Source organism: Rugamonas apoptosis, from assembly GCF_014042355.1.
GTDB classification, from domain to species: Bacteria; Pseudomonadota; Gammaproteobacteria; order Burkholderiales; family Burkholderiaceae_D; genus Rugamonas; species Rugamonas apoptosis.
Genome location: NZ_JACEZU010000005.1, coordinates 115,344 through 171,819, shown reverse-complemented (window position 1 = coordinate 171,819; position 56,476 = coordinate 115,344). Strand labels below are relative to the sequence as shown.

At 64.1% G+C, this 56,476-nt stretch carries 56 protein-coding genes (2 of these 56 only partly in view); 42 read left to right on the top strand and 14 right to left on the bottom strand.

Annotation, left to right across the window (positions count from 1 at the left end):
• A protein-coding gene (locus H3H39_RS11880; RefSeq protein WP_182153590.1) for a helix-turn-helix domain-containing protein crosses the window boundary here: on the bottom strand, positions 1–285 show its 5' end (the start). 507 nt of this gene lie to the left of the window's left edge; the window shows 285 of its 792 coding nt (coding positions 1–285); it begins with the start codon at positions 283–285; the stop codon falls past the left edge of the window.
• Between the two features lie 378 nt (positions 286–663).
• Here H3H39_RS11880 and H3H39_RS11875 point away from each other — a divergent pair, with 378 nt between their 5' ends.
• From H3H39_RS11875 to H3H39_RS11855, 5 genes are all read left to right on the top strand, one after another.
• Entirely contained in the window at positions 664–1,044 is a 381-nt protein-coding gene (locus H3H39_RS11875) for a translational machinery protein (protein ID WP_182153589.1), read from the top strand.
• A gap of 77 nt (positions 1,045–1,121) precedes the next feature.
• A complete protein-coding gene (locus tag H3H39_RS11870) occupies positions 1,122–1,763 on the top strand; it encodes a Clp protease ClpP (protein ID WP_182153588.1) in 642 nt (213 codons plus the stop codon).
• Positions 1,764–1,910: 147 nt separating this feature from the next.
• Positions 1,911–2,102, top strand: coding sequence for a YgaP family membrane protein (locus tag H3H39_RS11865; RefSeq protein ID WP_375540422.1), 192 nt, complete (start codon positions 1,911–1,913; stop codon positions 2,100–2,102).
• Positions 2,103–2,124: 22 nt separating this feature from the next.
• Positions 2,125–2,547, top strand: coding sequence for a bacteriohemerythrin (locus H3H39_RS11860; protein ID WP_182153587.1), 423 nt, complete (start codon positions 2,125–2,127; stop codon positions 2,545–2,547).
• Between the two features lie 18 nt (positions 2,548–2,565).
• Positions 2,566–3,003 (top strand): universal stress protein, encoded by a 438-nt coding sequence (locus H3H39_RS11855; protein ID WP_182153586.1) that lies wholly within the window; start codon positions 2,566–2,568, stop codon positions 3,001–3,003.
• A 7-nt stretch (positions 3,004–3,010) separates the two neighbouring features.
• Here the strand turns inward: H3H39_RS11855 and H3H39_RS11850 are convergent, their stop codons facing one another.
• On the bottom strand, positions 3,011–3,403 hold the full coding sequence (locus H3H39_RS11850; protein WP_182153585.1) for a TraR/DksA family transcriptional regulator: 393 nt from the start codon (positions 3,401–3,403) through the stop codon (positions 3,011–3,013).
• Positions 3,404–3,706: 303 nt separating this feature from the next.
• Between H3H39_RS11850 and H3H39_RS11845 the strand changes: the two genes are divergently transcribed.
• The 13 genes from H3H39_RS11845 (at position 3,707) to H3H39_RS11785 (ending at position 16,527) form a co-directional block, all read left to right on the top strand.
• Positions 3,707–5,200, top strand: coding sequence for a sensor histidine kinase (locus H3H39_RS11845; protein ID WP_182153584.1), 1,494 nt, complete (start codon positions 3,707–3,709; stop codon positions 5,198–5,200).
• A gap of 15 nt (positions 5,201–5,215) precedes the next feature.
• Positions 5,216–5,629: a response regulator gene (locus tag H3H39_RS11840; protein ID WP_182153583.1), complete on the top strand. Its 414-nt coding sequence runs from the start codon at positions 5,216–5,218 to the stop codon at positions 5,627–5,629.
• A 15-nt stretch (positions 5,630–5,644) separates the two neighbouring features.
• On the top strand, positions 5,645–7,123 hold the full coding sequence (locus H3H39_RS11835) for a hybrid sensor histidine kinase/response regulator (RefSeq protein WP_182153582.1): 1,479 nt from the start codon (positions 5,645–5,647) through the stop codon (positions 7,121–7,123).
• Positions 7,113–7,754 carry a response regulator transcription factor gene (locus tag H3H39_RS11830; RefSeq protein ID WP_182153581.1) on the top strand — a complete coding sequence of 214 codons (642 nt, stop codon included), beginning with the start codon at positions 7,113–7,115 and terminating at the stop codon, positions 7,752–7,754. Before H3H39_RS11835 ends, H3H39_RS11830 begins: the two co-directional genes overlap by 11 nt.
• 199 nt (positions 7,755–7,953) lie before the next feature.
• A complete protein-coding gene (gene fnr / locus H3H39_RS11825; protein ID WP_182153580.1) occupies positions 7,954–8,781 on the top strand; it encodes a fumarate/nitrate reduction transcriptional regulator Fnr in 828 nt (275 codons plus the stop codon).
• 155 nt (positions 8,782–8,936) lie between these two features.
• A complete protein-coding gene (locus H3H39_RS11820; protein ID WP_182153579.1) occupies positions 8,937–9,386 on the top strand; it encodes an Hsp20/alpha crystallin family protein in 450 nt (149 codons plus the stop codon).
• 146 nt (positions 9,387–9,532) lie between these two features.
• On the top strand, positions 9,533–9,970 hold the full coding sequence (locus tag H3H39_RS11815) for a universal stress protein (protein ID WP_182153578.1): 438 nt from the start codon (positions 9,533–9,535) through the stop codon (positions 9,968–9,970).
• 34 nt (positions 9,971–10,004) lie between these two features.
• On the top strand, positions 10,005–10,988 hold the full coding sequence (locus H3H39_RS11810; RefSeq protein ID WP_182153788.1) for a zinc-dependent alcohol dehydrogenase family protein: 984 nt from the start codon (positions 10,005–10,007) through the stop codon (positions 10,986–10,988).
• Positions 10,985–11,587: a hypothetical protein gene (locus H3H39_RS11805; protein WP_182153577.1), complete on the top strand. Its 603-nt coding sequence runs from the start codon at positions 10,985–10,987 to the stop codon at positions 11,585–11,587. Before H3H39_RS11810 ends, H3H39_RS11805 begins: the two co-directional genes overlap by 4 nt.
• Positions 11,584–13,101, top strand: coding sequence for an efflux transporter outer membrane subunit (locus H3H39_RS11800; RefSeq protein WP_311196901.1), 1,518 nt, complete (start codon positions 11,584–11,586; stop codon positions 13,099–13,101). Before H3H39_RS11805 ends, H3H39_RS11800 begins: the two co-directional genes overlap by 4 nt.
• 143 nt (positions 13,102–13,244) lie before the next feature.
• Positions 13,245–14,525, top strand: coding sequence for an efflux RND transporter periplasmic adaptor subunit (locus H3H39_RS11795; RefSeq protein ID WP_182153786.1), 1,281 nt, complete (start codon positions 13,245–13,247; stop codon positions 14,523–14,525).
• Positions 14,526–14,539: 14 nt separating this feature from the next.
• Positions 14,540–15,319 (top strand): ABC transporter ATP-binding protein, encoded by a 780-nt coding sequence (locus H3H39_RS11790; RefSeq protein ID WP_182153785.1) that lies wholly within the window; start codon positions 14,540–14,542, stop codon positions 15,317–15,319.
• Entirely contained in the window at positions 15,319–16,527 is a 1,209-nt protein-coding gene (locus H3H39_RS11785) for an ABC transporter permease (RefSeq protein ID WP_182153576.1), read from the top strand. Before H3H39_RS11790 ends, H3H39_RS11785 begins: the two co-directional genes overlap by 1 nt.
• A 19-nt stretch (positions 16,528–16,546) precedes the next feature.
• Here H3H39_RS11785 and H3H39_RS11780 read toward each other — a convergent pair whose 3' ends face one another.
• Entirely contained in the window at positions 16,547–17,788 is a 1,242-nt protein-coding gene (locus H3H39_RS11780) for an MgtC/SapB family protein (protein WP_182153575.1), read from the bottom strand.
• A 247-nt stretch (positions 17,789–18,035) separates the two neighbouring features.
• Between H3H39_RS11780 and H3H39_RS11775 the strand changes: the two genes are divergently transcribed.
• The 6 genes from H3H39_RS11775 (at position 18,036) to H3H39_RS11750 (ending at position 24,384) form a co-directional block, all read left to right on the top strand.
• Positions 18,036–19,556: an SLC13 family permease gene (locus H3H39_RS11775; RefSeq protein ID WP_182153574.1), complete on the top strand. Its 1,521-nt coding sequence runs from the start codon at positions 18,036–18,038 to the stop codon at positions 19,554–19,556.
• A 29-nt stretch (positions 19,557–19,585) separates the two neighbouring features.
• Positions 19,586–21,985, top strand: a complete 2,400-nt coding sequence (locus H3H39_RS11770; RefSeq protein WP_182153573.1) for a hypothetical protein — start codon at positions 19,586–19,588, stop codon at positions 21,983–21,985.
• A 213-nt stretch (positions 21,986–22,198) separates the two neighbouring features.
• Positions 22,199–22,675: a DUF4188 domain-containing protein gene (locus H3H39_RS11765; RefSeq protein WP_182153572.1), complete on the top strand. Its 477-nt coding sequence runs from the start codon at positions 22,199–22,201 to the stop codon at positions 22,673–22,675.
• A 142-nt stretch (positions 22,676–22,817) separates the two neighbouring features.
• The gene (locus tag H3H39_RS28510) at positions 22,818–23,048 is read left to right on the top strand and encodes a DUF3658 domain-containing protein (RefSeq protein ID WP_182153571.1); all 231 of its coding nucleotides are present in this window, start codon (positions 22,818–22,820) and stop codon (positions 23,046–23,048) included.
• 70 nt (positions 23,049–23,118) lie between these two features.
• Complete coding sequence (locus tag H3H39_RS11755) at positions 23,119–23,535, top strand: DUF4279 domain-containing protein (protein WP_255462567.1); 417 nt, start codon at positions 23,119–23,121, stop codon at positions 23,533–23,535.
• A 480-nt stretch (positions 23,536–24,015) separates the two neighbouring features.
• Positions 24,016–24,384 (top strand): hypothetical protein, encoded by a 369-nt coding sequence (locus H3H39_RS11750; RefSeq protein WP_182153569.1) that lies wholly within the window; start codon positions 24,016–24,018, stop codon positions 24,382–24,384.
• Positions 24,385–24,462: 78 nt separating this feature from the next.
• On the opposite strand, the gene tnpC is transcribed toward H3H39_RS11750, so the two are convergent.
• Both tnpC and tnpB (H3H39_RS11740) read right to left on the bottom strand, forming a co-directional pair.
• A complete protein-coding gene (gene tnpC, locus H3H39_RS11745) occupies positions 24,463–26,025 on the bottom strand; it encodes an IS66 family transposase (protein WP_182153568.1) in 1,563 nt (520 codons plus the stop codon).
• 29 nt (positions 26,026–26,054) lie between these two features.
• A complete protein-coding gene (tnpB, locus tag H3H39_RS11740; protein ID WP_182153565.1) occupies positions 26,055–26,402 on the bottom strand; it encodes an IS66 family insertion sequence element accessory protein TnpB in 348 nt (115 codons plus the stop codon).
• Between the two features lie 153 nt (positions 26,403–26,555).
• On the opposite strand from tnpB (H3H39_RS11740), the gene H3H39_RS11735 reads away from it, so the two are divergent.
• Positions 26,556–27,587, top strand: a complete 1,032-nt coding sequence (locus tag H3H39_RS11735) for a YfdX family protein (protein WP_182153567.1) — start codon at positions 26,556–26,558, stop codon at positions 27,585–27,587.
• A 237-nt stretch (positions 27,588–27,824) separates the two neighbouring features.
• On the opposite strand, the gene H3H39_RS11730 is transcribed toward H3H39_RS11735, so the two are convergent.
• The 4 genes from H3H39_RS11730 to H3H39_RS11715 all read right to left on the bottom strand — a co-directional run bounded on the left by H3H39_RS11730 (position 27,825) and on the right by H3H39_RS11715 (position 30,475).
• Positions 27,825–28,271 (bottom strand): carboxypeptidase-like regulatory domain-containing protein, encoded by a 447-nt coding sequence (locus H3H39_RS11730; RefSeq protein ID WP_182153566.1) that lies wholly within the window; start codon positions 28,269–28,271, stop codon positions 27,825–27,827.
• A 314-nt stretch (positions 28,272–28,585) separates the two neighbouring features.
• Positions 28,586–28,933, bottom strand: coding sequence for an IS66 family insertion sequence element accessory protein TnpB (tnpB, locus tag H3H39_RS11725; protein ID WP_182153565.1), 348 nt, complete (start codon positions 28,931–28,933; stop codon positions 28,586–28,588).
• Positions 28,930–29,376 (bottom strand): IS66-like element accessory protein TnpA, encoded by a 447-nt coding sequence (tnpA, locus tag H3H39_RS11720; RefSeq protein ID WP_311196900.1) that lies wholly within the window; start codon positions 29,374–29,376, stop codon positions 28,930–28,932. The genes tnpB (H3H39_RS11725) and tnpA overlap by 4 nt, the downstream gene beginning before the upstream one ends.
• A 496-nt stretch (positions 29,377–29,872) precedes the next feature.
• On the bottom strand, positions 29,873–30,475 hold the full coding sequence (locus tag H3H39_RS11715; RefSeq protein ID WP_182153564.1) for an O-methyltransferase: 603 nt from the start codon (positions 30,473–30,475) through the stop codon (positions 29,873–29,875).
• On the opposite strand from H3H39_RS11715, the gene H3H39_RS11710 reads away from it, so the two are divergent.
• From H3H39_RS11710 to H3H39_RS11695, 4 genes are all read left to right on the top strand, one after another.
• A complete protein-coding gene (locus H3H39_RS11710) occupies positions 30,461–31,489 on the top strand; it encodes a LysR family transcriptional regulator (RefSeq protein ID WP_229217995.1) in 1,029 nt (342 codons plus the stop codon). The genes H3H39_RS11715 and H3H39_RS11710 overlap by 15 nt on opposite strands.
• A 211-nt stretch (positions 31,490–31,700) precedes the next feature.
• Entirely contained in the window at positions 31,701–33,062 is a 1,362-nt protein-coding gene (locus H3H39_RS11705; protein WP_182153563.1) for an MBL fold metallo-hydrolase RNA specificity domain-containing protein, read from the top strand.
• Positions 33,059–34,570 (top strand): thymidine phosphorylase family protein, encoded by a 1,512-nt coding sequence (locus H3H39_RS11700; protein ID WP_182153562.1) that lies wholly within the window; start codon positions 33,059–33,061, stop codon positions 34,568–34,570. Before H3H39_RS11705 ends, H3H39_RS11700 begins: the two co-directional genes overlap by 4 nt.
• Entirely contained in the window at positions 34,567–35,463 is an 897-nt protein-coding gene (locus H3H39_RS11695; protein ID WP_182153561.1) for a ribose-phosphate diphosphokinase, read from the top strand. The genes H3H39_RS11700 and H3H39_RS11695 overlap by 4 nt, the downstream gene beginning before the upstream one ends.
• Positions 35,464–35,647: 184 nt before the next feature.
• Here the strand turns inward: H3H39_RS11695 and H3H39_RS11690 are convergent, their stop codons facing one another.
• The 3 genes from H3H39_RS11690 to mgtA form a co-directional block, all read right to left on the bottom strand.
• Positions 35,648–36,487, bottom strand: a complete 840-nt coding sequence (locus H3H39_RS11690) for a universal stress protein (protein ID WP_182153560.1) — start codon at positions 36,485–36,487, stop codon at positions 35,648–35,650.
• Positions 36,488–36,526: 39 nt separating this feature from the next.
• A complete protein-coding gene (locus tag H3H39_RS11685) occupies positions 36,527–37,024 on the bottom strand; it encodes a hypothetical protein (RefSeq protein ID WP_182153559.1) in 498 nt (165 codons plus the stop codon).
• A gap of 127 nt (positions 37,025–37,151) precedes the next feature.
• Positions 37,152–39,791, bottom strand: a complete 2,640-nt coding sequence (gene mgtA, locus H3H39_RS11680) for a magnesium-translocating P-type ATPase (RefSeq protein WP_311196899.1) — start codon at positions 39,789–39,791, stop codon at positions 37,152–37,154.
• A 195-nt stretch (positions 39,792–39,986) separates the two neighbouring features.
• On the opposite strand from mgtA, the gene H3H39_RS27625 reads away from it, so the two are divergent.
• The 7 genes from H3H39_RS27625 (at position 39,987) to H3H39_RS11645 (ending at position 48,145) form a co-directional block, all read left to right on the top strand.
• Complete coding sequence (locus H3H39_RS27625) at positions 39,987–42,836, top strand: patatin-like phospholipase family protein (protein ID WP_220461522.1); 2,850 nt, start codon at positions 39,987–39,989, stop codon at positions 42,834–42,836.
• A 157-nt stretch (positions 42,837–42,993) separates the two neighbouring features.
• The gene (locus tag H3H39_RS11670; RefSeq protein ID WP_182153558.1) at positions 42,994–43,494 is read left to right on the top strand and encodes a hypothetical protein; all 501 of its coding nucleotides are present in this window, start codon (positions 42,994–42,996) and stop codon (positions 43,492–43,494) included.
• 67 nt (positions 43,495–43,561) lie between these two features.
• Complete coding sequence (locus tag H3H39_RS11665) at positions 43,562–44,695, top strand: cytochrome c oxidase subunit II (RefSeq protein ID WP_182153557.1); 1,134 nt, start codon at positions 43,562–43,564, stop codon at positions 44,693–44,695.
• 27 nt (positions 44,696–44,722) lie between these two features.
• Complete coding sequence (gene ctaD, locus H3H39_RS11660) at positions 44,723–46,489, top strand: cytochrome c oxidase subunit I (protein ID WP_182153556.1); 1,767 nt, start codon at positions 44,723–44,725, stop codon at positions 46,487–46,489.
• Entirely contained in the window at positions 46,486–47,112 is a 627-nt protein-coding gene (locus tag H3H39_RS11655; protein ID WP_182153555.1) for a cytochrome c oxidase subunit 3, read from the top strand. Before ctaD ends, H3H39_RS11655 begins: the two co-directional genes overlap by 4 nt.
• 30 nt (positions 47,113–47,142) lie before the next feature.
• A complete protein-coding gene (locus H3H39_RS11650; protein ID WP_182153554.1) occupies positions 47,143–47,823 on the top strand; it encodes a heme-copper oxidase subunit III family protein in 681 nt (226 codons plus the stop codon).
• 7 nt (positions 47,824–47,830) lie between these two features.
• Entirely contained in the window at positions 47,831–48,145 is a 315-nt protein-coding gene (locus H3H39_RS11645) for a cytochrome C oxidase subunit IV family protein (RefSeq protein WP_182153553.1), read from the top strand.
• Here H3H39_RS11645 and H3H39_RS11640 read toward each other — a convergent pair.
• Positions 48,142–50,286 (bottom strand): ATP-dependent helicase, encoded by a 2,145-nt coding sequence (locus tag H3H39_RS11640; RefSeq protein ID WP_311196898.1) that lies wholly within the window; start codon positions 50,284–50,286, stop codon positions 48,142–48,144. The two genes, H3H39_RS11645 and H3H39_RS11640, sit on opposite strands and share 4 nt — an antisense overlap.
• Here H3H39_RS11640 and H3H39_RS11635 point away from each other — a divergent pair.
• Positions 50,267–50,872, top strand: coding sequence for a PEP-CTERM sorting domain-containing protein (locus tag H3H39_RS11635; protein ID WP_182153552.1), 606 nt, complete (start codon positions 50,267–50,269; stop codon positions 50,870–50,872). The genes H3H39_RS11640 and H3H39_RS11635 overlap by 20 nt on opposite strands.
• Before the next feature lie 105 nt (positions 50,873–50,977).
• Here H3H39_RS11635 and H3H39_RS11630 read toward each other — a convergent pair whose 3' ends face one another.
• Positions 50,978–52,069, bottom strand: coding sequence for a LacI family DNA-binding transcriptional regulator (locus H3H39_RS11630; protein WP_182153551.1), 1,092 nt, complete (start codon positions 52,067–52,069; stop codon positions 50,978–50,980).
• 383 nt (positions 52,070–52,452) lie between these two features.
• Here H3H39_RS11630 and H3H39_RS11625 point away from each other — a divergent pair, with 383 nt between their 5' ends.
• The 5 genes from H3H39_RS11625 to H3H39_RS11605 all read left to right on the top strand — a co-directional run.
• Complete coding sequence (locus tag H3H39_RS11625; RefSeq protein WP_182153550.1) at positions 52,453–53,703, top strand: Hsp70 family protein; 1,251 nt, start codon at positions 52,453–52,455, stop codon at positions 53,701–53,703.
• 20 nt (positions 53,704–53,723) lie between these two features.
• Positions 53,724–54,353 carry a 3'-5' exonuclease gene (locus tag H3H39_RS11620; RefSeq protein ID WP_182153549.1) on the top strand — a complete coding sequence of 210 codons (630 nt, stop codon included), beginning with the start codon at positions 53,724–53,726 and terminating at the stop codon, positions 54,351–54,353.
• Between the two features lie 114 nt (positions 54,354–54,467).
• On the top strand, positions 54,468–54,797 hold the full coding sequence (locus tag H3H39_RS11615) for a hypothetical protein (protein ID WP_220461521.1): 330 nt from the start codon (positions 54,468–54,470) through the stop codon (positions 54,795–54,797).
• Positions 54,798–54,867: 70 nt separating this feature from the next.
• Positions 54,868–56,343: a putative porin gene (locus tag H3H39_RS11610; RefSeq protein WP_182153547.1), complete on the top strand. Its 1,476-nt coding sequence runs from the start codon at positions 54,868–54,870 to the stop codon at positions 56,341–56,343.
• Between the two features lie 9 nt (positions 56,344–56,352).
• Positions 56,353–56,476, top strand: partial view of a metal ABC transporter substrate-binding protein gene (locus H3H39_RS11605; protein WP_182153546.1) — the start only. It continues 794 nt past the right edge of the window; 124 of the gene's 918 nt are visible here — the first part of the coding sequence; it begins with the start codon at positions 56,353–56,355; its stop codon lies off the right edge, out of view.

Genomic DNA, 56,476 nt, shown 5'->3' with positions numbered 1-56,476 from the left:
CTGGAAACCCGTGATGCGGGGCTGGCCGGCCGCGTCGGCCCGGTAGTTCTTGAAGCTGCCGTAACGGATGGCGTAAAAGCGGTTGCCGACCAGGTCGCCGGCTTTGTACAGGTTGCTGTCGCGGGCCACCTTGATGCGGCGGCCCACCAGTTTGTCGACATTGCGATGGTCGGTGGCGCCAGCCGGCAGGCACAATTGGCGGGCGCGGCAGGATGAGCATTCAACGGGCGCGGAAAAGCGGGCGGCATCACGGGTGCCATGGCCAGCGGAAAGATAATTTAACAAGTTCGCCTCGCGTCAAAAGTGGCTGGGCCGGTGCGGCGCACAGCGGGTTATTCATGGCGCCGCGGGGAAGGGCGGCGGGTGCGGCAAATCTGCCAGCTGATTCCGGCTTACAGGCCGGGCAAATTTGCGCTGTCGACAGGTTCATGGTCGTAGCGGAGCGCTGCAGCATGCTTGGTTTGCAGCATCGATATCAATATACGCGAAGCAATGTGCAAATTTGCTTGATCTGGATCAAAGAACCCGTACTTAGCCGTGCTAGACGACAAGTGGTCGATGTCATCTTTGTCGTTACGGAAAGATTTGATCTAGGTCAATGATTTTTGTCTATGCGGCGCTCATAGTGGTTTCCATCACTAGTTCCCAAAAAGGAGAAACCATATGTCGTTCCAACACGCTGTGGCATGGATAGACCATGCGGAAGCCCATGTCATCCATTTCAATCCAGAGACGTCGAGCACGGCTGTGATCCGCTCCCACGCCGGCAATGCCCACCTGCACACCAAGGCTGCCGGCGGCAGTGGCCGCGCGGCTGAGAACGTACAGTATTTCGCCGCCGTGGCTGACGATTTGAAGCAGGTGGCGGAAATCCTGCTGGTCGGCCCCGGCACGGAAAAGCTGGAACTGATGAAACACCTGTTGAAGCATCAGCCCGCCATCGCCGAGCGCGTGATGAGCGTGGAGACGGTGGACCATCCCACCGACGGCCAACTGCTCAAGCATGCGCGCAAGTACTTCCTGCGCGCCGACAACATGCTGTGAGGTTAGCGCCGCGCGGCCCCGCAGGCGGCCGCGCCGGTTCACCCATGCCCCATGGGGGTCATGACGGGAGTGAAGACATGAGCAGCCATACACCGAGCGCGCAAGAGCAGGAGCAGGATGAGCTGGAACCGTTCGTATTCCAGGGACTGAGCCGTTACGAACGCCAGACCCAGATCCGGCAGATATCGTATTACCTGACGGGCACGATCCAGCAATCGTGCTACTACACGGAGCTGTTCCATACCTTGCGCACGGCCAGCGACGTGGACCTGATCTACCTGCACCTGAACACCTCGGGCGGCGATTTCGACACGGGCTTGCAGATCATTAACAACATGCAGGCCTCGAACGCCCACGTCATCACCGTGCTGGAGGCGCGCGCCTATTCGATGGGCGCCTTCATCTTCCTGGCCGGCGACGAATTGCTGGTGCATGACAATTGTCAGCTGCTGTTTCACATCTATTCCGGTGTGTTCACGGGCAAAGGCAATGAGCAGCAGGCCGAATCGCTGGCCTTGAGCAACTGGTTCGAGAAGTTCATGACGCGCACCTGCCAGCCCTTCCTGTCGGCCACGGAGATCAAGAACATCCTCAAAGGTTCCGACCTGTGGATGGACTCGGACGAAATCCAGCGCCGGCTGGCACGGCTGCAGCGCGAACGTGCCAAGCTGAGCTTGCCGCGCAAGCTCAAGGCGGCGGCCGACGCGGCCAAAGGATGAGGGCATCACCTGCGTCAGATCAATCGGGCGTACAAAATTGGCGGGCGCGCTGTGCGCCATCCATTAAGCTGCAAGTGAGATAGGAACAGCGCGACCGGATGGATAGCCACTGGCGCAGCGGGATTTTTTATCGTGAAACGGGAGTACATGATGCAAGCGAACGTAGGAAACATTGACCGGGTGATCCGCATCCTGGCGGGTTTGTTGCTGCTGGGCGGCACGTTGACGGGCGCGATCGGCGCCTGGGGCTGGATCGGGGTCGTTCCCCTGTTCACGGGCATCTTCCGGTTCTGCCCGGCCTACCTGCCATTCCGCTGGAACACGTGCGAGAAGAAATAAGCCAACCCTAACAGGAGCGAGCATGGATGAACCGATCTGGACCCCGGATATGGCCTTGGGCGTGCCATTGATGGACGATGCCCATCAAGCCCTGGCCCAGCAAATCACCGCCTTGCAGCAGGTACCGGACGAAGGCGATTTCGACGCCGGCCTGGCGCGCCTGACGGAGGCGCTGGAAGGCGATTTCCGGGCCGAGGAGGAGATCATGGAAGCGATCAACTACCCGGCCATCCGCAGCCACCGCGAACAGCATGCGCGGGTGCTGGCCACATTGCACGGCCTGGCCGATGGCGACCACGCGGCGCGGCGCCGGGCGGTGGAGCTGTTGCTGCCCTGGTTCCATGTGCACCTGGAGACGGCCGACACGGCGCTGGCGGTGGCGCTGCAAGTGGCCGGCGTGCGGTTCGACACGGGGCCGCAGGCGGCCGCCGACCGCGGCGCCTGAGACGAAGCGGGAGCGCCCATGTTCAAGCACATCCTGCTGGCCACGGACGGTTCGCCCGCCTCGCGCGCGATGGTGGGAAAATGCATGCGCTTCGCTTCGGAAACGGGCGCCTGCGTGACGGGCATCCACGTGCTGCCCCAGTGGCATACGATCGGCCTGCAGACGGCGATGGTGCGCGACAGCCGTGCGCTGGAGCAGCAACACCAGGCCGAACAGGCGCGGCGCTACCTGCATGATGTGCTGGAGACGGCCCGAGGCTACGGCGTCACATGCGACACGCTGTACGTGTCCCACGACCAGCCCTATGAAGCCATCATCGAACACGCCAAACTGTATGGATGCGACCTGATCTGCGTGGCCTCGCATGGCCGCAAGGGCGTGCGCAGCTTCCTGCTGGGCGGCGAAACCCAGAAAATCCTCACTTTCAGCCCGGTCCCGGTGCTGGTCTGCCGCTGATCGGCTATCAGCCCAGCTTGCGCATGCGGTGCGGCTGGCGTTCCAATTCTTCCTGACAAGCAAGGCACATCTGGGCGCTGGGCTGGGCCCGCAGGCGATCCAGTGCGATCGGCACGCCGCAGGCGGCGCATTGGCCATAGGTGTCGGCCGCGATACGGCCGATGGCCAGGTCGATGGCGCGCAATTCGGCCAGTTCATGGCTCAATTGGGCCACGTCGCAGTCGGCCAACTGGCTGGACGTGGCGGCGTCGTCCAGCGACGCGAAATAATTGTACAAAGCCATCTCCACCTGGTCGTCCGCCTGGTGCAAGCGCTGGCGCAATGCGGCGATCAGCTCCTGGCGGCGCTGGCGCAGGCGTTCGCCCAGGTCCGCCAGATCGGCGGCCGACAGCTGGCTCATGGCGCGCTCCCGCATTCGGCGCAGGTTATTGTGGATGGCATGGTGCTTCCTTCGGTGTGAGTGGGGCCTTACAATGACGCGAGAGGGATCAGTGGCCCAAACCGGACGGCTGATACCATGTCGCCAATTTAACTGTGAACTTGCAGCACGTCACTTGGCTGAGTTGATCTAGGTCAAAATTGCATGGAATCGAACACTGCGCACTAGTGGCTGGCTGGTTTTAACTTACGGTGGCAACGAGATGACAGCAATCGTTGTTGCCGTGGTATTGTTGCAAGTTGATATAGCATCAGGAATAAGTCGTTGAAAAACCTCGTTATAGAAGGACAGAGTCTGGAGTGGCTGCTCGTGGCGGCCACCGACCCTATGCTCATCGTCGACCGCGAAGGCCACATCGTGCTGGCCAACCCGGCGCTGGAGCGCCTGTTCGGCCATCGCCAGGAGGCGCTGCTGGGGCAGTCGCTGGAAATGCTGGTACCGCAGCGCTACCGGGACCACCACGGCGCCTTGCGGTCCGATTTCTTCGCCTCGCCGCGCCCGCGCGCGATGGGCGCCGGCACCGAATTGCTGGCCCTGCACGCGGAAGGCCATGAATTTCCCGTCGAGGTCAGCCTGTCGCCGCTGCGCACGGCCCAGGATATGCCGCTGGTGCTGGCCACCATCCACGATATCAGCAGCCGCCGCGCGGCCGAAGTGGCCCTGCAGGAAAGCGAGGCGCGCATGCGCGCCATCTTCGAGACGGCCGTCGACGCCATCATCACCATCGATGAGCGGGGCCGGCTGGAGCGGTTCAACCCGGCCGCCCAGCGCCTGTTCGGCTACACGGAGCAGGAGGTGGCGGGCAAGAACGTATCTATCCTGATGCCCGAGCCGCACCGCGGCCAGCATGACCATTACCTGGCCAGTTACCTGAGTACGGGCGAGAAGAAGATCATCGGCAAGGGCCGCGAAGTGGAGGGCATGCGCAAGGATGGCTCGCTGTTCCCCATGGACCTGGCGGTGGCCGAGATGCGGCTGGGCGAACGCCGCATGTTCACCGGCATGGTGCGCGACATCAGCGACCGCAAGCTGAACGAGGAAAAGAACCGCCTGCTGTTGCAGGAGCTCAGCAGCGCCAACGAGGAATTGACCAACTTCGCCTACGTCGTGTCGCACGACTTGAAGGCGCCGCTGCGTGGCATCGGCTCGCTGGCCGACTGGCTGGCCACCGACTACGCCGAGCAGTTCAACGACGAGGGCCGCGAACACATGCGCCTGCTGATCAACCGGGTGCACCGCATGAGCAGCCTGATCGACGGGATACTCCAGTACTCTCGCGTGGGCCGGGTCAAGGAAGCGTTGCTGCCGGTGGATTTGAACCGTTTGCTGGCCGATGTGGTGGATTTGCTGGCGCCGCCGCCGCACATCCGGGTCACGGTGGCGCCCGACCTGCCCACCGTCGTGATGGAGCCGACCCGCATCCAGCAAGTGTTCCACAACCTGATTTCCAACGCCATCAATTACATGAACAAGGACCAGGGCGAGGTCGAGGTGGGCGTGCGCGACGCCGGCAGCCACTGGCGCTTCCACGTGCGCGACAACGGTCCCGGCATCGAGGAGCGCCATTTCGAGCGCATCTTCCAGTTGTTCCAGACGCTGGCTTCGCGCGACCGCGTCGAGAGCACGGGCGTGGGCCTGGCGCTGGTCAAGAAGATCGTCGAGATGTACCAAGGCGAGGTCGGGGTCGAGTCGACCATGGGCGCCGGCGCCACGTTCTGGTTCACGCTGCCCAAGATGGGCCCGCGTACCCGCATTTGACTATAGGAGTAGTAAATGAAAGTAAATAACAAGCCGATCCTGCTGGTGGAAGACGATCACGTGGACGTGATGACGATCTTGCGCGCGCTGAAGGAAATTCACGTCGTCAATCCCGTGGTCAGCATGGAAAACGGCGAGGCGGCGCTCGAACACCTGCGCGATCCGAGCCAGGAGCGGCCCTGCATCATCCTGCTGGACTTGAACATGCCCATCATGAACGGCATCGAATTCCTGCAGATGATCAAGCAGGACGCCGACCTCAAGCGCATCCCCGTGATCGTGCTCACCACGTCCGAGGAACAGCAGGACAAGGTGCACAGCTTCGACCTGGGCGTGGCCGGCTACATGGCCAAGCCCGTCGATTACCGCCGCTTCGTGGAAATGATGCGCTCGATCGACCTGTACTGGACCATCAGTGAAATGCCTTAAGGGCATGGGGCGGCCATGAACAGACCACGGGTACGGGTGTTGATTGTCGAGGATGACGTGGTGGACCGCATGGCGTGCCGGCGCGCGTTCGCGGCCGATCCCACCAGCAATTTCGAATTGATCGAGGCCGACAGCGGCCAGCAAGGCTTGCTGCAGGCGCGCGGCGCGGCGCCCGACTGCATCCTGCTCGACTACCACTTGCCCGACGTGACGGGACTGGAATTCCTGGCCCGCCTGTCCGTCGATGGCGGCGCCGCCATTCCCGTCATGATGCTGACCGGCGCCGACAGCGCCACTGTGGCGGCCGAGGCCATGCGCCGCGGCGCGCGCGACTACATGGTCAAGGACGTGGACGGGCGCTACCTGGAAATGCTGCCCACCGCCATCCACCGCATGCTGCGCGAGCAGCGCCTGCTGGTCGACAAGCGCCAGGTGGAAGCCAAGTTCCGCACCCTGGTCGAACAGATCCAGGCCATCACCTACATCGCCGCGCTGGACGCGCCGCAGACGCTGCTCTACATCAGCCCGCAGATCCAGACCCTCGGTTACAGCCCGGCCGAATGGCTGGCCGATCCGCAATTGCATGCCGCGCGCATGCATCCGGCGGAACGGGGCTGGGTCCAGGCAGCCATCGAGGAAAGCCGCATGGCGGGCGCGGCGCTGCGGCTGGAATACCGGCTCACGGCCCGCAATGGCGACGAGCTGTGGTTCCGCGACCAGGCCGAGGTGGTGCGCGACGAGGCCGGCCAGCCCCTGTTCATGCAGGGGATACTGATCGACATCACCCCCAACAAACTGGCCGAACAGGCGCTGCAGCAGTCGCAGGACGAACTGCGCCGGCTGGCGGCGCACCAGGAAAACATCAAGGAACACGAGCGCAAGCGCATCGCCCAGGAGATCCACGACGAGCTCGGTGGCTTGCTGACGGGGATCAAAGCCTACATTTCCGTCGCCATGGAACGCACGGCGGTGGCAGGCAGCCCGGCCGAACCGCTGCTGGCCGACGCTTCCGCGCTGGCCCAGGACGCGATCCAGACCGTGCGCCGCGTGATCACCGACTTGCGCCCCAGCGTGCTGGACCAGTTGGGCGTGTGGGCCGCGCTGGAATGGTACGCGGGCCAGATCGAGCAGCGCTCCGGCCTGCATTGCATCTGCCATGTGACGCCGGCTGCCGCCGCGCTGGAACTGGGGCCCGAGCGCAGCACCATGCTGTTCCGCATCGTGCAGGAAGCGTTGACCAACGTGGTGCGCCATGCGGAAGCGAGCACGGTGCAGCTGGATGTCGACTTGCGGGATAATAGCCTCCAGCTGAGCATCATCGACGATGGCAAGGGCATCGACACGGAACGCCTGCTGAACCGCGAGTCCTGGGGCATCCTGGGCATGCACGAGCGCAGCCGGCATTTTGCCGGAGAACTAAAAATTAGCGGCACACCAGGGCAGGGCACCACCTTGCTGCTGCGCTTGCCGTTGGAGGACAGGAATGAGCAGTAAGCAAATCCGGGTGTTGCTGGTGGACGATCACGCGATCGCCCGCAATGGCGTACGCCTGATGCTGGGCACCGCCGACGACATCGTCGTCACGGGCGAGGCCGGCAACGCGCAGGAAGCGCTGCAACTGGTGCAGGAGCAGGAGTTCGACGTGGTCTTGTGCGACATCACCATGCCGGGCAAGAACGGGCTGGACCTGCTCAAGCAGTTGCGCGCGGACCGGCCCCGGCTGGCCGTGCTGATGCTGAGCACCTATTCGGAGGAAATCTACGCCGTGCGGGCCCTGAAGCTGGGCGCCTCGGGCTATTTGACCAAGGACGCGCCCACCACGGTGCTGGTGACGGCCGTGCGCAAGGCGGCCACGGGCGGCAAGCATGTGAGCCCGGCCCTGCTGGAAAAGCTGGCGACCTTGATCGGCGGCGGTGGCGGCATGGCCAACCACGAGGCGCTGTCCAACCGCGAGCTGGAAGTGTTCAAGCTGATCGCGGCCGGCGAATCGCTGGTGCGTATCGGTGAAATCCTGCACCTGAGCCCCAACACGGTGACCACTTACCGCACCCGTATCCTGGACAAGATGGGCTGTGCCAGCAACGCCGAACTGACCCGCTACGCGCTGGAAAACGGCATTATCTAAGCGACATCATCCAACACGCGGGCCGCCTGCGGCCCGTTGTCACGGATCCCCTACACGATTTCATCCGTAAAACCCCTACAAGACACGGTGGCGTTGCCCGATAACAAAAACGGCGCCGCTCGTTGATACTTGTCGTATGCACAAATCACGCGCCGTCCATAGCCCAAGGACGGGCGACATACGAACAGGGAGCTTAGCCATGACATCCACCATCTTCGCGATCGCGCCTTCGGGCGCACAAACGGCCCCCAGCCAGAACAAGTGCGCCGTCTGCAGTTTCAAGAAGCTGTGCCTGCCCGTCGGCCTCGATGAGAATGGCATCTCCCGGCTCGACAAGATCATCGGCCGCCGCCGCCGTATCGCCCGTGACGAGCCCCTGTACCGCGTGGACCAGCCGTTCAACAACCTGTACGCAGTGCGTTTTGGCCACTTCAAGACGGCCCAGGTGAACTTGCGCGGCGAGCAGCAGATCACGGGCTTCCAGATGGCCGGCGACCTGCTGGGCATGGACGCCATCGGCGCCGGCCGCCACGCCTGCAGCGCGGTGGCGCTGGAGGACGCGGAAGTGTGCGAAATTCCGTTCGCCCGGCTGCAGGAACTGTTTGGCGAGATGCCCCAGCTGTTGCAGCACTTCCACCGCATCATGAGCCAGGAGATCACGCGCGAACAGAACGTGATGTTGTTGCTGGGTAATATGCGGGCCGAGCAGCGCTTCGCCGTGTTCCTGCTCAACCTGTCGGCCCGTTACCAGGCGCGCGGCTATTCGCCCACCAGTTTCCAGCTGCGCATGTCGCGCGAGGACATCGGCGATTACCTGAGCCTGACCATCGAAAGCGTCAGCCGCCTGCTGTCGCGCTTCCGCAAACAGGGCTGGATCAGCATCGACAACCGCGACCTGAATATCCTCGACCGCCCCGCGCTGGAAGCGCTGTCCACCGGTGCGGCGCTGGAAGTTGCCGAACAGAAGGCGGCGCGCGCCGAGCAAGCCCTGCGTGGCAAGCCCCGTATGACCTTGTGCGCCGCGTGAACGGGCGCGGTGTTATCATATTGTTCAAGTTCTTGATGTACGTCACGCGCCCCGGCTGACATGGCCAGCGCGGCCAATTACAGTGGGGTGAGAGGGATGCGGTTGCCGGCGCGTCCCGGCATCTCAAACCGGCATACATTGCATGGGAGTTGAACATGGCTAATCAACTGAGACACTTCGACCCGTTTGGCGATCTGGCCCGTATGGAACCGCTGCGCAGCGTCGAGGACTTCTTCCGCGACTTCGGTTTCAAGCACGCGATGCGCGATATGCAGAAGGAAGCGCTGATCAAGCTGGATGTGACCGAGACTGACCAGGCATACAGCGTCAAGGCGGAAATGCCAGGCCTGAAGAAGGAAGACATCAAGGTCGATGTCGATGGCAACCGCGTTTCCATTTCCGCGGAGACCAAGCGCGAGAGCGAGGAAAAGCAGGGCGAAACCGTGGTGCGCAGCGAGCGCTACTATGGCCAGCAATACCGCAGCTTCTCGCTGGAGCACGATATTGACGACGCCAATGTGGTCGCCAAATACCAGGACGGCGTGCTGGAGCTGACCTTGCCCAAGCGCGCCAACGGCAGCGCCAAGAAAATCGTCGTCAACTGACGCCATCGCCGGCACCGTGTCCTGTCCGCGCAATGCCATGCGCCTTGCGCGGTATGCCGCGGCGCCGGCCGTCACCGATACCAGGCGCCCGGCGTTGAGACGGACGTTACCGAAGTTACCGAAGTTACCCTAACCGAGACTACATCATGTTCAAGCATATCCTGCTGCCCACCGACGGTTCCTCCATCGCCTCCGCCATGATCCAGAAAACGCTGGCCTTCGCCAAGGAGTCCGGCGCCAAGGTCACCGGCATCCATGTGATGGCCGATTACCAGATCTTCACCTACCAACCGGAAATGCTGGCCGACTCCCGCGAGCAGTACGCGCGCGACAGCGCCGCCCACGCGCGCGTGTTCCTGGCCGAGATCGAGAATGCCGCCAAGGAGCTGGGCGTGAGCTGCGACACCATGCTGGTCACGGACGAACAGCCCTACGAAGCCATCTGCAAGGCCGCCACGGACGCCGGTTGCGACGTGATCTGCATGTCGTCCCACGGCCGGCGCGGCGTGAAAGGTTTGCTGCTCGGCAGCGAGACCCAGAAAGTGCTCACCCACGCGACGGTGCCGGTGCTTGTCTTCCGCTGATGCGATGGACGGGCTGGACACCGCGCCAGCGACCATGCTGGCCATGCTGCTGGACCAGCCCGGCGCGCCGCTGCGGGCGGCCCAGCTGCCCGTCCCGCAGCCCGGCCCATGGCAGGTGCTGCTGCGGGTGAGCGCCTGCGGCGTGTGCCGCACCGACCTGCACATCGTCGATGGCGAACTGCCGCCGCATCACAGCCCCGTGATCCCCGGCCACGAAGTGGTGGGGCGCGTGGTGGCCTGTGGCCAGCAAGTGCATGATTACGCCATCGGCGAACGGGTGGGCGTGGCCTGGTTGGGTGCCAGTTGCGGCACCTGTCCCTATTGCGCGCGCCACACGGAGAACCTGTGCGACGCGGCCCGTTTCACCGGCTACGACCTGGACGGCGGCTACGCCCAATACATGGTGGCGGACGCCCGCTACATCTTCCGCCTGCCGGCCCGCTACGATGATGTGGCGGTGGCGCCCCTGTTGTGCGCCGGCCTGATCGGCTACCGAGCCTACGCGATGGCCGGCGACGCGCAGCGCATCGGCCTGTACGGTTTTGGCGCCGCCGCCCACTTGCTGGCGCAACTGGCCAGCCAGCAGGGCCGTCAGGTGTATGCGTTCACCCGGCCCGGCGATGAGCGCAGCCAGCGCTTCGCGCGCGCGCTGGGCGCGGTGTGGGCCGGCGCCGCCGGCGAGACGCCGCCCGCCGAACTCGACGCGGCGCTGCTGTTCGCACCCGATGGCGCGCTGGTGCCGCAAGCGCTGCACGCCGTACGCAAGGGCGGCACCGTGGTCTGCGCCGGGATCCACATGAGCGACATTCCATCCTTCCCCTACCATCTGCTGTGGGGAGAGCGGGCGATCCGCTCGGTGGCCAACCTGACCCGCGCCGATGGCGAACAATTCTTCGCGCTGGCGCAGCAGTATCGTCTGGACGCCAGCACCACCACGTTCCCGCTACGGGAAGCCAACGCCGCGCTGGCGGCCTTGCGGGCTGGCGCATTTGACGGCGCCGCCGTGCTCGTGCCATGAACCCGCGCATACAGGAATTGCTGGAACGTATACGCCAGATCGAGGAGGAGCTGGAACTGGAAGTGACCCGCCGCCGGCAGGAACTGCAGGCTGACTTTTCGAAGCGCCGCGTGATGTTCGCGCGCGAGGTGGTGGAGCAGCAGCAGCGCTTCAAGACAGGTCTGCTGTCTTATGTGTTGGGCGCGCGGTGGCGCCATGTGCTGTCGGTCCCGTTCGTCTATGCCGTGGTGGTGCCGCTGGCGCTGACGGACTTGTTCGTGTCCCTGTACCAGCTGGTATGCTTTCCGCTGTACCGCATCCCCCGCGTGCGGCGTGGCGACTATTTCGTGTATGACCGTTCGCACCTGGCTTACCTGAACGCGCTGGAACGCCTCAACTGCCGCTATTGCGCCTACGCCACCGGCCTGATCGGTTATTGCCGCGAAGTGATAGGGCGGACCGAGAAATATTGGTGCCCCATCAAGCATGCACGCCGGGTGTTGCATGCCCACGAGTACTATCATGGCTTCGTAGACTTCGGAAATGCCGCCAGTTACCATGCGGAACTGGCCAAATTGCGGGCGGAACTGGAGCGCCTGCAGGACGAGGAGTCGCCGTGACCCACACTGTTTCGACCACGTTTGCCGCGCCGCGCACGATGCTGGCATCTTGCGTCATGTGCGCGCTGGTGGCGCTATCGGGCTGCACCGCTTTCAGGAAAGTGCCACCGCCGCCGGCGCCCGCGCCTTTCGTGGCGCCGGACGGCTGGTCCGGCGCGCCGGGCACCCCGCAGGGCCGCGTCAGCCTGGCGGACTGGTGGCGGCGCTTTCACGATCCCGTGCTGGAGCGCCTGATCGACCAGGCGCTGGACGCCAATACCTCGGTCGCGGTGGCACGCGCCACGCTGTTGCAGGCGCGCGCCACGCGCGACGTGGCGGCGGCCGGTCTGGGTACGACGGTTTCCCTCTCGGCGTCGGCCCAGCGCAGCAAGACCGATGGCGCCAATGTCGCCAACAGCTACGCGGCCGGATTCGACGCCAGCTGGGAGCCGGACGTGTTCGGTCGCAACGGCTACGCGCTGGCGGCCGGCGTGGCCGCGGTGCGGGCCAGCGAGGTGAGCCTGGCCGATGTGCGGGTGACGGTGGCGGCCGAAGTGGCGCGCAACTACATCGACCTGCGCGGCGCCCAAGCCAGGCTGGCCATTGCGCGCGACAACGTGGCCAGCCAGGAAGCGACCATGCGGATCACGGACTGGCGCGTGCAGGCCGGTTTGCTGACCACGCTGGAACAGCAGCAGGCCTTGTCGGCGACGGAACTGGCCAAGGCCCAGTTGCCGCTGCTGGAGATCAGCGTGGCCCAGTTCACGCACAGCCTGGCCGTGCTGTGCGGCCAGGCGCCCGCCGCCCTGGACACGATGCTGTCGGCGTCCGCGCCCATCCCCGAGGGCAGCCCCGACCTGGCGCTGAGTCTGCCAGCCGACACCCTGCGCCAGCGGCCCGATGTGCGGGCGGCGGAATTCCAGGTGCAGCGCGCCCTGGCGCTCGTGGGGCAGGCCGACGCGGCCCGCTACCCCTCGTTCCGGCTGGAAGGTTCGATCGGCCTGCATGGCTTGGGCATAGGCGGCACCGGTTCGACCATCCTGCGCGCCTTGCTCGGCAGCGTGTCGGGCAACGCCTTTGACGGTGGCGCCAGCGTGGCCCAGCTCAAATTGCAGCAGGGCGCGCTGGCCCAGAGCCACGCCGCGTACCGGGCCACGGTGCTGGCGGCCTTGCAGGATGTGGAGGACGCCTTGAGCGCGCTGGACGGCGACCGCCGCCGGCTGGAACACTTGCGCAGCGCGGCCGGTGCGGCCGCCAACGCAGCGCTGCTGGCGCGCCAGCGTTACGCCAGTGGCCTGGTGGATTTTCAAACCGTGCTGGAAACCCAGCGCACGCTGTATTCGGCGCAGGACAGCGTGGCCGCCACCAGCGCCAGCCTGAGCGACGACCTGGTACGGCTGTACAAGGCGCTGGGCGGCGGCTGGCAGCCCGATGGCGCGCCGGCGACCAACCCCGCCGCCACTCCCGCGCCCCCGTCCACCCCAACGGCCAGTGACGCACCGCCACCGCCATCCGACCCAAATCACGCATCATGAATCTCGCTGAATCAAACGTAGTGCCCGCCGGCGAAGCGGCCGCCGAAGGCTCGGCCGCCGCCGCCGCTGCGACCACGGCCACCACTGCCGCGAGTGCCGGTAGGGCCGACGCGGCCGATGTCGCCGCCGGCGGCAAGGGCGGCATGCCCGCCACGCAGACCATGTCCGACCCGTTCGGGAATGCGGAAGGCGGGCAGCGCTGGCGCCAGGTGCTGTTTTGGACGTTGGCTGGCCTGCTGCTGTTGGCGACGGCCGGAGGCGTCTATATGTGGCGCGGCCACCGCACGGCGGGGCAAGCGGGCGCGTACGTGACCACGCCGGTCAAGCGGGGTAACCTGGTGCTGAGCGTCACGGCCAACGGCACGCTGCAACCGACGCGCGCCGTCAACATCGGCAGCGAGTTGTCGGGCACCGTGGCCCGCGTGCTGGTCGATATCAACGACCAGGTGCGCAAGGGACAGGTGCTGGTGGAGCTGGACACGGCCAAGCTCAATGACCAGATCGTGCGTTCGCGCGCCGCGCTGGCGGCCGCCCGCGCCGCCGTGGCGGTGGCGGTGGCCACCCAGTCCGAGGCCAAGACCGCGCTGGCACGGCTGGAGGAAGTGGCGCGTCTGTCGGACGGCAAGGTGCCCTCGCGGGCGGAGATGGATACCGGCCGCGCCACCTTGGCGCGCGCCGAGGCCAATGTGCTCAACGCCCGGGCGGCCGTGGACAGCGCCCAGGCAGCCCTGTCGACCGACATGACCAACCTGGCGCGCGCCTCGATCCGCGCGCCCATCGATGGCGTGGTGCTGAGCCGCAGCGTCGACCCTGGCAACGCCGTGGCCGCCTCGCTGCAGGCCGTCACGCTGTTCCAGCTGGCCGAGGACCTGCGCCACCTGCGTCTGCTGGTCAACGTCGACGAGGCGGATGTGGGCGCCGTGCGGCTGGGCCAGACGGCCATGTTCACCGTCAGCGCCTACGCCAATCGGCCATACCCGGCCACCATCACGCGGGTGGCCTACGGTTCCACCATCACGGAAAACGTGGTCACCTACGTCGCTTATCTGGACGTCGATAATGCCGACCTGACGTTACGCCCCGGCATGACGGCCACGGCAACCATCCGCGCGGCCCAGCGCGAGCGCGTGCTGCTGATCCCGAACAGCGCGTTGCGCTTCGCGCCCCGCGAGGCGGGCAAGGCGGCATCGGCGGGCATCGTGGCGTCGCTGATGCCGCGCCTGCCCACACGGGCGCCGCGCCAGGCTGGTGTGGCGGCGGGAACCGCGCAGAGTCAGCGCCAGATATGGGTGCTGCGCGGCGATGCGCCGCAGGCCGTGACGGTGCAGCTGGGGATCAGCGATGGCCGCAACACGGAAGTGAGCGGCGATGCGATCCAGGAAGGCATGCAGGTCATCACGGACCAGCGCGCCGCCGCGCAATGAACGCTCCGCGCGACATGGGCGGCGCAGGCCAAGGCACTGCCGCAGCGGCAGCGGCAGTTGCAGGCGCAGCCGCGGCGCCCCTGATCCGGCTGCGCGAGGTGTCCAAGCGTTACGGCAGCGGTGCCACGGCGCTGATGGCGCTGGACCGGGTCAGCCTGGACATCGGCCAGGGCGAGTTCGTCGCCATCATGGGTCCCAGCGGCTCCGGCAAGTCCACCGCCATGAATATCCTGGGCGCGCTCGACACGCCGACCAGCGGCCACTACCTGTTCCGCGAGGTGGACGTGGGCGCCACCACGCGCGACCAGCGCGCGCGGCTGCGGCGCAGTTCCATCGGTTTCGTATTTCAGGGTTTCAACCTGCTGGCCCGCACCTCGGCCCAGGAGAATGTCGAACTGCCGCTGTTGTACCGGGGCGAGAACGCCAACGTGCGCCACGCGCTGGCCGCCCGCGCGCTGGCCGCCGTCGGCCTGGCTGGGTGGGAAGGCCACACGCCGGCCGAACTGTCGGGCGGCCAGCAGCAGCGCGTGGCCATCGCGCGCGCCATCGTCACCCAACCGGCCTTGCTGCTGGCCGACGAACCGACCGGTAACCTGGACAGCCAGCGTAGCCGGGAGATCATGGAACTGCTGGCCGCCCTGAACCGCGAGCAGGGCATTACCGTCGTCATGGTCACGCACGAGCCGGACATGGCCTTGTACGCGCACCGCATCGTGCGCTTCCTGGACGGCCGGATAGACAGCGACCAAGTCAACACCGAGCCCGTGGGCATGGCGCTGCGGGAGGCTGGCTGATGCTGCTCAACACCCTGCTGCTGGCGCTGCGCTCGATCCGCCGCAACCTGCTGCGCTCCTTCCTGACCATGCTGGGCATCGTGATCGGCGTGGGCGCCGTGATCACCATGGTCACGCTGGGCAACGGCGCGACCCAGGCCGTGCATGACCAGATCGCGAGCCTGGGCAGCAACCTGCTGATGGTGCGGCCGGGCCAGCGCATGGGGCCGGGCGGTGGCGGCGCGGGCGCGCCCGCGTTCAAGGAGGCTGACGCGGAAGCCATCGCAGCCCAGATTGGCGGCATCCGCGCCGTGGCGGCCGAATCGCGCAGCGGCCAGACCATCATCGCCAATGGCCGCAATTGGTCCAGCAGCGTGATCGGCGGCAGTGCCGACTGGCTGACGGCCGCTAACTGGACACTGGCTTCGGGCCGGCCGTTCGACGACGCTGAACAGCGCGCCGGCGCCGCCGTGTGCGCCGTGGGCGCGACCGTCGCGCGCGAGCTGCTGGGCCAGCGCGATCCTTTGGGCGAGCAATTGCGCATCAAGCAGTTCTCGTGCGTGATCGTGGCCGTGCTGGCGTCCAAGGGGCAGGGCGCGATGGGCAACGACCAGGACGACCTGGTACTGCTGCCGCTGCACACCTTGCAGCGCCGCGTGACGGGCAACCAGCGCGTGGGCACGCTGCTCATTTCGATGGACGAGGGCAGCGACAGCATGGCGCTGCAGGCGCGCCTGACCCAGTTGCTGCGCGAACGGCGCAAGCTGAGTGTGACGGACGAGGACAACTTCAACATCCTCGACACCCGCCAACTGGCCGACACCATGTCCGGCGCCACCCGCGTGATGACGACGCTGCTGGGTGCCGTGGCGGCCGTGAGCCTGCTGGTGGGCGGCATCGGCATCATGAACATCATGCTGGTGAGCGTGACGGAGCGCACCCGCGAGATCGGCCTGCGGCTGGCCATTGGCGCGCTGGAGCGGGAAGTACTGCTGCAATTCTTGATCGAGGCCATGGTGCTGGCCGCGCTGGGCGGCCTGACGGGCGTAGTGCTGGCGGCCGGCGCCACCGCGCTGGCGGCCAAGGCGATGCAACTGCCTTACCTGTTCAATCCCGGCATCAACCTGCTGTCGTTCCTGTTCTCGGCCGGCATCGGCGTGGTGTTCGGCTATGTGCCGGCGCGGCGCGCGGCCCGGCTCGATCCGATCGAAGCCTTGCGCCACGAGTAGCGGGCCGCCGCTTCAGTGCTCAGTGCCCCGATAGCAGGTAGGGCAACCACATGGCCAGCAGCATCAGCAGCAGGCCCGGCGCCACGGCCAGGAAAAAGCGCTGGCCGCCGCTGGCCGCCGCCAGCAGTTTGCTGACGCTGTTGGCCGACACGGCCAGCAGGAAGGTCAACACCAGTTCCGGTGGCTGCACGGCGCCGCTGGCGGCCAGCGACAGGATGGAACTGGCGGCCGCATGCACGTCGGCCAGCGCGGCCAGCATGGCGCCCGCCTTGGCGGCGGTAGGGCCGAGGTAGGCGTTGGCATAGGAGACGATGCCGGTCGCGCCGCTCAGCAAGGCGGCGAAGATCAGCGCCTGGCGGATCGAGAAGGCGCGGCCGATGCGCTGGCCGCGCCGCATCGCCCCATCGGCGGCCTTGCGCATACGCCAGGCGGAGAGCAGCAGGGTGGCCAGCAAGGCGCTGCCCAGGTTGGGTGCCAGGTGCCATACATGGTCGGGCGCGATGGTCAGCGTGACCACCAGCAGCAGAATATAGGTGGCCAGGTTGGACAGGATGGCGGCGCTGGCCGTCACGCCCAGCAGCGCCGGTTCCTTGCGATAGCGCTGCGCCATGGTGGCGATGGTGGCCGTGCTCGATACGAATCCCGAGGCCAGCCCTGTCAGCGCCAGTCCCATGCGCGGGCCGGCCATGCGCAGCGCGATGTGGGCCGCGCCCTGCATCGACATGATGACCAGCACCAGCCCCCACATGCGGCGCGGATTTGCGCCCAGCAGCCACGGGTTTTCCTTATCAGGCAGCAGCGGCCACACGATCAGGGCGGCGCCGGCCAGGATCAAGGCGTCGCGCAGTTCGCCGCTCTTGAGCGTGACGCGCACGAAATGGTGCAGCGGCCCGCGCAGGTTGAGCAGCGAAGCCACGATGACGGCCGCGCCGGCGGAAATGGCCGGATTGCCGATCGCATTCACCCCCAGCAGGAAAGCCAGGAACAGCGCCAGTTCAGAGGTCACGCCGGGATCTTCCGAGCGGTCGCGCCAGTGCGAGATGATGCTCAGGGCCAGTACCAGCGCGGCCGCCGCCAGCACCAGGCTGGCCGACAGCGTTTGCGCCAGCCCGCCCGTGAACGACACCAGAGCGAAACTGCGCACTCCGACGAACGCCCGGGTCGGCCCGCTCCCCTTGCTGCGCTCGCGCTCGACCCCAATCAACAGGCCGCAGCCAAGTGCGACGCCGAGTCCGGTCAAGGTGGTAGCTTCAAAGATCATGGACGAATTCTGCCAGCCATTGCAGGCCGCGGCAATGGGGCAATCGGCGTCAACCTATTCACCGGCACGCCGGGAAGCCGCACCAATTCCACCTGGATCGCTGTCATATAGCCCCGGAAGCATTGCTGGAATATACATATCAATATGATTTTATATACGTGTCCTCGCTGCTTCGTCGCTGCTACGCTTGTAGCCTATCGATACATGGGGGAAAAATGGCGACAAATTTCAGTACACGGGGGCGCGCATGAGCAGCGAACTCTCGCATCCGCGGCCGCTCTGGGCGTCCACGTTCCAATGGCGCGTTCTGCTGCGGCCGGCCACTGACCGCGTACCGGCCAGGGCCTTGACCGGTTTTGTCGGCGCCTGGCTGGCGCTGTTTTTGATTCATGTTCTGATGCCCGTTCCGGCCGGCTTGACGGTAGCGGGCAAAGCCACGCTGGCGGTCATGGCTTGGGCCGCCGTCATCTGGATTTTCGAGGCGCTACCTGTGGCCGTCTCGGGCCTGCTGATCCCGGCGCTGCTGGTGCTGACCAAGGCCGTCACGCCGATGGCCAAGGCGGCCAGTGGCTACACCAATCCGGTGGTCTTCCTCTGCCTGGTCGCCTTCCTGTTCTCCGCCATCATGCAATGCGCCGGACTGGACCGGCGAATCGCGCTCGGCCTGCTCGACAAGGTCAAGGCCAAGACCGTCAACGGCGTGATCTGGACCATGTTCGGCATCAATCTGGTCCTGTCCTTTGTGGTGCCGGCAGCCAATGCGCGCGCCGCCACCTTGCTGCCGGTGATCAATGGACTGACCAGGCTATTCGGCGATACCGAACAGGAGCGCAATGCCAAGAAGGCGATAGTGATCCAGTCGCTGGTGTATGGCTCGATGATCAGCGGCATGTGCATCCTGACCGCGCATCTGCCTAACCTGGTCATTACCGGCTTGTTCAGCAGCGAGCTGCACATCCGCATTTCCTACCTCGACTGGTTCAAGCTGCAATGGCCATATCTGGGCATGTTCGTGCTGACCCAATGGTGGGTGCAATACTATTTCCGCACCCGTCACGCCGCCATCCCGGGCGGGCTGGAAACGATCCGGGAAGAACAACGCAAGCTGCCCCAGGCTGGCAAACAGGATTGGGCCATCCTGCTGGTCTTCGGCCTGGTGGCGCTGCTGTGGGCCAGCGAACAGTGGCATAAGATCTCCACCGAAAATATCGCCTTGCTGGGACTGGCGCTGGTCTTTACACCCGGCCTGGTGCAGATCAAATGGAAGGACATCCAGGACCGGACCATATGGGGCACGGTGTTCCTGCTGGCCGGCGCGCTGTCGATTTCGTCGGCAATCAGCAGCACCGGACTGGCGCAATGGCTGGCGGACCAGATCCACACCATCGCACAGGGACACTCGTGGTGGGGCATCCTGCTGATCGTCATGGTCGGCACCCATGTGATCCGTCTCGGCATGTTGTCCAACGTGGCGGCCGTCACCATGCTGGCGCCTATCCTGCTGGCCTTGGCGCCCAAGCTCGGCTTGCATCCGGTCGCCTTCACCATGCTGGTGGCCGATACCGACAGCTTCGCGTATTTGCTGCCGACGCAGATTACCGCCGCCGTGATCGCTTACAGCAGCGGCACCTTCAGCACCAGCGACTACGCCAAGGTTGGCATCGTATCAGTGCTGATCGCGATTGCCTACGGCATCCTGGTGATGGCCCCGTGGTATGCCTTCCTCGGCATTCCCCTGTGGGACCCCACCGCCCCCTGGCCGCTTTAATTCCCCTGCATTTTCACGGAGCCTATGACATGAGCAAGCAAGAAACCGCGGCAGCGGAACATTACGGCGTGCTGCGCCAAAAACTGGGCCCGCATCATGCCCCCGAAGGTTTGTATGTGCGGAATAAGAATTTGCCGTTCGTCGGATCGGTGCATTGCAACGTCGCGCGTCTGGAGAGCGGCAGCTGGAATGAAATCGTGCTCGACTACGAAGTGGGCGCGGCCGGCCTGGCCGACGGCGGCTGGTTCAAGGCCACTTTCAAATTCTATTCCGACTGGGCGCTGTTCCAGAACAGCGATCCGACCGCGGCCAACTATATCAGCGCCGAATATCAAGCCGGCCCTCTGCTGCCCGGGCAGAGCCCGGCCACCGTGCAATCGCTGAGCATCCGCTTCGATCAGAAAGGGCATGAGCGGCCGTTTCAGAAAGCGCTGATCGTCGATGTGGTCGACGGTTACCTGAACGCGGGCGACCATATAATCATTCGCTTGGGCGACCGGCGTGGCGGCGGTCCCGGCACTCGGGTGCAGACTTTCGTGGAAGATAAATTCCGCTTTCGCTGCTATGTCGATCCGCTGGGCACCTCGCGCTTTGTCGCGGTGCCAGGCGATATCGTGATCGACATCGGCGCCGGCGCGCCGGCCCGTCTGCTGGTGAACGGTCCGCGCTTCGCGCATCCGGGGCAGCCGATACCGTTCCGCATTTCCGTGCTGGACCGCTGGGGCAACGCCTGCAAGGACAGCGGCGGCACGCTGCGCCTGCGCGCGTTTGCCGGCGAGCGCCAGGTGTATGAACGCGACCATGCGCTGCCGGAGACTGGCTGGTCCAGCATCGGCATCGACGATTTGCCAAGCGACTTCCCACAACTGCGGCTGGTGGCGGAATTGCCCGGCCAGCGCGATGTCCCGCAGACCGAAGCTCTCGTCACGATAGACGCCGCCTTGCCCGCGCCGCGCGCGTTCTATGCGGATCTGCACGTGCATGCCAGCGATACGGTCGGCACCAACAGCCCGGCCTACAACGCCGCCTATGCGCGCGACATCGGCGGCATCGACGTACTGGGCTACACCGCCAACGACTTCCAGATCACGGACGAAAACTGGCAACTGGGCGTGCGCACCGTGGAGGAATTCAACCAGCCCGGACGCTTCGTCTGCTATCCGGTGCAGGAATGGTGCGGCAGTTCGACCGCCGGCGGCGATCATAACGTGGTGTTCCTGGACGACGCGCCGCCGGACTTCCCCTACAACCAACAGGGCGAACACAACCGGACCCTGGTCTGGAACGAAGACATGAAGGGTAGTGCGGTCCAGCTGGGACGCTGGCCGGTCGAGGAATTATGGGCCGCCTATGTCGACGATGCCGAACACCGCCTGATCATGCCCCACGTGGGAGGTCGCCGCTACATCCCCGATTGGCACCATCCCGAGCTGGAGCGGCTGGTGGAAATCGCGTCGAGCTGGGGGCATTTCGGCTGGCTGTATCAGGATGTCATCGGCCGCGGCTATCAGCTCGGCGTGGCGGCCAGCGGCGACGAGCATCGCGGCCGCCCCGGCGGCGGCCCGCCGGGCACCCAGGTGTTCGGCGTACACGGCGGCTTGACGGGCGTGATCGCCGACCGCCTGGACCGCGCCACCATCGGCCGTGCCTTGCGCGCTCGCCACACGTGGGCAACCACGGGGGAACACACGGCGCTGCTGGTCCGCAGCGGAAAATACCTGCAAGGCGACGTGGTTCCGCAGCACGGGCCGGCCACGCTCGATTACCGCTTTCTCGGCCAGGCCGGCTGGGAAGAAATTGCCGCGTATGATCATAACGGCTTGATATGGCAGCGCAATTTGCATGAGGAAGCCGGCTATTCCGAACGCCTGATCCGCTTGCGCTGGGGCGGCGCCCGGATCCCGGACCGCTATCGTTGGGCGGTCTGGCAAGGACGCATCACGATCCTCAACGGCACCATCAATCGTTTCCAGTCGCACGGCTTCGAACATGGCGAAGAAGTTTGCCGGAGGGACGGGCCGACCGATCTCGTCTTTCGCAGCGACACCTATGGCGACGCCGACAGCGTCGAGATCGATGTCAGCAACCTGCGCCACTGCACGATCAAGGTGGAAGGCAGCATCGGCAGCTACGTCAAGGTGGGCGATCCGCTCAAGCCCAATCCATTTGTACACAGGCCGCAATTTAGCTGGGAAATCAGTGGCGCGGAATTGCTGGCTACGGGCGGTCTGAAACTCGATCTTGGCGGCACTGAATTATTTCTGGCTCTGGAGCGTCTGACTGAAAAACCGCTGCCGAACGACCTCGGAGGATCGATAGAAATCGCGCCGGAAAATGCCGCCTTCGGGCACCGGCCGGTCTACTTCTATGGCCGCCAGCGCGACGACAGCAAGGTCTGGTCCTCGGCGATCTTTTTTAAATTCGAGTGAAGCCGGGTATGGATGAGCAAGCTTCCGCGCTGCCCTGCCGCCGTCGCCCTCAGTCGGCAAGTAACACTTTGCGCCGGTTTAGACGCTTACGGAGATGGAAGCTGAACGTCATGTGAGAATGCGTGATTTTTCCATTTTGGCAAGATGGTATGCTATCTGTCGTTGGTTCAAGTTCGGCCAGGAGGATCATTAAACTCGTTAGTAAGGGGCAGCATGATTCACCGTGAACGGCTCACCGCAACAATCGACGGCGATTTTGTCGTTTTCCTCATCGGCATGCGTCTTAATCAGCCATGGAAGGTGCACAAGTGGTGGCCAGTTGCCGCTGCGATGCCACGCATGATTAGCGAGTTGCGACGCCAGCCCGAATTGGGCTTGCTGCATGCGGAGATGTGGTTTTCAAGGACGCTTATCATGGTTCAGTACTGGCGCTCGATGGACCAATTGATGGCCTATGCCACTAGCAAGGAGGCGGCCCATCTGCCGGCGTGGAAGGCGTTCAATCAATCCGTCGGTACTGATGGAACAGTCGGCATCTGGCACGAAACCTTCGCCGTAGCTGCCGGGGCCTACGAGAGTGTATATGTCAACATGCCTGCCTTTGGGTTGGGTCGTGCCGGTAGTCTGGAAGCGGCGACTGGGCGCAAGCATTCCGCGGCGAACCGGCTCGGGCGTAGCCCAATAGCCTGAGTAGCGCAGCAAGAAGCGTCTGATAAAGGGCGACTTCAGCCGTGTCGTGACAAACCGTGAACTTTGCATGTAAGCAACATGCTATTCTGACTATCTTTGGCCGTGTTCGGCCAATAACGGCCGTTTAAACTGGCTGAATACTATGGAAAATTCGCGAATCGATACCCTTATACTTGCTGCGGTCGATGGCAATTGGTCAAAAGTGGCACGTGTCATAGGCATCATTGCGGATGTGGAGAAGGTAGATGTTTCAAGGATCGATGAGATGGGATTGGTGGTACAAGCTCGTCTAGAGGTCCTAATTCAGACTGGAATCTTAGAAGTGCAAGGGAACATTCAAAAATGGCGTCACAGTGAAGTGCGCCGAACCTAGGAATGCCTTGGTGGTTGCCGTTAGCGGCCATTACCAGTCGGTCGCTCACACAAATTAAAGCTAGGCGAATATGGCGACAATAAGCAGATGCCAAGCGGCGCTTCGTATATTTGGCGACGAACTCGTGCCTGAGGAACTAAGTCGCTTGTTCGGCCACTACTATACGAAGGGGTGGATTAAGGGCTATAAATACTCGACCTCATCTGGCGCAGTCGTTGTGAAAAAAACTGGCGCATGGATACTGGAAGCGGAACCTTCAGAAACTGGCGACTTTGATGGTCAAATTTCTCAGCTATTAAGTCACACCAACGTGAGCCTGGACGTATGGGCTTCGTTTGCAAGAAAATTTGAGATGGACATTTTCTGTGGCTGGCTCATGCACGAATCAAACGAAGGCATCGTAATATTGCCGCAGACCTTGCTCATGCTGGGTGAGCGCAACATCGCTCTCTCGGTGGATATTTATGCACCGTTAGATGACGAGTGACGCGGTCCCAAGGCCCCCTTCGGGGCTTCGCCTGCCTGGCGTAACAATACGTGTATTTTTCATCTGAGCAAGCTGCTATCCTGAGGGCCATCGGCCGAGTTCGGCCAATTGTGGACTTTCGAGCATAATGAAACTCATTAGAATATTGATTCTGGTCGCGCTTCTCCTTCTCGTTCCTCTCGTCGTATGGCCGACCAGCGAGTACCAGTTTGCATATTTTTCTGGACTGTTCGGCTCAGTCGCAGGCTTGTTGGTAGTAGTGGATTCGTATCGCACCCAAGACAATGTTTCAACACGTGGCGGAATCGTTTACAGGAATAAGAATCCAATTAATTATTTACTGTCGCATGTCGCTTTGGTTTTTTTCCTCATTATATTAATTTTTATTTTCGCACTTGGTTCGATTGGGCTGTTACGCTAGCGGCTACCGGCCAATACCTGACTGTTGCGTATAGTAAAAAGACAAAGACTTGAGTCCAGATGCCAAAAATTCCAAGCTTCAATATATTAATGTCAAAGGTTCGAGTCCATTTTCTCCTGATAGTTGCAACGCTGTTGCTATTGGCCGCCCCAATCAGCGTGGTGCAGGCCGATGAAGACCCATTGATGGTGACGGCAATTTGCCATGATGCCAAGTCCAGATTAACTGCAATAAAGCTCTTCGAGTATTCTGACAAGTACTTTGCCAAGTTCAAGAAAGTAAAGCCGCTAAGGGACCAGATATCGGTTGGTAGAATGTATGAGGATGGCCCAGACGCCGAATTTCACGACGCTACCTTTGATACGTTTCAGGCCAACTTCATTCTCGAACCAAACGGAGATAGAAACCTGCTCACGCTATCAACGTAAGCGTCCGCTGAGCGCCGTCTTGAGTGCTGTAGAAAATTAATCGATGATGGCATCACCCCGCTGGGAAGCGGCGTCATCTCAAAGGGCTGCTGGCAGGTTGCAGTTCCAAGGCAAGAAATCATCAACCCGGTTCACGGGATGATCGGCGATATGCGTCAGCACGTGCCGCAACCAGGCTTCGGGGTCGACACCGTTCAGCTTGGCCGTGCCGATCAACGAATAGATCGCGGCGGCGCGTTCGCCACCACTGTCGGCGCCGGCGAAGAGGTAGTTGCGGCGGCCGATGGCGACACCACGCAAGGCGCGCTCGGCAGCCGAGTTATCGATCTCGATGGCGCCGTCGTCGCAGTAGCGCAGCAGTGCCGGCCAGAGTTTGAGCGCGTACAGGATCGCCGCCGCCGTGTCGGACTTGCGGGACAACGTATCGAGCGCGCTACGCAACCAACGCTCCAGGTCATCGAGCAGCGGGCGCGAGCGGGCTCGTCGAACTTCTCTTCGTTCGTAGGGAGGTTTGCCCCGGATCTCGGCCTCAATCACATAAAGTTCGGCGATGCGGCGCAGCGCCTCGGTGGTCAGCGGGGTTGGTCGCGCCGCGTGCAGGTCGTGGAATTTGCGTCGCGCGTGTGCCCAGCAGGCCGCTTCGCGGATCGTGCCGTCTTCGAACAAGGCGTTGAAGCCGGCGTAGGCATCGGCTTGCAGCACGCCCGCGAACTTGGCCAGGTGCGTTTGCGGATGGATACCCTTGCGGTCCGGTGTGTAGGCAAACCAGACGGCTGGCGGCGTGGTGTCGCCAGCTGGCCGGTCATTGCGCACGTAGGTCCATAAACGCGCCGTCTTAGTTTTGCCGTTGCCGGGCGCCAGCACCGGAATCGGGGTGTCGTCGGCATGCAGCTTCGACGCCGCCAGCGCATGGCGTTGGATGGCATCGACCAGCGGCCGTAACAACGCGCTGGCCGCGCCGACCCAGCTCGCCAGCAGCGCGCGATCGAGGTCGACACCTTCGCGGGCGTAGATGACGGACTGGCGGTACAGCGGCAGATGATCGGCGAACTTCGCCACCAGAATGTGCGCCAGCAGACCGGGGCCGGCGATACCGCGCTCGATTGGCCGACTCGGCGCCGGCGCCTGGACGATGGCGTCGCAGCAAGAGCACGCCAGCTTGGGGCGGACATGGCGGATCACGCGGAAGCTGGCCGGCACGAACTCCAGTTGCTCCGCCACGTCCTCGCCCAGCGGCCGCAGGCCGCCACCACAGGCCGGACAAGTATCGGCGTTCGGCGCATACACCTTCTCGTCACGCGGCAGATGCTCGGGCAATGGCCTGCGCACCGATTTCTTACGTGGCGCCTGGTCAGCGGCCGGCATCTCGCGCGCCGCCTCGGCCTCGTCGGCCTGCAGGTCTTCCAGTTGCAGCTCGAGCTGCTCGATTTGATGGTCCAGCTTTTCCGACTTGCGGCCGAACTGCATGCGCCGCAATTTGGCGATCTGCAGCTTGAGGTGCTCGATCTCGACGGCGCGCGTGTTCAGTTGTTCGGCCATGCCGGCCAATTGCTCGTCACGCTCTTGCAGCCGGCGCTCGCTGGCTAACAGCAATGCCTTCAAGGCGTCGATATCGTTGGGCAGGTCGGCTGGGCTGAGCATGCGTCAAGTTTACGCGAGCCTTGTGACGTTTACAAGGCCGACGTCGGCTTCCAGGTGCGTTCTGGCCGTCGCCAGTCTATGCCTTCGAGCAGCATTGACAGCTGCGCCTGCGTCAGCGCCACCGAGCCGTTGGTCGCTTGCGGCCAGATGAAGCGCCCGCGCTCAAGCCGCTTGGCCAACAGACACAGGCCATCGCCGGTCCACCACAGTAACTTGATGAGGTCGCCGCGTCGCCCTCGGAACACAAACACGTGGCCGCTGAACGGATCTTCCTCCAACGCCGTCTGCACTTTTACAGCCAGGCCATTGAAGCCGGAGCGCATGTCGGTGATGCCAGCGGCGAGCCAGACACGGGTACCGGTGGGCAGGCCGATCATCGCAGCACCCGGTCCAACACCTGCGCCAATATGGCCGCATTGGGCTGCCCGTCGATCCGAATGCGAACCGTTGCTAAGAACTGCCGCACCTTGGTTCGGAGCTCGGCGCGCCGTTCGTAAAGATGGTCATGTAGGCAAGAACGCGGAACGGTAATGCAGAACCGCTGTCTTACCGTGTTGGCTGCACTGGCGCATGCTGACAAGCCATCAATGGAAGGCGCGGCGTTGTGTACGGAATGCGGCAGGGAAAACCAAGCAAATGGAGGCACTATGCAACAATCATTAAACCGCAATATTTCGTGTGCTGTTTTGTTTTCGATCGGGCTCATGCTTTCACCTTCCGGTGGCGCGATTGGCTCAGTGCAACCAAGGGCTGAGCCGCAAGGTCAAGCGAACCGGTCAGTCCAACCGGAAATCGACAAACGTACAGCCGAAATGTCGTTGGAGAAACAGGGACAACTGATCGCCGAGGCTCAATCGGCTGTGGCGGAAACGGAGCGGGCCTTGAGGGCATTGAATGAAAAGAAAAACAGCGAAGCGCTCGATGCGCTCGCGGTTGCGACCGGTAAGCTAGAGTTGATCTTGGCAAGAAATCCGAAGCTCGCCCTGGCGCCCGTGCGCACAGATGTGATCACCCATGATTTGTTTGCCAAGATTGACACGGTAAAGGCCGCCGTGAACGAAGCACGCGATTTGCTCGCCGACGGTGAAATTCAAAAGGCGCGCCAATTGATCGAGGGCCTCGGTAGCGAAATTGAATATCGGACGCTGAACATTCCGCTCGCGACCTATCCTGCCGCAATCAAGAGCATTACGCCGTTGATTGATGCGGGGAAAGTCGACGAGGCGAAAGCGGCACTGCAAACCATGCTCAACACTTTAGTCATTACGACCGAAGTGGTACCGCTTCCCAAACTCCGCGCGGAGGAGCAGATCAAGGCAGCCCAGGCACTCGCCGACAAAAAAGGGCGCACCAAGGAAGAGGACGATAAACTTGCACAGAGCATCCAAGGGGCCCGCGAGCAGATACGCATGGGGGAGACGCTCGGCTATGGTTCAAAGCAGGATTACAAACCGATGCATCAACAGATTGACGAGATCGAGAAGAGATCGGCGGGGGGCAAATCCAGGCTTGGCTGGGTCGACAAGATCAAACGACAGCTCGCTCAATGGACTGGCAGGTGACGATTTTGCCGCTGTATCGGATCGAGCAGATCGCGGCGCGCCAAGGCTTGTCGTTGGCGCGCTTCACGCTATCCTAGTGGATCGGGTGCATCGGCGCGGCTTGCGTCCGCTGATCGACCGCTTGGCCGAACTGCGCAGGGAACGAAGTTGCCTGCATGTGCCCCTACAGCCAGATCTACTTCATCCTTCCGTTCGCTATCGCTACACAACCTTAAGCGTCGATGGAAAGTGGGACCATCACGAAATGCCTCGATCGACGGTCGACGGCCACAGCAGCAATACCCGGTTCGGGTGTTGTGCACTGACGACGATACGCCTTTGCATAGTCTTGCCGGCCAGGCTGGCCTCGACCGTGTAGCTGCCTGGCTTCAGCTTGGCCAGCAGGAAGGGACCGTCGGAGGTCGTGTTGAGCACTTCACGCCCTTTGGCGTCGCGTACGCTAACAGCGACATCGGCGGCAAATTCCGAACGGTGTTTGTTCGCAACTGCAAACTCGAGCGTCAACGGCCAGCGCCGGCTTTCGGCCTGTAGCGCCGCAGCCTCGTCCTGGCCTATGCCCCCGCTCAGGTAGGCGACCTGACCCGTGTTTTGAACCGGCGGCAAGCTCACGCTGGCGGAGACGCTGCCGGCCGCGGCCAAGCCGAGCGCGCCTGCGATGGCGGCGCGATGCATGACTGACTTCATGGCAAACTCCTTTCATTGAGAAAGTGAAGGGAGCACCCGACAATTGCTACAGGCAATGCTGTGTTGACGTCTCCCTTCACGCCTGATTTAGACAAGTCGGTAGGGCACTCGGTTCCGGCTTCGGGCAAGCGACCTTGGACCGGCAGGCTCACTTCGTCGAGCGCCTTGAACTGGGCGGCTATCTCGCACGTGCCAGCGATCCTCCGCCCGGCAACAAGGTCATCTGGCGCGGCATGCGACGGCGTGTCGACATCCAAATCGGATATTGCCTGGAATGTGAAAATAGTGGGTAATCACAAGGAGCCTTGTAACGTTTACAAGGCCGACGTCGGCTTCCAGGTGCGTTCTGGCCGTCGCCAGTCTATGCCTTCGAGCAGCATTGACAGCTGCGCCTGCGTCAGCGCCACCGAGCCGTTGGTCGCTTGCGGCCAGATGAAGCGCCCGCGCTCAAGCCGCTTGGCCAACAGACACAGGCCATCGCCGGTCCACCACAGTAACTTGATGAGGTCGCCGCGTCGCCCTCGGAACACAAACACGTGGCCGCTGAACGGATCTTCCTCCAACGCCGTCTGCACTTTTACAGCCAGGCCATTGAAGCCGGAGCGCATGTCGGTAATGCCAGCGGCGAGCCAGACACGGGTACCGGTGGGCAGGCCGATCATCGCAGCACCCGGTCCAACACCTGCGCCAATATGGCCACATTGGGCTGCCCGTCGATCCGAACGCGAACCTCGCCCAACTCAAGCACGATAATGCCGCCGGCATCGGAGTTGGAATTACTCGGTGCAGGCGCAGTTGGCGCCAGCATCACCGGCAACAGGCCATCGTCTCGCATCAGTGCAGGTACGCCAAGGCGTCCTTGTCGATACAGCCGGCGCCAGCTGAAGACCTGGTTGGCATTGACGCCGTGCTCACGCGCTATGCGCGCGACCGAGGCGCCAGGCTCCAGAGACAACGCCACCAGGGCGCGCTTGAACTCCAACGAATGCTGGCGATAGTGGCCACGTTCATTCGTGGAAATGACCGGTTGAAAATTTGTGTCCATATTCGAAAATTGTGGGCACCAATGCTGTGCCAAAATTTGATCATGGATGACGCTGGTCACGCAGTCCAGACGGCGCTGGAAAGACGCTTACCTATCAACCACATCCACCAAGTTTATGCTTCCAAGGGGTTTGAAACTTGGTCAATCCAATGAGCAAGTTCGAAAAATCCTGGGCCCACCCACCGCCATTAGTTCTAGGACTCTTTGTACCAGATCGGTGGTGAAGCCATCAGCGACGTATTCTTTAACTTTGAAGACAATAAGTTGGCTGAAGTGAGCTGGAATTACGGTTGGGCTGACTAGCTTTTTCGCTGATCGCGTCAATGTCCGCAACGGGGCGGAAGCAGACTGAGCAAAATTCTAGCCAATCTTCCAGGTGTTGGGTCATTGCGTCAGGTCGAGCAATGTGCCAAGATTGCGTCCAAAAATGCTGACTCGTTACCCAGCCTGACCTCGCACCTGACCCAGCCGACACGCCGACCCAGTCCAATTCGATCTGGAACACTGCGACGTTCATGAGGGGGCAGGTGTTCTTCTCGAATAAGCCCGGACAACACTAGCATGACAAGAGACTACCCGTCCTTAAGGTTGCCAGAAACTCTCCGTTGCCGACCGGCACCGTGCAGCAGTTGAAATCAGCATCGGCGGACACCAGTACGACGAACGGCGCCATTTCGGCGGCATGGGATGTGGCATTGTCGGCCACAAGCAACCCACCGGGGCGCAGAATCCGCTTCACGTCGGACAACCAGGTGGGGTATTCGGACCGTTCCGAATCCAGGAAAACCAAGTCAAAGCTTGAGTCCGGCGTGGCTTGCAGAAATTCCCCAGCCTCTCTGTGCGCCAGGGTGATTGCGTGCGAAAGCCCAGACCGGTCGAAATTCTTCGCAGCCATTTGCAGCTTGAAGTCTGATAACTCGACGGTAGTGACGTGGCCTCCCACTGCGAGGGCAGCCTGGGCGAGCCACAAGGTGGAATAACCGTTTGACGTGCCGATTTCGAGCACGCGCCGGGCGTTTGTGGCACGGACCAGCACCGAAAGAAACTCGCCGGTGTCGCGGGTGATATTCAGCATACGGCGGGGGCGCTCCATCACGGTGGCGTCGTTGTAAGCGCTGAATTGTTCCAGTTCGCGCAGCAATACATGTATGTCGGTCATGGCGGATTCCACAGCATCGTCTTGGGGATTTCATTTTGTCGAGTCCTGGCGTATAACACAAATGCTGAATTTCCCCGTTATCCATCTCGTTTTGATATGCCAAATTTCAAGCAAATCCATTACTTCCTGACCGTCGCGGACCTTGGCAGCTACACGCAAGCTGCCGCCGCACTATTCATCGCCCAGTCCGCGTTGAGCCGGCAAATCTCCCAACTGGAAGAAGAGCTGGACTTTGTGCTGTTCGACCGGGAACCAAGAGGTGTGCGGTTAACCCCCGCTGGGGCGGTCTATCGGGAACGGGTCATGACAATTCCGCAGACACTGGCCGCCGCAGCCGAGGAGGGGCTCGAAGTGTCGCGCGGGGAGGCTGGCGTGCTGCGCCTGCTTCACTCCAGCACGATTCCAGCGGCGAGCCTGATGCCGGTTCTCAATCGATTCATGGCCACCTCGCCAAAGGCGCGAATCGACCTGGACCGTGCCTCATCCGAGCTCCAGGTGTCCCTGGTCGCCAATGGCAGCGCTGACGTTGGCGTTATTCGGCTTCCGGTATTGCGCCGGGACCCGCGGGTCCGTTTTGTCGATCTCGCGACTGAGCGTTTGTGGGTGGCCGTGCCGAATGCGCACCCGCTGGCGAAGCGGGACAGCATATCCATCGCCAGCCTGGAGCACGAGCAGTTCGTGTCGGCGGTCTACCGGGAGCGAGGTGGATTGGCACGGGTCGTGACCGACTTGTGCCTGAAGAGAGGGTTTGTGCCCGGCGCGGCCCAGATCGTCTCGCCCAAGGCATCCATGCTGGATCTGGTGGCGGCAAACAAAGGGATTGCGATCGTCCCGCAACGGATGGCGGTCCTCGGAGGCCGGGGCATCGTCTACGTGCCTTTGCTAGACGATGATGCAATATCAACCTGCGCCCTCGTGGTGCCGCAACTGCCCACGTTGTTGGTGAAGAAGTTTGCCGACATCCTGATTCAGGATGCCCAATCGGCATTTACCGAATCGCTTGCAAACCATTAAAACTTGCCGTAAAAATGGCTGCCGATTGTGCTCGCTGCAGAGCTGGCGAACTTCGGCCGTCCCAGCTTGAAATTTTTTGCTGTTTTTAGAGTGTTGATTGAGAAATATCAAGAACTTGATCCAGCGCAAGGTTTTGACGTGTAAATCCGCTCATATTGCTTTGCATGGCCGCGTACGCCGGCCAGTACCTGCAATAAGAAAGAAGGCGAAGATGAAACTGACATTCCTCGGAGCGACCGGCACCGTGACCGGCTCCAAATACCTGCTGCAATCGGGCGCCAAGCGCATCCTGGTCGACTGCGGCCTGTTCCAGGGCTATAAGCAGCTGCGGTTGCGCAACTGGGAGGAATTCCCCATAACGGCGTATGAGATCGACGCCATCGTGCTGACCCACGCCCACCTGGACCACAGCGGCTATCTGCCGCTGCTGGTCAAGAACGGCTTCCGCGGCAAGATCTACTGCAGCGAAGCGACGCTGGACCTGTGCCGCATCCTGCTGCCCGACAGCGGCCATCTGCTCGAAGAAGAGGCGATGCACGCCAACCGCCACGGCTACAGCGGCCACGCGCCCGCGCTGCCCCTGTATTCGGAAGCGGACGCCGTGCGCGCGCTCGACTTCTTTGAACCGATGCCGTTCGACCAGGCGTTCGAGGTGGTGCCCGGCTTGTCGGCGCGATTCACGCTGGCCGGCCATATCCTGGGCGCGGCCATCGTCACGCTGCGCTCGGCCACCACCAGCATCACGTTCTCCGGTGACCTGGGACGGATGCACGACCCTATCATGGTCGCCCCCGGCATCGTCGAGGAGTCCGACTATCTGGTGGTGGAGTCGACCTACGGCGACCGGACGCATGATCCGGCCGATCCGGCCATCCTGCTGGGCCAGACCATCCGCGAAACGGCGGCCCGTGGCGGCGTGACCATCATTCCCTCGTTCGCCGTGGGCCGCGCGCAATCGCTGCTGTACGAGATTTATAAGCTGAAGCAGAAGGGCGAGATTCCCGACGTGCTGCCCGTGTACCTGAACAGCCCCATGGCCACCGACGCCACGGCGCTGTACATGCGCTACCGCCACCAGCACCGCTTGAACAAGCACGACACGGAAGCCATGTGCCACGCGGCCAAGATCGTCAACAGCGTGGAGGAATCGATCGCGCTGAATCAGCGCCAGGTGCCGATGGTGATCATCGCCGCCAGCGGCATGGCCACGGGCGGGCGCGTGCTGCACCACCTGAAGGCGTTCGCGCCCGACTCGCGCAACACCATCCTGTTCGCCGGCTTCCAGGCTGGCGGCACGCGCGGCGCTGCCATGCTGGACGGCGTCCCGGCCATCAAGATCCACGGCGAATACGTGCCGCTCAACGCCCAGGTGCGCCAGATCGACAACTTGTCGGCCCACGCGGATGGCAACGAGATCGTGTCCTGGCTGCGCCACTTCCGCAAGGCGCCCAAGCGCACCTTCGTCACCCACGGCGAACCGCCGGCGGCCGACGCGCTGCGCCGCCGCATCAAGGAGGAGCTGCACTGGGATTGCCGGGTGCCCGAGTACCGTGACCAGGTGGAGTTGTCATGAGCCGCGCCCACGAAGCATTGCAACTGCACCGGCTGGGCATCGACACTTACCAGGAACCGGTGGTGTACCTGCGCAGCGATTGCCCGATCTGCCGCTCGGAAGGCTTTGAGGCCCAGTCGCGGCTGGAGGTCTGGCGCGGCGATCGCCACATCGTGGCCACCCTCAACGTGGTGCACGGTAATTTGATCGAGCGTTGCCAACTGGGCTTGTCCGAGGCGGCCTGGCGCGCGCTGGGCGGCGCCAATGGCGACGCGGTGCGGGTCAAGCACGCGCCGCCGTTGCTGTCGTTTTCGTCCGTGCGGGCCAAGATCTACGGCCGCCCCATCGGCGCCGAGGCGGCCGGCAGCATCGTGCAGGACATCGTCGAGGGCAAATACTCCGACATCGAGATGGCGGCCCTGATCACGGCCTGCTCCGGCAACCGCATGGACGTGGCCGAGACCATCGCGCTGACCCGTTCCATGATCAGCGTGGGCCAGCGCCTGCACTGGGACAGCGAGATCGTGGTGGACAAGCATTGCGTGGGCGGCTTGCCCGGCAATCGCACGACCCTGATCGTGGTGCCCATCGTGGCCGCCTGCGGCCTGACCATCCCGAAAACGTCTTCCCGAGCGATCACTTCGCCGGCCGGCACGGCCGATACCATGGAGACATTGGCGCCGGTGGGGCTGGACCTGGCCAAGATGCGCGCCGTGGTGCAACAGGAGGGCGGCTGCATCGCCTGGGGCGGCGCCGTCTCGCTCAGTCCCGCCGACGATCTGCTGATCCGGGTCGAGCGCCCGCTGGGGCTCGACAGCGATGGCTTGCTGGTGGCCTCGGTGCTGTCGAAGAAGATCGCGGCCGGTTCCACCCATGTGGTGATTGACATTCCCGTTGGCCGTACTGCCAAGGTGCGTTCGGCCGCCGCCGCCGACGCGCTGGCCCAGCGGCTGGTGGCCGTGGGGCAGGCGCTGGGTATCGCCGTCAGCACGGTGCTGACGGACGGTTCGCAGCCGGTGGGGCGCGGTATCGGCCCGGCGCTGGAAGCGTGGGATGTGCTGGCCGTGCTGCGCAACGAAGCGGGCGCGCCGGACGACCTGCGCCAGCGCGCCTTGCTGCTGGCTGGGCGCCTGCTTGAGCTGGGCGGCAAGGCTGCGCCGGGGCAGGGCATGGCGCTGGCCGCATCGGTACTGGCCAGCGGCGCGGCATACAAGAAGCTGGAAGCCATTTGCGCGGCCCAGGGCGGCATGCGCGAACCACCGCGCGCGGCCTACACCCACGAGCTGGTGGCGCTGCACCAGGGCGAGGTGGTGGCCATCGACAATCGCAGTCTGGCGCGACTGGCCAAGCTGGCCGGCGCGCCGGTGGCGCCAGCGGCGGGTCTGGTGATGCATACGGCGCTGGGCAGCCGGGTGGCCGTCGGCCAGCCGCTGTTGACGCTGCACGCGGAGTCGCCCGGCGAACTGGCTTATGCCCTGGCCTATGCGGAGTCGCAGGAAAACCTGTTCACCATCGAGGAGCCGCAATGAGCCCCATGTTATTGGCGCTGCCGGGCGCGCAGGCGTTCGCGGCGCGGCTGGCGGCCTGCCTGCCGTACGAGACGGGCGAGCTGGAAATCCACCGCTTCCCGGATGGCGAATCGTGCCCCGCTTTTCCGGCCGGCGTGTCGGGCCGCGACGTGCTGCTGGTGGCGGCGCTGGACCGGCCGGACGAGAAGTTCATGGCGCTTTACCTGGCTGCCGGCGTCGCCCGCGAATTGGGTGCGCGCAGCGTGGGCCTGGTCGTGCCTTACCTGCCTTACATGCGGCAGGATGCCGTGTTCGCGCCGGGGCAGGGTATCACGGCGCGCCATTTCGCGCGGCTGGTGTCGGGCTGCTGCGATTACATGGTGACGGTGGACCCGCACTTGCACCGCTTCCACAGCCTGGACCAGATCTATACCATCCCCACGGAAGTGGTGCCGGCCGCGCCGGCCATCGCCGCGTGGATCGCGGTCAATGTGCCGCAGCCAGTGGTGGTGGGGCCGGACGAGGAAAGCGGCCAGTGGGTGGCGCAGGTGGCCGCGCTGGCCGGTTGTCCGTCCACGGTGCTGAGCAAGGTGCGCAGCGGCGACCGCGCGGTGGAAGTGTCGGCGCCGGCGGCGCAGTTGCTGGCCGGCCGTACACCTGTGCTGGTGGATGATATCGTGTCCACCGCCCGCACCATGATCGCGGCCAGTGGCCAGTTGCAGCAGGCCGGTGGCATGGCGCCCGTGTATGTGGGCGTGCATGCGCTGTTCGCGGACGATGCCTATGCCGCGCTGCAGGCGGCGGGGCCGGGCCGTATCGTCACCTGCAATACGGTAGCCCATGTCAGCAACGCCATCGATGTGGCGCCGGGGCTGGCGGCAGCGGCGGTCCGTCTGTTGGCTGCGCGCGGCTGACGCGGCGGCCGCCTAAGAAGTCGTTTCAAAATGGCCGTGGCTAGGCGTGGAGCCGAAGACAGTGGGAACGGCACTGCCGTTCCGCACGGCAAGGCGCCACAACGACGCCATGGGCTTTTCGAAATGACTTCTAAGGGGCAGACCGTTGGGTCTGGCCCTGGTTTGGATCCCGCGACTAAGTTGCCTAGTGCGCCATCAGCACCGGCAGCGTCATTTCGGCCAGAATGGTCTTGGTGACGCCGCCCAGCACCACTTCGCGCACGCGCGAGTGGCCGTAGCCGCCCATCACCAGCAGGTCCACATTGATGTCGGCCGCCAGCGACAGCAGGGCGTTGCCGATATCGAGCTCGGTCGCCTGTTGCAGCACTTCGACCGTGATGCCGTGGCGGGCCAGGTACAGCGCCATGTCCGCGCCCGGTTGTGCGCCGTGGGTGTTGAACTCGGCGTAGGGGTTGAATACGGCCAGCGTCACCTTGACGGCGCGCCGCAGCAGGGGAAGGGCGCAGGCGATGGCACGCGTCGCTTCGGCGCTGCCGTCCCAGGCCAGCAGGATGTGCTCGCCCAGCTTGTCGAACTTGCCCGCGTATGGCACCACCAGCACAGGGCGGGCGCAATGCAGCATCACGTATTGGGGCAGGTCGCCGGCGATGTTGGGCGTCGGTTCGTCGGGATCGGTCTGGCCCACGATCACCAGGTCGGCGTAGCGCGCCTGCAGCGTCAGGCCGCTTTCGGATTCATCGTCGATGCGGCGGTGTTCGAACGACTTCACGCCCAGCTGGCTCACTTGCGCCTCGAACTGGGCCAGCGCGGCGTCGGCGCGTTCGTTCAGGAAGCTCAGGTCGGCCGGCGCCACGGCCGCTTCTGGCGCCATCGAGGCGCATTGGTAGATGAACTGCGACAGGCCCGTCATGGCCGCGCCCACCAGGTGGGCATCCTCACGGTTGGCCAGTTGGGCGGCCAGTGCCACCCGGCTCGCCAGATGTTTCGATTTTTCGACGTGTACCAGTATCGTCTTGTACGACATATATTTCCCCTTGAGGTGATCGTTGTGTGGCCGTGGCGCTTACTTGGCCGCCGGCGCCTGGTCCATGCGGTCCATCATCATCTGCATCATGTGCTGCATCATGTCCATGCGTTGCTCCATGTCGCGGCCCGGACCCGGGCGCGCGCCCATCATGCCCGGCCCGCCTTGGGGGCCGTGGTGTGGTCCACTTTGCGCGCCACCTTGCGGCCCGCCTTGGGGAGCGCCCTGGCCGCAACCCTGCGGACCACCCTGGGGACCACCCATCATGCCGCAACCGCCCATATGGTTCATCATCGCCATGCTGTCCTGCATCAGCTTCATGTGCTCGTTCATCATTCCGCGCCGCTGCTCGGGCGTGGCGCGCATCATCTTCTCGTGCATGTCGCGCATGGCCTTGATCTGGGCATCCACATTGGGTGCCGGCTGGGCCTGTTGAGGAGCGGCCTTGGCCGGTGGCGCCGAAGCGGGCGGGGCGGCATTGGCGGCGCCGGCCAGCAGCAAGGACAGGGCGAGCGGGAGAACGTGAATATTTTTCATGATGACTCCTGTTGGGTGGAAGGGAGCGCGTGGCGCGCTCGACAAGATTGATGGTAGTGACATGGCTCCCAAAAATGATTGATCCAAATCAAAATCGGCCGGGTTCGTGCTGGACATCGGAATTCTGCTATCGCATGCCGAACCGGCGGCTGAGCCAGCTCTTGATGGTCTGGGTCAGCCCCAGGTAGCCCACCAGGATCAGGGGCAGCAGCATCCAGTAACGGCCCGGCATGGGCACGAAGCCCAGCGCGGGGCCCAGCGGCGAGGATGGCAGCCACAGGCCCAGCAGGCAGATGCCGGCAGTGGTCATCAGCAGCGGCAGGCTGGGGCGGCTTTGCAGGAAGGGAATCCGGGCCGTGCGCAGCACATGCACCACCAGCGTTTGCGACAGCAGCGATTCCAGGAACCAGCCGGTCTGGAACAGGGCCGGCGCGCCGGCCGCACCGCAAACGTACCACAGCACGGCGAAAGTCACGTAGTCGAACAGGGAGCTGATGGGGCCCAGGCTCAGCATGGCACGCCCGATGTTGGCGATATCCCAGCGGCGCGGCCGTTTCAGGTATTCCGCGTCCACGTGGTCGCTGGCCAGCGTCGTTTGCGACACGTCGTACAGCAGGTTGTTGAACAGGATCTGCACCGGCGCCATCGGCAGGAAGGGCAGCAGCACGCTGGCGCCCAGCACACTGAGCATGTTGCCGAAGTTGGAGCTGGCGCTCATGCGGATGTATTTACTGATGTTGCCGAACACCTTGCGGCCTTCCACCACGCCGTCCTTCAGCGCCAGCAGGTTCTTTTGCAGCAGGATGATGTCGGCCGATTCCTTGGCAATATCGACCGCGCTATCCACCGAGATGCCGACGTCCGCCGTCTTCAGGGCGGCACCGTCGTTGATGCCGTCGCCCATGTAACCGATCACGTGGCCGCGTGCCTGCAGGGCGCGGATCACGCGCGCCTTCTGCTGCGGATTGAGCTTGACGAACAGCGATGCGTGCTCGGCCTGGGCGGCCAGGGTGGCGTCGTCCAGGGCATCGATGTCGGCGCCGTGCAGCACCACCTGGACCGGCAGGCCCACGTGGCGGCACACGTTGCGGGTCACGGCCTCGTTGTCGCCGGTGAGCACCTTGACGGCCACGCCATAGTGCTTGAGGGCGCGGATGGCGTCGGCCGCGCTATCCTTGGGCGGGTCGAGGAAGGCGATGTAGCCCACCAGCGTCAGGCCGGCCTCGGCGCTGTTGTCGAACGCCTGCTCGTCAGGGGCCAGCTCGCGGCATGCCACGGCGATCACGCGGAAGCCGTCCTCGTTCAAGTCCTGCACCACGCGGCCCAGCGCGGCGCCATGGTGTTCCTGCAGCGAGACCAGGGCGCCCTGGCGTTCGGCCTGGGTGCATACGCCCAAGACTTCCTCCACCGCGCCCTTGCAGATCAGCACGCGGCTGCCGTCGGCGCGCTGCACGATCACGGACATGCGGCGCCGCTCGAAATCGAAGGGCAGCTCATCGACCTTGTGGAACGCCGTGTCGGCCTGCAAGTGCTCGTGCACGTCCACGTACTTGAGCACGGCCACGTCCAGCAGGTTCTTCAGGCCGGTCTGGTAGAAGCTGTTGAGGTAGGCGTATTCCGTCACGCGGGACGAATCGACGCCGTCGATGTCCACGTGTTTTTCCAGGATCACGCGGTCCTGGGTCAGCGTGCCGGTCTTGTCGGTGCACAGCACGTCCATCGCGCCCACGTTCTGGATCGCGTTCAGGCGCTTGACGATCACCTGTTTGTCCGACATGGCCAGCGCGCCCTTGGCCAGGTTGATGGTGACGATCATGGGCAGCATTTCCGGCGCCAGGCCCACGGCCACGGCCACCGCGAACAGCAGCGCCTGCAGCCAGTCGCCCTTGCTGTAGCCGTTGATCAAGAACACCAGCGGCACCATCACCAGCATCACCCGGATCATCAGCCACACGAACTTGTTGACGCCCAGGTCGAAGCTGGTCAGTTCGCGCGCGCCGGCCAGGTCGTCGGCGATCTGGCCGAAGCAGGTACGCCCGCCGGTGGCGATCACCAGCGCCGTGGCGCTTCCGCTGAGCACAGTGCACCCCATGAACGCGACGTTGCCCAGTTCCAGCGGCGGCACATCGGCCGGTACGGCTTGCGCCAGTTTTTCCACCGGCATGGACTCGCCCGTCAGCGCGGCCTGGCTCACGAACAGGTCGCGGCTGGACAGGATGCGGACGTCGGCCGGCACGATGGCGCCCACGGACAGCCGCACCACATCGCCGGGCACGATATGTTCCAAGGGCAGATCCACGGCTTGGCTGGCGTCGCCATCGCCGCTATTGTTGCCATCGTTGCGCATGACGCTGACGGTGGTGCGCACCATGGCGCGCAACTTCTCGGCCGCCAGATCGGAGCGGTGCTCCTGCACGAAGGCCAGCAGCGATGACAGCACCACCATGCCGGCAATCACGATGGCGCCCCATGCTTCCCCGGTGGCGAAATTAATGACGGCCAGCCCCAGCAACAGCAGCGACAAGGGACTGGCCAGCAGCTTGAGAAAACGGACGACGATGCCGCGCCGGGCGGTGTGCGCCACCACGTTGGGGCCGATTTGCTGCAGCCGCGCGGCCGCTTCCTGCGATGTCAAACCGGCGGCGCGGCTTTGCAGGCGGGCCAGCGCGGCGTCCACATTGTCGGCGGCCACGGCCAATAACACGGCGCTGGCGGTGGCATCGGCGGCCACGGCGGGCTGGTTGGTGGGCGTGGCGGACTGGGACACGATAGCTGGCTTTCCTTGCGGTAGTGAAAAGATACCGATACACGGTAACGCAGAATAGCAATCTCAACGTTATATTTATTTGATCTGTGTCAAATACGGCAAGTTTGCACCTGCGTGAGCCGCGCTACGCCAACACCCCAGTCCGCTCGACGTGGTATCGCTATCGCTTATTGCCAGCCGGGGAGGGTGGTTCAGATGGCGGACCAGTTACAGGCGATACAGGCGACTCAGGCCGATGCGCAGGCAGGCGTGCCGCCGCTCGATTTCGACGCCGTCAAGGCGCTCGAGCATGGCGCGTTGGGGCTGGGGACGGCGGCCGCCGCGAGCGCCGCTCAGGGCGTGGGCCTGGCCTTGTCCGGCGGCGGCATCCGCAGCGCCACGTTCGGCCTGGGCGTGTTGCAGGCGCTGGCCGCGCGCCAGGCCTTGGACCAGTTCGACTATCTGTCCACCGTGTCGGGCGGCGGCTATATCGGCGCCTGGCTGAGCGCCTGGATCCACCGGGCGGGACTGGAGCAGGTGCAGGCGGCGCTGGGACGGGCTGGCGGCGGGCCGGGTGCCGCGCCGCACACGCTTGAGCCGGAACAGGTGAGCTGGCTGCGGCGCTACAGCAACTATCTCACCCCCAGGGTCGGCCTGTTCTCGGTCGATTCCCTCACCCTGATCACGATCTGGACCCGCAACGTGACGCTGAGCCTGATCATCGTGCTGGCCTTTTTCGCCGTGCTGTTGTTGCTGCCCCGGCTGGCGCTGCTGTATGTGACGGGCTTGATCGATACGCCGCCCGTGGCGCTGGGCTACCTGGCCGGGTTGATGGGGGCGGGCGTGCTCCCGGCCGTGCTGGTGGCCAATATGGTCGAACTGGAGCGGCCTACCGGCGTGGCCCGGTTCCGGCTGGCCACCACCCCGGCCGTGTTGTGGACCGTGCTGCCGCCGGGTGTGCTGGCCGCGCTCAGCGGCAGTTTCTGGCTGTTCGGGCCGGATCCGCAGGACGGAGCCGCCAACCGCGCCATCGCCCTGTGGTCGGCCGCCTTGCTGTTGCTGGTGGGACTGGGCTGGCTGCTGTGCAAGCTGTACCACGCGCTGCGCTACGCCCACGCGCCCGTGCGCGCCGCGAGTGTGCGCGCCGCGCTGCTGGAATCGGCCGTGTTCCTGCCGTCCGGCGCGGCCGGCATCGCTGCCGGGATGGCCGTGCTGGCCGTGGTGCACGCCCGCCTGGGCTGGGAGACGGGCACGGCCCACGCGGCCGCCGTGCTGACCTTTGGTCCGGCCCTGTTCATGCTCGTCTTCGGCGCCGGCGGTTCCATCTTCGTCGGCCTGGTGGGGCGCAATTACTTCGAGCGTTCGCGCGAGTGGTGGAGCCGGATGAATGCCTGGTTCCTCATCGTCGGCGCGGCATGGCTGACCCTGCACGGCTGCGCGTTCTACCTGCCGGCGCTCACGCAATGGGCCTACGCCAACGCCGGCCCATGGCTGCGCGGGGCGGTGGGCGCCGGCTGGCTGGCCAGCGTGATCGGCCTGCTGCTGGCGCCGCGCCAGGGCAATGGCGATCCGCGCCGCCATCCGCGCCTGTTGACGGTGGCCAAGCTGGCGGCGGCCTTGTTCCTGCTGGGCTTTGTGGCCGCGGCGGCCAGCCTCACGGATAGCCTGCTGGTGAGCGCGGGCCGCTTGACGCGCACGGCCGTCGAGCCGCCAGCCGGGATGGCCGTGCTGGACTGGCATCTGCCCGGGGCGGGTGCAGGACTCAGTGCGCGCATCGATGTGGCCGGCGTCATGCCGGGGCTGGGCGCCCACGTGGCGGCCAGGATGGCGGATCTGCATGGCTTGCTGCAGGTCCAGGCTGGCCCGCTGCCGTTCCTGTGGCTGGCCTTCGCCGGCGTGGCGGCCGTGTTGCTGGTGTTTGGGCTGCGGGTCGATGTCAACAAGTTCTCGCTGCACAATATGTACAAGACGCGGTTGATCCGCTGCTATCTGGGCGCCAGCAACCCCCATCGGCGCGCCCAGCCGTTCACGGGCTTCGACGATGGCGACGATGTGGCGCTGTCCAGCCTGGCCGACGGCGGGACGGTGCAGCGGCCCATGCACATCATCAATACGACGCTCAATCTGTCGCAGGGCAAAAATCTGGCATGGCAGGAGCGCAAGGCCGCATCGTTCACGCTGACGGCCCTGTATTCGGGCTTCGCGCTGGGCCAGACGCAGGGCGTGTCGTCCGAGCAGCACGCGAAGACCAGGCTGGTGCGGCCGGAGCAAGCGCTGGCTGGCGACGACGAGGTGCTGGCCGGTTATCGTCCCACCCGATTGTATGCGGCCAGCAATGGCGAGACGCGGGCATTCACGCTGGGCATGGCGGCGGCCACTTCCGGCGCGGCGGCCAGCCCCAACATGGGCGCCGCCACCAGTCCGGCGCTGGCTTTCCTGATGACGCTGCTGAACGTGCGCATCGGGCGCTGGAGTCCTAACCCGGCCCGCAAGTCGTGGCGGCGGGCCAGCCCCGGCTTCGGGCTGCTGTGCCTGTTACAGGAACTGTTTGGCTATTCCAACGACGAATCCACGTTCGTCTACCTGTCCGACGGCGGCCATTTCGACAACACGGGCATCTACGAACTGGTGCGCCGGCGCTGCCGCCTGATCCTGCTGGTGGACGCCAGCGAGGATGGTCAGCGCGGCTTTGACGACCTGGGGCGGGCGATCCGCCAGTGCCGCATCGATTTCGGCGTGGAGATCCGCATCGACCTGGGCGCCTTGCGTTCCTGCGCGCCGGATTTGCCCGCGGCCGGCCATGCCAGGGGCGAGATCCTGTACGGGTCCGGCGCCGCCGAGGGTGAACTGCTCTACATCAAACCGACGCTGTGCGCGGCCCGGCGCGAGCCGGTGGACGTGCTGAACTACAGCAGCAACCATCCCAGCTTTCCGCACCAGTCGCCGGCCGACCAGTTCTTCGATGAGAGCCAGTTCGAAAGCTACCGTCAACTGGGTTTGCATCTCGCGGGCGCCTGCCTGGACCAGCATGGGCACCTGCTGTCGAATGCCAGCCGGCACCGCTAGCGCCACACAAAAGTTGCCGCGCGACACAGTCGTTGGTCGAATTTGCATGTCTGGCAATTTGATCTAGACTAGGATTATGACGTCGGTGCAAAGGGCGGTGTGGTGTGACTGCCGCCGCTGCCGCCGCTGTCAGCGTTGCTGGAGTGAGGAGATGGCCATGGAACTGCATATGCACTCGCACCGCTGGGAAGCGCGCCTGCCCGACTGGGCGGCGGCCACGGCGGCGGGCTTTGGCGCCGGCGGTATCCTGATGCTGCTGGAAATCGTGTCGGCCGCCATCATGGGGCGCGATCCCTGGCTGATGTCGCACCTGATCGCGGCCATGGCGCTGGGCTGGCACGCACTGGAAACGAGCGGCTATAGCCTGGGCATCGTTACCTGGGCGCTGGTGATCCACTATGTGCTGGGGATGGCGTTCGGGGTGATGCTGGCGGCCATTGTGGCGCCATTCCACTTCGATTCCAGCACCGGGATGGCCTTGCTGGCCGGCGCCGTGTTCGGCCTGCTGTTGTATGTGCTTGATTTTTATGGCATGTCGGGCGCGTTCACCTGGTTCCGCGAACTGCGGGGCTGGTCGACCGCCATCGGCCATATCGTGTTCGGCATGTCGGCGGCCTATATTTACTTGAAGCTGGAGCGGCCTGTCCAGGCTCGCTAGCGTTGCGGCGGGCGCCGCCGGGTGGCGGCGCGCCGGGTCGTATTCATCGAGCCACCGGGATAGCGATATGGCGCTCCCATGGGTACTGATATTGATCGTGGCGGGCGCCGTGGCTTTTCATCTGGCCAGCCCGTGGTGGCAAACGCCTGTCGCGTCCAACTGGCAACAGATGGACGATGCGCTCATACTGACGCTGCTGATCACGGCGGTCGCGTTTGTGGCCATCAACCTGTTCCTGGCCTATGTGGTGTGGCGCTTCCGTCACCGGGATGGGGTGCGGGCCGCCGCCGAGCACGGCAGCAAGGCGCTCGAAGCATGGCTGGTGGGATTGACGACGGTGGCCATCATCGCCTTGTTGGCGCCGGGACTGTCCGTGTATGCCAAGCTGATCCATCCTCCGGCAGATGCCATGGTATTCGAAGTGTTGGGCCAGCAATGGCAGTGGCATTACCGCCTGCCGGGCAAAGATGGCAAGCTGGGGTTGACGGACGTGCGCTACATGAGTGCCGCCAATCCCTTCGGTATCAACCCGGACGATCCGAACGGGCAGGATGATGTCCTCGTCGATGGCCAGGAAATCCACATTCCCCTCAACCGGCCGGTGAAGGTGATGTTGCGCTCGCAGGATGTGTTGCATGACTTTTTCGTGCCCCAGTTCCGCACCCGCATGAACATGGTGCCGGGCATGGTGACGTCGTTCTGGTTCACGCCGATGAAGCCGGGAAGATTCGAAGTGATGTGCGCGCAGTTGTGTGGCATCGGCCACTACAACATGCGCAGCTACGTGGTGGTGGAGCCTGCCGACGCCTATGCCAGGTGGCTGGCCACCCAGCCGCTATTTGCGGCGCGCGCGGCGGCGCCTGTGCCGGCTGGGAGCGTGTCGGCCCTGGTGGCCGGCGTCGATCCCGGCCACCAGGGGCGCTTGCTGGCGCAGGCCCGTGGCTGCGTGGCCTGCCACAGCGCCGACGGCAGTGCCGGGGTGGGGCCGAGCTGGAAAGGCTTGTACGGCAGGCTGGAAACCATGGATGACGGCAAGACCGTGAAGGCGGACGAGGCCTATCTGAAACAGTCGATCACGGACCCCAGGGCACGCCTCGTGAAAGGCTATCCGCCCGTGATGCCACAGCAGCAGTTCAGTGGGGCGGACCTGGATGCCTTGCTGGCATACATCAAGTCGCTGGGCGGCCCGGCCCCGCAATAAGCGCCGATGTGGATCGAGGAGGACGGTATGGCCTACGGCAGCGAACATGGTCCCCACAGTTTCTGGACCCGTTATGTGTGGAGCCAGGATCACAAGGTGATCGCCGTGCAGTACACCATCACCGCCATCGTCGTTGGGCTGGTGGGGCTGGTGTTGTCGGACCTGATGCGGCTGCAGCTGGGCTTTCCGGGCCGCTTCGCCTTCATCGATGCGCCGCGCTATTACCAGTTCATCACCATGCACGGCATGATCATGGTGATCTACCTGCTCACGGCCTTGTTCCTGGGCGGCTTTGGCAACTACCTGATCCCGTTGATGCTGGGCGCGCGCGACATGGTGTTCCCGTTCCTCAACATGCTCAGCTACTGGGTCTATTTGCTGGCCGTGCTGATCCTGCTGGGCAGCTTCTTCGTGCCGGGCGGCCCCACGGGCGCGGGCTGGACCTTGTATCCGCCGCAGGCCATCCTGCCCGGCACGCCGGGCGTGGAGTGGGGCATCGTCGTGATGCTGATTTCATTGCTGGTGTTCATCGTGGCCGCCACCATGGGCGGGCTGAACTACGTGACCACGGTGCTGCAAGCGCGCACCCAGGGCATGACGCTGATGCGCATGCCGCTGACCGTATGGGGCATCTTCGTGGCCACCATCCTGGCACTGCTGGCGTTTCCGGCCCTGTTCGTGTCGGGCGTGATGATGTTGCTCGATAAGACGCTGGGCACCAGCTTCTTCATGCCCGCCATCGTCTCCATGGGGCAGCACCTGACGCACCAGGGCGGCAGTCCTTTGCTGTTCCAGCACCTGTTCTGGTTCTTTGGCCACCCGGAAGTCTATATCGTGGCGCTGCCCGCGTTCGGCATCATCTCCGACCTGATCAGCGTGCATGCGCGCAAGTGTATCTTCGGCTACCGTATGATGGTGTGGGCCATCGTCGCCATTGGTGGCCTGAGCTTCGTGGTCTGGGCCCACCACATGTACGTAAGCGGCATGCATCCGTATTTCGGTTTCTTCTTCGCCACCACCACCCTGATCATCGCCGTGCCGACGGCGCTCAAGGTCTACAACTGGACGCTGACCTTGTGGAAGGGCGACATCCACCTGACCGTGCCCATGCTGTTCGCCATCGGCTTCATCAGCACCTTCCTCATCGGCGGTTTGACCGGACTGTTCCTGGGCAATGTGAGCGTCGACATTCCTCTGTCGAACACCTATTTCGTCGTGGCCCATTTCCACATGGTGATGGGGGTATCGCCGGTGCTGGCCGTCTTCGGCGGCATTTACCACTGGTATCCCAAGGTCAGCGGACGGATGTTCAACGAGGCGCTGGCGCGGCTGCATTTCTGGGTCACCTTCATCGGCACCTATCTGATCTTTTTTCCCATGCACTATCTGGGCATCCTCGGCATGCCGCGTCGCTACTATGCGTACGAGAACTATGCCTTTATTCCGCCCTCGGCCCAGTCGCTGAACACCTTCATCACGGTGGTGGCGCTGGTGGTGGGGGTGCTGCAATTGTTGTTCGTGTTTAACCTGGCCTGGAGCGCCTTCCGTGGCAAGGTGGCCGATGGCAATCCGTGGCGCGCGGCCAGCCTGGAATGGCAGACGCCGCAAACGCCGCCCGGCCACGGTAACTGGGGGGCCGCGCTGCCGGTCGTCTATCGCGGCCCCTACGACTACGGCCGCCAGGAGGGGGAAAGCGACTATATGGCCCAGGATTGCGGGCCGGAAGAGCCGGAACCGGCTGAAGGTGGCGCCTTGTCCGCAACCATACCGCCGCAGGGAGAGGTGCCGACATGACGACCATTCCTTCCTTGTCGCCTGAGGCGGTGCTCTGGCCGGGGCCGGACCGGCAAGCCGTGCGCCGGGTCGGCTTGTGGGTGTTGATCGGCGTGGTGTCCATGCTGTTCTTGCTGTTTGGCGCCGCCTACGTGATGCGCATGGCCGTGTCCGACTGGCGCCCGCTGCCGGTCGTGCCATGGCAGCTGTGGTGCAGTACGGAGCTGCTGTTGGCCGCCAGCATAGCGTGGCAATTGGCGTCGCGCGCCGCGTCGCGCGGCAAGCCGGCGCAGGCGAGACTGGCCGGTGCGCTGGCCTGCGGCGCTTCCGTGCTGTTCCTGGGCGCCCAGTTGTGGGCCTGGCACGCCATGAGTGGACTGGGTCTGACCGTGGCCGCCAATCCGGCCAACAGTTTCTTCTACCTCATCACGGGTCTGCATGGCATGCACGTGCTGGGTGGGCTGTTCGCGGCCGTGCTGGCGGGCCGGCCACTGCTGCGAGGTGGCGGCGCACTGCGGACCAGCGGCGCTATCGAATTGTGCGCCCGCTACTGGCATTTCCTGCTGCTCCTGTGGCTGGCCATGTTCGCCATGCTGTTCCTGGTGACGCCGGCCGTGGTGCAAGCGATCTGCGGCAGCCCTTAGCGCTGGACAGAACAATCAAGGAGGTGAGCCATGAACCAAGTGACACAGGCGGACAGTCCCACCGGATCGGGCTGGCGCAGCATGGTCACTGACTGGTCCGGCGACAAGGTGGCGTTTCATGTGCCATGGGGCAAGGCGATGATGTGGATCTTCCTGCTCAGTGACACCTTCATTTTCGGCACCTTCCTGACCGGCTACATGTCGGTACGCATCGCGGCCCCCGCCGCCTGGCCCAATCCCAGCGCCGTGTTCGCGCTGACCATCGGCCACACCACCTTCCCGCTGTTGCTGATCGCCATCATGACGTTCATCCTCATCAGCAGCAGTGGCACCATGGCCATGGCCGTCAATTACGCCTACCGGCGCGACCGCGCCCGCTGCGCCGCGCTGATGCTGCTGACGGCGGCCTTCGGCGCCAGCTTCGTCGGCATGCAGGCGTTCGAATGGACCGAGCTGATCGGGGAGGGCGTGCGGCCTTGGGGCAATCCCATGGGCGCGGCCCAGTTCGGCGCCTGCTTCTTCATGATCACGGGCTTCCACGGCCTGCATGTGTCGGCCGGGGTGGTTTACCTGTGCACCATCGCCCGGCGCGTGTGGCGCGGACGCTATGACCGCAGCGGCAACTACGACGTGGTGGAGATCGCCGGCCTGTACTGGCACTTCGTCGACCTGGTGTGGGTCTTCATCTTCGCGCTGTTTTACCTGTGGTAGGACCATCATGGACACACCCACTCACCAGCAACATCCGATTGGCCTGTACCTGAAGGTGTGGTTGCTGCTGTTCGTGCTCAGCACGCTTTCTTACCTGGTCGACGTGTTCCACTTCACAGGCTATTTACGCTGGACGCTGATCCTGGGCTTGATGATGGCCAAAGCGGGCCTGATCGTGGCCGTGTTCATGCACCTGCGCTGGGAGCGGTTGGCGCTGATCTGCGCCATCCTGCTGCCGCCGCTGTGCCTGTTGGTGCTGAGCGGCATGATGATGGTGGAGTCGGACTACACCTTGCTGACGCGGCTGGTCAACTTCCGTTAGCGCTTGAGCCAGCGCGCGAACGGTTGCAAGTCCCGTCCCGGCGGTACGAACCAGGCGCGCCGCGTCAAGTCGTACTCCGCGCCCAGCGCCTTGACCTGCTCCTTCTCGTGGAAGGTGGCCGTCAGGTAGTGGCGGGTGGGAGCGGCGGCCGGCGGCGCCTGGTTGCGCAGCACGGCCGCATCGGCGGCGGCCGCGCCGCTGGCCAGTTTCATCTGCGCGATGAAGGGACTGCGCCGTTCCGCGTCCTCGGGTGACAGCAAGGTCAGCCGGGATTTGGCGCGGGTCGCGGCCACATAGAACAGGTTTTCCTCCTCGCCCCGTTCGCACAGCGGCTGGGGAAACTCGCCCGTCTCCAGGAATGGCAGGATGACGTGGGCAAATTCCTTGCCCTTGGCGTTGGCCACACATTCGATCAGCACGAACTCGCGCTCGCGCTTGCGGCTGGCGAACGCTTCGCTGGCGTTGAGCGTGCGCCAGAAATCACCGAGTGTCTGGCCGGACTGAACCGCCGCGTCCACCAGGCCGGCCACGGAGCGGGCCACGACGCTGGCGTCGTACGGGCGCACGAAGATGCGCCTGGCGGCCGCTTCCAGTCCCATGCGCTCGCACACGGCGCGCAGCACCTCGGCGGCGTTGGCGTCCGGCCCCACGCTGTGCAGGTAGGCGATTGTGTCCGTCACCAGCCGCTGGGCCGACTGTTGCTGGTCGCGGTCGATGTAGGCGCTGAAGAAGTGCTCCAGGATTTGCGGGTCCTTGCCGATCGCATACTTGGCCTGTTCCATTTTCTGAGGCGACAGCTCCACCTCGGCGAAGATGGCCAGCGCTTCCACGATGGCGGTGCGCACTTCGTAGGACTTGACGGCGGCCAGGTCCTTGAGCGCGATCGCCAACATGCCGCGCAAGAACAGGATTTCGTCGCGCTGCAGGTAGCCGGCCATGTCCGGCGTGCGGTAGCCGATGCCGGCCTGCATCAGCGCGTTCTCGATGGTGATCGACTGGTGGCGGTCGCGGATCAGTACGGCGCAACCGTCCAGCGGCAGGCCATCCCGTTTCCATTGGCCGATGGCGGCCACCACCTTGGCTGCGCAATCGCCGCCACCATCCCCGTAGTGGGCCTGGCGGATTTCCGTGTGCAGCGGCAGGCGCGAATCGACGGGCTTGTGCTTGAATTCGGCCATGGCATAGGCCAGGTGGGGGCCGTGCCGGTAGCTGTAGGTGAGCGGATAGCGCACCAGTTGCGGATAGGCTTGCTTGAAGCGGCGGTTCAGGAAAGCCTCGCTGGCGCCCACTTTGGCGTGGATGACCTGATCCTTGTCGCCCGCGCCCACGAAGAAGCACTGCGGCTGGGCGATCAGGGCATTGAGGATGCGGAACGCCGCTTCGTTAAGGTCGTGCAACTCGTCGCATACCACCACCCGGTAGCTGGGCAGGTCGTCGGCCGCCACGCCGCCCGTGCCCAGCGCGCACGCCAGGTCGTAGGTGGCGTCGAACGGACCGCGAAACTGCGCCCCTTCGCCACTGCCCAGGCGCAGCCGTTCATATTCGGTGGTGACCAGGTAATCGGTGACGGGCACGTTGAGCAATGTGGCCGCTTCCTCCACGTCCATGAACTCCACGTCGGCGTCCAGCGCCATGGTGGCCTTGAGGTTGAGCTGCATATCGAGGAACTGGCAAAGCGCGATATTGTGGGTGCGCAAATCCAGGCCATCGACGCTGCCGGCGTAGCGCTCACCCGTGCGCGCGATCGCTTCCAGCGCGTAGGGTTTCAGTTGCCGCACGTGCGGACAGGCTTTGACCTCATCCACGTCGCCCAGGGCCAGCAGTTGACCGGCGAAATCTTCGAACGTCATGACGGCGATGCGGGCCGCCGTCGCATGGGGAATGCCCACGTCGCGCAGGCGCTGGCGCATCACGTCGCGCGCCTCGGGCGTGAAGGTGAGCGCCAGGATCTGTTCCGGCGCCAGTTTGCGCGCCAACGCTTCGCCGATGCGGATGGCCAGGGTGGTGGTCTTGGCGGCGCCGGCATTGGCGTCGATCAGGACTACCTTGTTCTGGGCCAGCTGGATCGCCGTTTGCTCGGGTGTGGGCAACAGCCCTTGCGGTGTATAGCGGGGAGAGTTGGTGTCATTCATCGCGCCCATTATAGCGGTCCTGGGATTGCTTTCCGGGGCGCGCAGGCGGCGAGACTTTCATGTTTGCAAGATTATTGTTGATGCACGATGTGCGATCAGCCAACATTGTTGTAATTCTATGTTATACTTTCGCCAAGTATTTATTTGTCTATATTTTCTTAAGCCAATCACTTCGCGTGAAATGCGTTACCCAATACTTGTTGTGAAGCCAATGAAACACTCGACACCCAGCAAAATCGCCGCAGTCAGCTTATTGCTGACCGGCATGTTCGGCAGCACGTCCGCCTTCGCCGCAGCCACCACGCTGGACTTGCGCGGTGGCCACGCCCAGGTTGCTCAACACCTGGTGTATGACGACCAGACTCCCGCCAGCCGGGGTAATAGCTTGGGCAGCGCCGGCGCGTTCGCGCCACCTGAGGATGACCAAGACGGCACGGCCTCTCAGCCGATGGCTGACCATGGCGGTAATAACGCGAGTGCCTTAAGTGCGGATATCTCGCCCGTGCCCGAACCGGATGCGTATGCGATGGTGGCGGTGGGGCTGGGACTGATTTGCTTCCGCCGCCGCCCCAAGGTAAATCCTAAGCTCGGCTGAAGAGTTCGGTTGAAAGGTTCGGCTGAGAAGCACGGCGGAAAAGCACGGCTGAAACCACGGCTGACAAGCTCGGCCGGCCAGCGGGACTGACGGCTCGCGCCTCGCTCAGGCCGCCAGCATGTCGGCCGGCAGCGGCGCGAGACGGGCCGTCGCCCCTTCGATGAACTGGGCGTTGAACAAACGGCAATGGGCTTCCGTGCTTCGTCTGTCGATCTGGGCCACCAGCAAGTCGGCGGCTGCGGCGGCCATCTGCTCCATGGGCTGGCGCAGCGTGGTCAGGTTGTAGCTGAGCCAGTTCGACGGCTCCACCGCATCGAAGCCGGCCACCGAAAGCTGGCCCGGCACGTCGATGCCCAGTTCATGGCGCGCGCAGTCCAGGCAACCGATGGCCATCACGTCGCTGGCGCAGATGACGGCGTCCGGCACCCGGCCCAGTTGGCGGATGACTTCGCGCAGGCCGGTCCCGCCGCTGGCGTAGTCGTATTGTCCAGCCACCACGAGCGGAGCGGGCAAGCCCAGTTCCGTCAGGCGCTGCCAGGCGCCGCGCCGGCGTTCCTGCGAGATGCAGGAGTCCATCGGACCTTCAATGATGGCGAACTGACGGTGACCGGCGGCAGCCAGGCGCGACACCAGGGTGCGGGCCGCTTCCACCTGATCGCAGCTGACCGTATCGACCACCTGGCCTGGCGTGCGGCGGTTGAGCAGCACCAGTGGTACCCCGCGCCGTCGAAATTCCGCGACATGGTCATCGGACAGGCTGGCGACGGCGATCGCGCCGTCCACCTGGTATTGCCATACATCGGCCAGGGCGTGAACGACGTCCGCCTCCTGGGCCAGTGAAAACAGCAATACCCGCTTGCCGTGCCGGGCGATCTGCTGGCTCAGGGCCGACAACACTTCCGGGTAATGCAGATTGGAAGTGTTGCTGATCAACACGGCGACCATATTGCTGCGGCGGGTGATCAGGCTGCGGGCGGCGGCGTTGGGGATGTAGTCGAGGCTGGCGGCCGCCTTCATCACGCGCGCGTAGGTCGCTTTGGAGACGCTGGCGCCCGGTTTGAAGCAGCGCGAGACGGCCGACTGCGACACGCCCGCCAGCAGCGCCACGTCATAGGACGTCACGCGGCGTGCCGTCTCGGGCGCGCTGGCGGAACATGGTACCGGGTCGGCACCGGAGGGCGTGGTGGTTTTGGGCATAATCTCGTCATGGCCGTCCGGGCTGGCGTGCGACACGCTCGCGCCCGCATTGGCGGCCGCTGGCGGCCAAATAGTTCTCTTAAGCATAACTTATATAGTTACCGAGTGGCAATGGCCTGTTGTGATGGTGATATCAAGTCGGCTGAGATTAGTCACAGTAGGCCGACATTAATTCGGCTGGTCGCAGGCGTATAGGCCGGTGCGTGTGATGGCGTCGGAACAGGCAGGGTAGACCCGCTGTGCGGCCAGGGTTTTGATCCTCGGCAATATTTAGCCCGGTGGAAAGCAGATTACATGGCGCGTGGGTGCTTAGTTTCCGCAAACTGCGCCGGGCGCCCGCATTTCTGATAAAATCACGCCCCTTTATTCCGGGAAGGGTCGACATGGCCATTGCTTGCGGTGTCGATTTTGGCACGTCAAATTCCACTGTGGGCTGGGTGCGGCCCGGCCACCCCGTCATGCTGGGGCTGGAGGATGGCAAGGAAACCCTGCCGTCCGTGGTGTTCTTCAACGCCGAAGACGAGGACGTGAGCTTCGGGCGCGCCGCGCTGAGCCAATATTTGGCCGGCTACGAGGGCCGTCTGATGCGTTCGCTCAAGAGCCTGCTCGGCACCAGCCTGATCGATGGCCAGACGGAAGTGGGCGGGCGCGCCTTGCCGTTCCGCATGTTGCTGGCCCAATTCATCGGTGAACTGAAACGGCGCGCCGAACTGGCGGCCGGGCGCGAATTCACGTCGGCCGTGTTCGGGCGTCCTGTGTTCTTCATCGACGACAGCGCCGCCAACGACCAGCTGGCCCAGGACACGCTGGCCGAGGTCGCCCGTTCCGTCGGCTTCAAGGACATTTCCTTCCAGTTCGAACCGATCGCCGCCGCGTTCGACTACGAATCCCAGATCGACCGCGAGGAGCTGGTGCTGATCGCCGACATCGGCGGCGGTACGTCCGACTTCTCGCTGGTGCGGCTGTCGCCGGAACGGGCCAAACTGGCCGAACGGCGCGAAGACATTCTGGCCAACGGCGGCGTCCACATCGGCGGCACCGACTTCGATAAATACCTGAGCCTGTCGTCCGTGATGCCCTTGCTGGGCTATGGCAGCCGGCTGCGCAGCAATAGTGAAGTGCCGTCCAGCTATTTCTTCAACCTGGCGACGTGGCACACCATCAACCAGGCGTACACCAAGAAGATGTGGCTGCAACTGGCCGACATCAGCCGCGACGCGGCCGAGCCGGATAAGCTGGGCCGGCTGCAAAAGCTGATCGACCACCGCGCCGGCCACTGGCTGGCGATGCGGGTGGAGGAGGGCAAGATCGCGCTGTCCGACGCTTCCAGCGTGGCGCTGGAGCTGGACCGCCTGTCGCCCGCCACCACCTTGCAGCTGGAACGGACGCAATTCGACGACGCCATCGGCCATCTGGTGACCTCGGTCGAGCAGACCGTGCTCAAGCTGCTGGCCGACGCCGGTGTGGCGCCCGATGCGGTGGACACGGTATTCTTCACCGGTGGTTCCAGCGGCGTGCGCCAGCTGCGCGAGCGCATCGCGGCCTTGCTGCCGGCCGCGCGCAAGGTCGAAGGCGACCGTTTCGGCAGCATCGGCGCCGGCCTGGCGCTGGATGCCGTTCGCAAGTTTGGCTGAATCTGAGAAAAGGGAACGCGATGCAGGTGTTTGACAAACCGATCGTCATGATCGACTTCGAGACCACGGGCCTGTCGCCCGACATGGGCGACCGCATCACGGAAGTGGCTGCCCTGCGTATCGCGGGCGGGCAGGTGGTGGAGCGCTATGTGTCGTTGATCAATTGCAATGTCCGCATCCCATCGTTCATCACGGGTCTGACGGGCATCACTCAGGCCATGGTGGACAGCGCGCCGCCGGCGGATCAGGTGGTGCCGGAATTGCTGGCCTTTATCGGTGACGACACCTTGTCGGCGCACAACGCCAGCTTCGACGAGAAGTTTCTCCGGGCCGAGAGTGCGCGGCTGGGCCTGGCGCCCGCGCATACGGGCCTGGTGTGCTCGCTCAAGCTGTCGCGCCGCGTGTTCCCGCAACTGGCCAGCTACAAGCTCGGCAACCTGTCCCAGCAACTGGGCATCCGCTTCAAGAGCGCGGCCCACCGGGCCGAATCGGATGCGGAAGTGGCGGCTGAAGTCTTGCTGCACATCGGCCGGCACCTGGAACACAGCTATGGACTGGGGCCGGTCGATCCGGCGCTGCTGGTATCGGTCAACAAGCTGGCCGCTGCCAAGGTGCATGCGTTTTTGCAGAAACAGTCGGTCGCCGCTTGAGCAGGCATCCGATACAAAAAAACATGCTGTTGGCTTGCCGGTCGCATTACAATACGGCCATCGTTTCCCCTTAGTTGCTGATTTGTGAACGCACGCCGCACTTTTGCTTATGTGATGCTGTCGCTTCTGCTGGTACTGTCCCAGCAGATGGGGATCTCGCACGCGCTGTCGCACTGGTCCGGCAATGGTAACAGCAGCAATAGCGGCAGGGCCACCGCCAGTGCGGACGAACGGCAAGGCCGCGCCTCCAGGTCGCTGGCACTGGACCAGAGTTGCGACCAGTGTCTCGCGTTCGCCCAGATCGGCTCCGCCCTCGATACGGCGGTGCATTCCTTCCCCGCCGCGCGCGCGGCCGCCGTGGCTGTCATCGCCGCTCCCCAGCAGTCGTGCAGCCGCCGCACTGTCTGCGTTTTCCATTCCCGCGCACCACCCGTCCTGGCCTGATTGAAGCCCTCCGTCCCGTCGTCCTGCATGGCAGGCGGCGGCACGCATTCTCATTCAGAAAAGGACCATCATGCTGAAACGCAGCGTCATGGCGCTCACCGTGAGCGCCGTCGTGGCCGCGCCTGTCGCGCAGGCCGCCGACAAGTCGGACAAAAAAGAGCTGGCGGCGATCCGCGCCCAGATCGCCCAGATGCAAAAGGATTACGAGGCGCGCCTGCAAGCGCTGGAACAGCGGCTGCAGCAAGCGCAAACCGCCACCGCCGCCGCCCAGGCGCAATTGACGACCCAGGCCGGAACATCCACTGGCGCCAACGCGGAAGCGCCCGCCGCCCAACTGGGCGCCGCGTCAGCGTCACTCGCTGAGACGGCATCGGCCGCCACGCCGGCCGCGCCGGTGGGCGGCGCCGCGCCACCGTCCAACCTGTTCAACCCGAACATTTCCATGATCCTGGGGGGCACGCTGCAAAACCTGTCGCAGGATCCCAATCAATACCGCTTGCAGGGTTTCATTCCCAGCGGCGGCGAAGTGGGGCCGGGCAAACGCGGCTTCAGCCTCGGTGAGTCGGAGCTGACCATGGCCGCCAACATCGATCCGCAGTTCACCGGCCAACTGACGTTCTCCCTGGCCGGCGACAACACGCTGAGCGTGGAGGAAGCGTTCGTTCAAACGCGCGACATGCCCAACGGTCTCAACCTGAAAGCGGGCCGCTTCCTGTCCTCGATCGGTTACCTGAACGGCCAGCATGCCCACACCTGGGACTTCGTCGATGCGCCGCTGGCCTACCAGGCCTTCCTCGGCGGCCAGTACAAGCCGGACGGGGTGCAAGCGAAATGGCTGGCGCCGCTGGACCAGTTCCTGGAAATCGGCATGGAAGCGGGCGATGGCGCCGCCTATCCGGGCACCGACCGCAACAAGAATGGCGCCGGGGCCTGGAGCGTGTTCGCGCACCTGGGTGACGATATCGGCGACTCGGCCAGCTACCGTGCCGGCCTGTCCTACCTGCACACGGGCGCGCAGCAGCGCGGTTACGAGGATGGCGGCCTGAACTACGCTTTCAGCGGCAAATCGGCCACCTGGATCGCGGACGCCATTTACAAATGGGCGCCCAACGGCAATTCCACCCACACTAACTTCAAGTTGCTCGGTGAATATTTCCGCCGCAAGGAAGATGGCAGCCTGGCCTATGCGACCGGCACGCCGGACGCGGCCAATGGCGGCTACAGCAGTGTGCAGTCCGGCTGGTATGCGCAAGGCGTCTATCAGTTCATGCCGTACTGGCGCGTGGGCGCACGTTACGACCGGCTGTCGTCCGGCACGCCCCGCATCGGTCTGGTCGACAGCGGCGCGCTGGCGCTGGGCAATTTCCCTGTGCTGGAAGGCTACAACCCCACCCGCAGCAGTGTGATGGTGGACTACAGCCCGTCCGAGTTTTCCCGCCTGCGGCTGCAACTGGCGCGCGACCAGTCGCGCCCCGGCGTCACCGACCACCAGATATTCCTGCAATACATCATGAGCCTGGGTACGCATGCTGCCCATGCTTTCTAAGGAGCTGTCATGCTGAAACAACGTCATTATTTGCTGCGCGCCGCCTTCGCGTGCGCCAGCGCAGTGTTCTGCCTGCCATCCCACGCCACCGTCAATGTGCTCGCTTGCGAGCCGGAATGGGAAGCGCTGACCA

Coding starts and splice junctions, on each gene's coding strand:
- fnr (WP_182153580.1), top strand. CDS start 7,954: ATGACATCCACCATCTTCGCGATCGCGCCTTCGGGCGCACAAACGGCC.
- H3H39_RS11790 (WP_182153785.1), top strand. CDS start 14,540: ATGGGCGGCGCAGGCCAAGGCACTGCCGCAGCGGCAGCGGCAGTTGCA.
- H3H39_RS11620 (WP_182153549.1), top strand. CDS start 53,724: ATGCAGGTGTTTGACAAACCGATCGTCATGATCGACTTCGAGACCACG.
- H3H39_RS11835 (WP_182153582.1), top strand. CDS start 5,645: ATGAACAGACCACGGGTACGGGTGTTGATTGTCGAGGATGACGTGGTG.
- H3H39_RS11865 (WP_375540422.1), top strand. CDS start 1,911: ATGATGCAAGCGAACGTAGGAAACATTGACCGGGTGATCCGCATCCTG.
- H3H39_RS11830 (WP_182153581.1), top strand. CDS start 7,113: ATGAGCAGTAAGCAAATCCGGGTGTTGCTGGTGGACGATCACGCGATC.
- H3H39_RS11650 (WP_182153554.1), top strand. CDS start 47,143: ATGAACCAAGTGACACAGGCGGACAGTCCCACCGGATCGGGCTGGCGC.
- H3H39_RS11685 (WP_182153559.1), bottom strand. CDS start 37,024: ATGAAAAATATTCACGTTCTCCCGCTCGCCCTGTCCTTGCTGCTGGCC.
- H3H39_RS11710 (WP_229217995.1), top strand. CDS start 30,461: ATGTATGTCGGTCATGGCGGATTCCACAGCATCGTCTTGGGGATTTCA.
- H3H39_RS11875 (WP_182153589.1), top strand. CDS start 664: ATGTCGTTCCAACACGCTGTGGCATGGATAGACCATGCGGAAGCCCAT.
- tnpC (WP_182153568.1), bottom strand. CDS start 26,025: ATGCTCAGCCCAGCCGACCTGCCCAACGATATCGACGCCTTGAAGGCA.
- H3H39_RS11860 (WP_182153587.1), top strand. CDS start 2,125: ATGGATGAACCGATCTGGACCCCGGATATGGCCTTGGGCGTGCCATTG.
- H3H39_RS11780 (WP_182153575.1), bottom strand. CDS start 17,788: ATGATCTTTGAAGCTACCACCTTGACCGGACTCGGCGTCGCACTTGGC.
- H3H39_RS11640 (WP_311196898.1), bottom strand. CDS start 50,286: ATGGGCGCGATGAATGACACCAACTCTCCCCGCTATACACCGCAAGGG.
- H3H39_RS11820 (WP_182153579.1), top strand. CDS start 8,937: ATGGCTAATCAACTGAGACACTTCGACCCGTTTGGCGATCTGGCCCGT.
- tnpB (WP_182153565.1), bottom strand. CDS start 26,402: ATGATCGGCCTGCCCACCGGTACCCGTGTCTGGCTCGCCGCTGGCATC.
- H3H39_RS11795 (WP_182153786.1), top strand. CDS start 13,245: ATGCCCGCCACGCAGACCATGTCCGACCCGTTCGGGAATGCGGAAGGC.
- H3H39_RS11750 (WP_182153569.1), top strand. CDS start 24,016: ATGCCAAAAATTCCAAGCTTCAATATATTAATGTCAAAGGTTCGAGTC.
- H3H39_RS11775 (WP_182153574.1), top strand. CDS start 18,036: ATGAGCAGCGAACTCTCGCATCCGCGGCCGCTCTGGGCGTCCACGTTC.
- H3H39_RS11700 (WP_182153562.1), top strand. CDS start 33,059: ATGAGCCGCGCCCACGAAGCATTGCAACTGCACCGGCTGGGCATCGAC.
- H3H39_RS11755 (WP_255462567.1), top strand. CDS start 23,119: ATGGCGACAATAAGCAGATGCCAAGCGGCGCTTCGTATATTTGGCGAC.
- H3H39_RS27625 (WP_220461522.1), top strand. CDS start 39,987: ATGGCGGACCAGTTACAGGCGATACAGGCGACTCAGGCCGATGCGCAG.
- H3H39_RS11770 (WP_182153573.1), top strand. CDS start 19,586: ATGAGCAAGCAAGAAACCGCGGCAGCGGAACATTACGGCGTGCTGCGC.
- H3H39_RS11840 (WP_182153583.1), top strand. CDS start 5,216: ATGAAAGTAAATAACAAGCCGATCCTGCTGGTGGAAGACGATCACGTG.
- ctaD (WP_182153556.1), top strand. CDS start 44,723: ATGGCCTACGGCAGCGAACATGGTCCCCACAGTTTCTGGACCCGTTAT.
- H3H39_RS11625 (WP_182153550.1), top strand. CDS start 52,453: ATGGCCATTGCTTGCGGTGTCGATTTTGGCACGTCAAATTCCACTGTG.
- H3H39_RS11715 (WP_182153564.1), bottom strand. CDS start 30,475: ATGACCGACATACATGTATTGCTGCGCGAACTGGAACAATTCAGCGCT.
- H3H39_RS11870 (WP_182153588.1), top strand. CDS start 1,122: ATGAGCAGCCATACACCGAGCGCGCAAGAGCAGGAGCAGGATGAGCTG.
- H3H39_RS11855 (WP_182153586.1), top strand. CDS start 2,566: ATGTTCAAGCACATCCTGCTGGCCACGGACGGTTCGCCCGCCTCGCGC.
- H3H39_RS11785 (WP_182153576.1), top strand. CDS start 15,319: ATGCTGCTCAACACCCTGCTGCTGGCGCTGCGCTCGATCCGCCGCAAC.
- H3H39_RS11815 (WP_182153578.1), top strand. CDS start 9,533: ATGTTCAAGCATATCCTGCTGCCCACCGACGGTTCCTCCATCGCCTCC.
- H3H39_RS11810 (WP_182153788.1), top strand. CDS start 10,005: ATGCTGGCCATGCTGCTGGACCAGCCCGGCGCGCCGCTGCGGGCGGCC.
- H3H39_RS11655 (WP_182153555.1), top strand. CDS start 46,486: ATGACGACCATTCCTTCCTTGTCGCCTGAGGCGGTGCTCTGGCCGGGG.
- H3H39_RS11630 (WP_182153551.1), bottom strand. CDS start 52,069: ATGCCCAAAACCACCACGCCCTCCGGTGCCGACCCGGTACCATGTTCC.
- H3H39_RS11610 (WP_182153547.1), top strand. CDS start 54,868: ATGCTGAAACGCAGCGTCATGGCGCTCACCGTGAGCGCCGTCGTGGCC.
- H3H39_RS11695 (WP_182153561.1), top strand. CDS start 34,567: ATGAGCCCCATGTTATTGGCGCTGCCGGGCGCGCAGGCGTTCGCGGCG.
- H3H39_RS11850 (WP_182153585.1), bottom strand. CDS start 3,403: ATGAGCCAGCTGTCGGCCGCCGATCTGGCGGACCTGGGCGAACGCCTG.
- H3H39_RS11615 (WP_220461521.1), top strand. CDS start 54,468: ATGCTGTCGCTTCTGCTGGTACTGTCCCAGCAGATGGGGATCTCGCAC.
- tnpB (WP_182153565.1), bottom strand. CDS start 28,933: ATGATCGGCCTGCCCACCGGTACCCGTGTCTGGCTCGCCGCTGGCATT.
- H3H39_RS11705 (WP_182153563.1), top strand. CDS start 31,701: ATGAAACTGACATTCCTCGGAGCGACCGGCACCGTGACCGGCTCCAAA.
- H3H39_RS11730 (WP_182153566.1), bottom strand. CDS start 28,271: ATGAAGTCAGTCATGCATCGCGCCGCCATCGCAGGCGCGCTCGGCTTG.
- H3H39_RS11735 (WP_182153567.1), top strand. CDS start 26,556: ATGCAGAACCGCTGTCTTACCGTGTTGGCTGCACTGGCGCATGCTGAC.
- H3H39_RS28510 (WP_182153571.1), top strand. CDS start 22,818: ATGGAAAATTCGCGAATCGATACCCTTATACTTGCTGCGGTCGATGGC.
- H3H39_RS11645 (WP_182153553.1), top strand. CDS start 47,831: ATGGACACACCCACTCACCAGCAACATCCGATTGGCCTGTACCTGAAG.
- H3H39_RS11665 (WP_182153557.1), top strand. CDS start 43,562: ATGGCGCTCCCATGGGTACTGATATTGATCGTGGCGGGCGCCGTGGCT.
- H3H39_RS11690 (WP_182153560.1), bottom strand. CDS start 36,487: ATGTCGTACAAGACGATACTGGTACACGTCGAAAAATCGAAACATCTG.
- H3H39_RS11670 (WP_182153558.1), top strand. CDS start 42,994: ATGGAACTGCATATGCACTCGCACCGCTGGGAAGCGCGCCTGCCCGAC.
- H3H39_RS11805 (WP_182153577.1), top strand. CDS start 10,985: ATGAACCCGCGCATACAGGAATTGCTGGAACGTATACGCCAGATCGAG.
- H3H39_RS11765 (WP_182153572.1), top strand. CDS start 22,199: ATGATTCACCGTGAACGGCTCACCGCAACAATCGACGGCGATTTTGTC.